Source organism: Vibrio sp. A37, from assembly GCF_059777565.1.
Map to the genome: position 1 here is coordinate 230,687 of NZ_JBLNLI010000005.1, position 57,671 is coordinate 288,357.

At 38.5% G+C, this 57,671-nt stretch carries 50 protein-coding genes and 1 pseudogene (2 of these 51 running past the window's edge); 25 read left to right on the top strand and 26 right to left on the bottom strand.

The genetic code is table 11. The annotated features are described in order from the left end of the window. The 4 genes from ACM2FC_RS11175 to ACM2FC_RS11190 all read left to right on the top strand — a co-directional run. Positions 1-172 carry the 3' end of an ABC transporter ATP-binding protein gene (locus ACM2FC_RS11175; RefSeq protein WP_498480982.1) on the top strand. The gene continues 596 nt to the left of window position 1, outside the view, so the window shows 172 of its 768 coding nt (coding positions 597-768); its start codon lies beyond the left edge, outside the window; the stop codon is at positions 170-172. Further along, positions 166-1,098, top strand: coding sequence for an iron-siderophore ABC transporter substrate-binding protein (locus tag ACM2FC_RS11180; RefSeq protein WP_498480983.1), 933 nt, complete (start codon positions 166-168; stop codon positions 1,096-1,098). The genes ACM2FC_RS11175 and ACM2FC_RS11180 overlap by 7 nt, the downstream gene beginning before the upstream one ends. Then, the gene (gene fhuB, locus ACM2FC_RS11185; RefSeq protein WP_498480984.1) at positions 1,095-3,068 is read left to right on the top strand and encodes a Fe(3+)-hydroxamate ABC transporter permease FhuB; all 1,974 of its coding nucleotides are present in this window, start codon (positions 1,095-1,097) and stop codon (positions 3,066-3,068) included. Before ACM2FC_RS11180 ends, fhuB begins: the two co-directional genes overlap by 4 nt. 370 nt (positions 3,069-3,438) lie before the next feature. Beyond that, the gene (locus ACM2FC_RS11190; RefSeq protein WP_498480986.1) at positions 3,439-4,728 is read left to right on the top strand and encodes a malic enzyme-like NAD(P)-binding protein; all 1,290 of its coding nucleotides are present in this window, start codon (positions 3,439-3,441) and stop codon (positions 4,726-4,728) included. A 71-nt stretch (positions 4,729-4,799) separates the two neighbouring features. Here the strand turns inward: ACM2FC_RS11190 and metJ are convergent, their stop codons facing one another. Further along, positions 4,800-5,120, bottom strand: a complete 321-nt coding sequence (gene metJ / locus ACM2FC_RS11195) for a met regulon transcriptional regulator MetJ (RefSeq protein WP_498480987.1) — start codon at positions 5,118-5,120, stop codon at positions 4,800-4,802. Between the two features lie 178 nt (positions 5,121-5,298). Here metJ and ACM2FC_RS11200 point away from each other — a divergent pair, with 178 nt between their 5' ends. The 3 genes from ACM2FC_RS11200 to metF all read left to right on the top strand — a co-directional run bounded on the left by ACM2FC_RS11200 (position 5,299) and on the right by metF (position 10,040). Further along, positions 5,299-6,483: an O-succinylhomoserine (thiol)-lyase gene (locus tag ACM2FC_RS11200; protein ID WP_498480988.1), complete on the top strand. Its 1,185-nt coding sequence runs from the start codon at positions 5,299-5,301 to the stop codon at positions 6,481-6,483. Between the two features lie 15 nt (positions 6,484-6,498). Then, complete coding sequence (locus ACM2FC_RS11205; RefSeq protein ID WP_498480989.1) at positions 6,499-8,910, top strand: bifunctional aspartate kinase/homoserine dehydrogenase II; 2,412 nt, start codon at positions 6,499-6,501, stop codon at positions 8,908-8,910. 239 nt (positions 8,911-9,149) lie between these two features. Continuing rightward, positions 9,150-10,040 carry a methylenetetrahydrofolate reductase gene (gene metF, locus ACM2FC_RS11210; protein WP_498480990.1) on the top strand — a complete coding sequence of 297 codons (891 nt, stop codon included), beginning with the start codon at positions 9,150-9,152 and terminating at the stop codon, positions 10,038-10,040. Between the two features lie 77 nt (positions 10,041-10,117). Here metF and zapB read toward each other — a convergent pair whose 3' ends face one another. Further along, on the bottom strand, positions 10,118-10,360 hold the full coding sequence (gene zapB / locus ACM2FC_RS11215; protein ID WP_498480991.1) for a cell division protein ZapB: 243 nt from the start codon (positions 10,358-10,360) through the stop codon (positions 10,118-10,120). Between the two features lie 291 nt (positions 10,361-10,651). Between zapB and glpX the strand changes: the two genes are divergently transcribed. After that, on the top strand, positions 10,652-11,659 hold the full coding sequence (gene glpX / locus ACM2FC_RS11220) for a class II fructose-bisphosphatase (protein ID WP_498480992.1): 1,008 nt from the start codon (positions 10,652-10,654) through the stop codon (positions 11,657-11,659). Positions 11,660-11,852: 193 nt separating this feature from the next. Then, complete coding sequence (locus tag ACM2FC_RS11225) at positions 11,853-12,512, top strand: YiaD family glycine zipper/OmpA-like lipoprotein (protein ID WP_498480993.1); 660 nt, start codon at positions 11,853-11,855, stop codon at positions 12,510-12,512. 59 nt (positions 12,513-12,571) lie between these two features. On the opposite strand, the gene ACM2FC_RS11230 is transcribed toward ACM2FC_RS11225, so the two are convergent. From ACM2FC_RS11230 to ACM2FC_RS11240, 3 genes are all read right to left on the bottom strand, one after another. After that, positions 12,572-14,017 (bottom strand): ATP-binding cassette domain-containing protein, encoded by a 1,446-nt coding sequence (locus tag ACM2FC_RS11230; RefSeq protein WP_498480994.1) that lies wholly within the window; start codon positions 14,015-14,017, stop codon positions 12,572-12,574. A gap of 119 nt (positions 14,018-14,136) precedes the next feature. Beyond that, positions 14,137-15,783, bottom strand: coding sequence for a chaperonin GroEL (gene groL, locus ACM2FC_RS11235; RefSeq protein ID WP_498480995.1), 1,647 nt, complete (start codon positions 15,781-15,783; stop codon positions 14,137-14,139). A gap of 58 nt (positions 15,784-15,841) precedes the next feature. Then, the gene (locus ACM2FC_RS11240) at positions 15,842-16,132 is read right to left on the bottom strand and encodes a co-chaperone GroES (RefSeq protein ID WP_237363242.1); all 291 of its coding nucleotides are present in this window, start codon (positions 16,130-16,132) and stop codon (positions 15,842-15,844) included. 266 nt (positions 16,133-16,398) lie between these two features. Here ACM2FC_RS11240 and ACM2FC_RS11245 point away from each other — a divergent pair, with 266 nt between their 5' ends. Both ACM2FC_RS11245 and ACM2FC_RS11250 read left to right on the top strand, forming a co-directional pair. Next, positions 16,399-17,019: a helix-turn-helix transcriptional regulator gene (locus tag ACM2FC_RS11245; protein WP_498480996.1), complete on the top strand. Its 621-nt coding sequence runs from the start codon at positions 16,399-16,401 to the stop codon at positions 17,017-17,019. A gap of 171 nt (positions 17,020-17,190) precedes the next feature. Further along, positions 17,191-17,544 (top strand): DUF3135 domain-containing protein, encoded by a 354-nt coding sequence (locus ACM2FC_RS11250; RefSeq protein WP_498480998.1) that lies wholly within the window; start codon positions 17,191-17,193, stop codon positions 17,542-17,544. 26 nt (positions 17,545-17,570) lie between these two features. Here the strand turns inward: ACM2FC_RS11250 and birA are convergent, their stop codons facing one another. Both birA and murB read right to left on the bottom strand, forming a co-directional pair. After that, entirely contained in the window at positions 17,571-18,536 is a 966-nt protein-coding gene (gene birA, locus ACM2FC_RS11255; RefSeq protein ID WP_498480999.1) for a bifunctional biotin--[acetyl-CoA-carboxylase] ligase/biotin operon repressor BirA, read from the bottom strand. Beyond that, positions 18,533-19,579 (bottom strand): UDP-N-acetylmuramate dehydrogenase, encoded by a 1,047-nt coding sequence (murB, locus tag ACM2FC_RS11260; RefSeq protein WP_498481000.1) that lies wholly within the window; start codon positions 19,577-19,579, stop codon positions 18,533-18,535. The genes birA and murB overlap by 4 nt, the downstream gene beginning before the upstream one ends. A gap of 59 nt (positions 19,580-19,638) precedes the next feature. Between murB and ACM2FC_RS11265 the strand changes: the two genes are divergently transcribed. Both ACM2FC_RS11265 and pssA read left to right on the top strand, forming a co-directional pair. Then, a complete protein-coding gene (locus ACM2FC_RS11265) occupies positions 19,639-20,079 on the top strand; it encodes a GNAT family N-acetyltransferase (protein WP_498481001.1) in 441 nt (146 codons plus the stop codon). 111 nt (positions 20,080-20,190) lie between these two features. Continuing rightward, positions 20,191-21,531, top strand: coding sequence for a CDP-diacylglycerol--serine O-phosphatidyltransferase (pssA, locus tag ACM2FC_RS11270; RefSeq protein ID WP_498481002.1), 1,341 nt, complete (start codon positions 20,191-20,193; stop codon positions 21,529-21,531). A gap of 62 nt (positions 21,532-21,593) precedes the next feature. On the opposite strand, the gene ACM2FC_RS11275 is transcribed toward pssA, so the two are convergent. The 19 genes and pseudogenes from ACM2FC_RS11275 to tnpA form a co-directional block, all read right to left on the bottom strand. Continuing rightward, positions 21,594-23,540 carry a polysaccharide biosynthesis protein gene (locus tag ACM2FC_RS11275; RefSeq protein ID WP_498481003.1) on the bottom strand — a complete coding sequence of 649 codons (1,947 nt, stop codon included), beginning with the start codon at positions 23,538-23,540 and terminating at the stop codon, positions 21,594-21,596. A 44-nt stretch (positions 23,541-23,584) separates the two neighbouring features. Further along, positions 23,585-24,133: a sugar transferase gene (locus tag ACM2FC_RS11280; protein ID WP_498481004.1), complete on the bottom strand. Its 549-nt coding sequence runs from the start codon at positions 24,131-24,133 to the stop codon at positions 23,585-23,587. A gap of 51 nt (positions 24,134-24,184) precedes the next feature. Beyond that, entirely contained in the window at positions 24,185-25,321 is a 1,137-nt protein-coding gene (locus tag ACM2FC_RS11285; RefSeq protein ID WP_498481005.1) for a glycosyltransferase family 4 protein, read from the bottom strand. Between the two features lie 55 nt (positions 25,322-25,376). After that, positions 25,377-26,552 (bottom strand): glycosyltransferase, encoded by a 1,176-nt coding sequence (locus tag ACM2FC_RS11290; RefSeq protein WP_498481006.1) that lies wholly within the window; start codon positions 26,550-26,552, stop codon positions 25,377-25,379. Next, positions 26,545-28,437: an asparagine synthase (glutamine-hydrolyzing) gene (asnB, locus tag ACM2FC_RS11295; RefSeq protein ID WP_498481007.1), complete on the bottom strand. Its 1,893-nt coding sequence runs from the start codon at positions 28,435-28,437 to the stop codon at positions 26,545-26,547. The genes ACM2FC_RS11290 and asnB (ACM2FC_RS11295) overlap by 8 nt, the downstream gene beginning before the upstream one ends. Before the next feature lie 373 nt (positions 28,438-28,810). Further along, a pseudogene (locus tag ACM2FC_RS11300) lies at positions 28,811-29,129 on the bottom strand (IS3 family transposase); the annotation flags it as partial. 35 nt (positions 29,130-29,164) lie between these two features. Then, on the bottom strand, positions 29,165-29,335 hold the full coding sequence (locus ACM2FC_RS11305; RefSeq protein WP_498481008.1) for a transposase: 171 nt from the start codon (positions 29,333-29,335) through the stop codon (positions 29,165-29,167). A 218-nt stretch (positions 29,336-29,553) separates the two neighbouring features. Next, positions 29,554-30,834, bottom strand: coding sequence for an O-antigen polymerase (locus ACM2FC_RS11310; protein WP_498481009.1), 1,281 nt, complete (start codon positions 30,832-30,834; stop codon positions 29,554-29,556). Next, positions 30,782-31,927: a glycosyltransferase family 4 protein gene (locus ACM2FC_RS11315; RefSeq protein ID WP_498481010.1), complete on the bottom strand. Its 1,146-nt coding sequence runs from the start codon at positions 31,925-31,927 to the stop codon at positions 30,782-30,784. Before ACM2FC_RS11315 ends, ACM2FC_RS11310 begins: the two co-directional genes overlap by 53 nt. Further along, the gene (locus ACM2FC_RS11320; protein ID WP_498481011.1) at positions 31,924-32,760 is read right to left on the bottom strand and encodes a hypothetical protein; all 837 of its coding nucleotides are present in this window, start codon (positions 32,758-32,760) and stop codon (positions 31,924-31,926) included. The genes ACM2FC_RS11315 and ACM2FC_RS11320 overlap by 4 nt, the downstream gene beginning before the upstream one ends. Further along, entirely contained in the window at positions 32,757-34,481 is a 1,725-nt protein-coding gene (gene asnB / locus ACM2FC_RS11325) for an asparagine synthase (glutamine-hydrolyzing) (RefSeq protein WP_498481012.1), read from the bottom strand. Before asnB (ACM2FC_RS11325) ends, ACM2FC_RS11320 begins: the two co-directional genes overlap by 4 nt. Next, a complete protein-coding gene (locus ACM2FC_RS11330; RefSeq protein ID WP_498481013.1) occupies positions 34,481-35,740 on the bottom strand; it encodes a phenylacetate--CoA ligase family protein in 1,260 nt (419 codons plus the stop codon). Before ACM2FC_RS11330 ends, asnB (ACM2FC_RS11325) begins: the two co-directional genes overlap by 1 nt. Further along, a complete protein-coding gene (locus tag ACM2FC_RS11335; RefSeq protein WP_498481014.1) occupies positions 35,733-36,845 on the bottom strand; it encodes a glycosyltransferase family 4 protein in 1,113 nt (370 codons plus the stop codon). Before ACM2FC_RS11335 ends, ACM2FC_RS11330 begins: the two co-directional genes overlap by 8 nt. After that, positions 36,842-38,281 carry an oligosaccharide flippase family protein gene (locus tag ACM2FC_RS11340; RefSeq protein WP_498481015.1) on the bottom strand — a complete coding sequence of 480 codons (1,440 nt, stop codon included), beginning with the start codon at positions 38,279-38,281 and terminating at the stop codon, positions 36,842-36,844. The genes ACM2FC_RS11335 and ACM2FC_RS11340 overlap by 4 nt, the downstream gene beginning before the upstream one ends. After that, the gene (locus tag ACM2FC_RS11345) at positions 38,274-39,716 is read right to left on the bottom strand and encodes a capsular polysaccharide export protein, LipB/KpsS family (RefSeq protein WP_498481016.1); all 1,443 of its coding nucleotides are present in this window, start codon (positions 39,714-39,716) and stop codon (positions 38,274-38,276) included. The genes ACM2FC_RS11340 and ACM2FC_RS11345 overlap by 8 nt, the downstream gene beginning before the upstream one ends. A 52-nt stretch (positions 39,717-39,768) precedes the next feature. Beyond that, the gene (locus ACM2FC_RS11350; RefSeq protein WP_498481017.1) at positions 39,769-41,031 is read right to left on the bottom strand and encodes a nucleotide sugar dehydrogenase; all 1,263 of its coding nucleotides are present in this window, start codon (positions 41,029-41,031) and stop codon (positions 39,769-39,771) included. Positions 41,032-41,038: 7 nt separating this feature from the next. Beyond that, entirely contained in the window at positions 41,039-42,112 is a 1,074-nt protein-coding gene (locus ACM2FC_RS11355; RefSeq protein WP_498481018.1) for an NAD-dependent epimerase, read from the bottom strand. A gap of 4 nt (positions 42,113-42,116) precedes the next feature. After that, positions 42,117-42,716, bottom strand: coding sequence for a YveK family protein (locus ACM2FC_RS11360; RefSeq protein ID WP_498481019.1), 600 nt, complete (start codon positions 42,714-42,716; stop codon positions 42,117-42,119). A gap of 1,014 nt (positions 42,717-43,730) precedes the next feature. Further along, a complete protein-coding gene (gene tnpA / locus ACM2FC_RS11365; RefSeq protein ID WP_498481020.1) occupies positions 43,731-44,177 on the bottom strand; it encodes an IS200/IS605 family transposase in 447 nt (148 codons plus the stop codon). Between the two features lie 657 nt (positions 44,178-44,834). Here tnpA and pseB point away from each other — a divergent pair. The 12 genes from pseB to ACM2FC_RS11425 all read left to right on the top strand — a co-directional run. After that, positions 44,835-45,848 carry a UDP-N-acetylglucosamine 4,6-dehydratase (inverting) gene (pseB, locus tag ACM2FC_RS11370; protein ID WP_498481021.1) on the top strand — a complete coding sequence of 338 codons (1,014 nt, stop codon included), beginning with the start codon at positions 44,835-44,837 and terminating at the stop codon, positions 45,846-45,848. Positions 45,849-45,856: 8 nt separating this feature from the next. Next, positions 45,857-47,017 (top strand): UDP-4-amino-4,6-dideoxy-N-acetyl-beta-L-altrosamine transaminase, encoded by a 1,161-nt coding sequence (pseC, locus tag ACM2FC_RS11375; protein WP_498481022.1) that lies wholly within the window; start codon positions 45,857-45,859, stop codon positions 47,015-47,017. Between the two features lie 3 nt (positions 47,018-47,020). After that, the gene (pseF, locus tag ACM2FC_RS11380; RefSeq protein WP_498481024.1) at positions 47,021-47,704 is read left to right on the top strand and encodes a pseudaminic acid cytidylyltransferase; all 684 of its coding nucleotides are present in this window, start codon (positions 47,021-47,023) and stop codon (positions 47,702-47,704) included. Between the two features lie 10 nt (positions 47,705-47,714). Next, positions 47,715-49,217: a UDP-2,4-diacetamido-2,4,6-trideoxy-beta-L-altropyranose hydrolase gene (pseG, locus tag ACM2FC_RS11385; RefSeq protein WP_498481025.1), complete on the top strand. Its 1,503-nt coding sequence runs from the start codon at positions 47,715-47,717 to the stop codon at positions 49,215-49,217. Between the two features lie 7 nt (positions 49,218-49,224). Then, positions 49,225-50,274 carry a pseudaminic acid synthase gene (gene pseI, locus ACM2FC_RS11390; protein WP_498481026.1) on the top strand — a complete coding sequence of 350 codons (1,050 nt, stop codon included), beginning with the start codon at positions 49,225-49,227 and terminating at the stop codon, positions 50,272-50,274. 543 nt (positions 50,275-50,817) lie between these two features. Continuing rightward, positions 50,818-51,882: a hydroxymethylglutaryl-CoA lyase-like TIM-barrel protein gene (locus ACM2FC_RS11395; protein ID WP_498481027.1), complete on the top strand. Its 1,065-nt coding sequence runs from the start codon at positions 50,818-50,820 to the stop codon at positions 51,880-51,882. Then, a complete protein-coding gene (locus tag ACM2FC_RS11400; RefSeq protein ID WP_498481028.1) occupies positions 51,879-53,228 on the top strand; it encodes a class I adenylate-forming enzyme family protein in 1,350 nt (449 codons plus the stop codon). The genes ACM2FC_RS11395 and ACM2FC_RS11400 overlap by 4 nt, the downstream gene beginning before the upstream one ends. A 64-nt stretch (positions 53,229-53,292) precedes the next feature. Beyond that, positions 53,293-53,847 carry a hypothetical protein gene (locus ACM2FC_RS11405; protein WP_498481029.1) on the top strand — a complete coding sequence of 185 codons (555 nt, stop codon included), beginning with the start codon at positions 53,293-53,295 and terminating at the stop codon, positions 53,845-53,847. Between the two features lies 1 nt (position 53,848). Next, on the top strand, positions 53,849-54,514 hold the full coding sequence (locus ACM2FC_RS11410; protein WP_498481030.1) for a cyclase family protein: 666 nt from the start codon (positions 53,849-53,851) through the stop codon (positions 54,512-54,514). Continuing rightward, the gene (locus ACM2FC_RS11415) at positions 54,514-54,744 is read left to right on the top strand and encodes a phosphopantetheine-binding protein (protein WP_498481125.1); all 231 of its coding nucleotides are present in this window, start codon (positions 54,514-54,516) and stop codon (positions 54,742-54,744) included. The genes ACM2FC_RS11410 and ACM2FC_RS11415 overlap by 1 nt, the downstream gene beginning before the upstream one ends. Positions 54,745-54,747: 3 nt before the next feature. Further along, the gene (locus ACM2FC_RS11420; RefSeq protein WP_498481031.1) at positions 54,748-55,530 is read left to right on the top strand and encodes an AAC(3) family N-acetyltransferase; all 783 of its coding nucleotides are present in this window, start codon (positions 54,748-54,750) and stop codon (positions 55,528-55,530) included. Between the two features lie 1,015 nt (positions 55,531-56,545). Then, on the top strand, positions 56,546-57,671 hold the 5' portion of the coding sequence (locus ACM2FC_RS11425) for a DUF4910 domain-containing protein (RefSeq protein WP_498481032.1). Its footprint extends 167 nt past the window's final position; the window shows 1,126 of its 1,293 coding nt (coding positions 1-1,126); the start codon lies at positions 56,546-56,548; the stop codon falls past the right edge of the window.

Consider the following 57,671-nt stretch of genomic DNA (forward strand, 5'->3'; position numbering starts at 1 on the left):
TCTGACCTTGCGTTACGCAGAGCACATACTCGCCTTGAAACACGGCCAAGTTGTCTTTTCCGGTAGCAGCGCTGAGCTCATGGATTCCTCTCGATTAAGCGAGCTTTACAACACTGAGATTCAACTTCTCGATCATCCAACGCGAGACAGTAAGGTAGCGGTTATATGTTAACTATACGGTCGTTTTCATGGGCTAAGGTTCTTTACGCTACCTTAGCGATTCTGTTCTCTTTCTCAGCCCTAGCCTCCTACCAAGTGGTGGATAGTGAAGGCACAAAAACACTAAACAAAATTCCACAGCGTGTTGCGGTATTAAACTGGGGAGTGGCTGAGCAAATGATTGAGCTCGGCGTCACTCCTGTTGCAATGAGCGACGTAAAAGGATACCAACAATGGGTCGTTAAACCTGCCGTACCAAACGGCGTGGTTGATATTGGTACTCGCGCCGAGCCGAATTTTGAGCTTTTGGCCGAATTAAAACCCGACGTCATTCTTATTGCTTCCCCACAAAAAGATCTTGAAAAACGTTTAGAAAAAATCGCACCGGTTCTTTACTACCAAACCTTTAGCGAAGACCATAATAACGCTCAAGCAGCGATAATTAACTTTTTGCGGATCGGCCATGTGCTCGGCAAGGAAAAGCTCGCACAACAAAAATTGGCGCAAATGAAACAAAAGATACAGCAGCTTAAAGAGCAGCTCGATGTTGCTTATCCAAATGGGAAACCTAAAGTCACCGCTTTTCGCTTTGCCAGCACAACCTCGGTTTATTTGTACGGTAATAACTCCATCCCTCAATACGCGTTGAAGGAACTCGGCTTTCAGAATGCAATGCCACAACCAAGTACTCAATGGGGCGTAACTCAAAAACGTCTTACCGACTTGAAAAATATTGGCAACGGTGTCGCACTTTATTTCCTTCCTTTCTCCCAACAATCCCAGTTAAGCCGTTCGGTAATATGGAACGCGATGCCATTTGTGAGAGATAACAAAGTCGCTAGCGTTGCCTCAACTTGGAGTTATGGTGGCGCCATTTCAATCCAATATAACGCTGAAGCTTTGGCTAACAGTTTACTTAAATTAGCAGGTAACGGATGACACGTTGGGTTTTATTACTGGCAGTGGCAATCGCCGCTGCTATTTTGCAAATTGCCGTCACACAAAATCAATTTGGCTCGAGTTATCAACTGCTGTTAACTGTACTTCACCACCAGCTAGACTTTTCAAACTCTTTTGAATGGACGACATTCCTACACGCTACGCTACCTCGCTGGGTAATGGGTTTGGCAGTTGGTGGTGCATTAGGTTTAGTGGGGAGCCTATTCCAACAGCTAACACAAAATAGAATGATGTCACCGCTGACACTCGGTACCTCTTCTGGTGCTTGGTTGGGCCTTGTCATTTTAAGTGTGATGGCTCCGCAATTCGCCGGGTTTTATCCTGCGCTGTTCGCCATGACAGGTGCTCTTGTTGCCATGGGTTTGGTGATTGCCATTGTGGGGATTCGCAATTTAAGTGGCCTACCTATTGTTCTTGCTGGGATGGCGGTGAATTTACTGCTTGGCGCATTCGCCACTGCGATAATCTTGCTACACAACGAATACGCGCAAAACCTATTCATTTGGGGAGCGGGAGATCTGAGCCAAAACGGCTGGGAATGGGTCACGTGGCTGCTGCCTAAACTTTCCTTAATTATAATTCTACCCATTTTCGCTCCGCGCCTACTTACTTTAATAAGCATCGGCTCCTCAGGCGCACAAGCTCGTGGCTTGAATGTTGGTGGCGCTTTTCTTGGGCTCAGCCTAATTGGCGTTTGGTTAGTGTCTGTGTCGATTACCTCTGTTGGCGTGATCAGTTTTGTTGGGCTTATCGCTCCCAATATTGCTCGACATATTGGCTTCAACAAATCTCGAAGTGAGCTTATCGCAAGCCTTATTCTTGGCGCAACGTTGCTTATGCTGACTGATTCGCTAGCGGTATTTTTAAGTTTTTGGTCACTCGATATTATTCCGACTGGGACAGCAACCGCGGTGATTGGCGCACCAGCACTGATTATGCTCGCGCGCAAAAAGATGTCTGCTCAAGACAATATGTCACTGACCTTTCCAAAAGGGCGAGACAAACTGCGACCTAAAATCACACTATTTTCGTTGCTCGCGGCATTTGTGATTGTCATTGCTATCTGCACTTTTGTACAACCGGAGATAAAAGGCTTCGTTTGGCAAATACCGAACGCTTTCAGCTGGTCAATTAAATGGCCTAGAATGCTAACAGCCGTAAGCGCGGGAGCAGGTCTAGCGGTGGCTGGGGTAATTTTGCAACGGCTGGTATACAACCCACTCGCCAGCCCTGATATTTTAGGGGTATCCGCCGGGGCAGTGCTCGCCCTTGTGTTGGCGAGCTTAATTTTTGGTTCGTCTATTCACACATTGGGCCCATGGGTTGCTCTCCTAGGCAGCTTGGTTGCTTTGGGTGTGTTACTCGTCTTAGGCAGAAAGCATAATTTTGCCCCTTCGATTTTGATTCTCTCTGGTATCGCACTAACCGCGATGATAGAAGCTTTAGTACAGTTTTCTCTAACTCGTGTGGGACAAGAAAAGTTTGTCTTGCTGCAATGGTTGGCAGGTTCAACGTATCGAGTGACTCCAAACACAGCCGTTACTTTGTCGCTCTTAGTCACCTGTTTGGTCATTGTAGCCTTATTGCTCTCACGATGGATGACATTAATAGGTACAGGCAGGCAATTTGCTTTTGGTCGAGGCTTGAATGTGTCTTGGGCTTACATTGTTTTGCTGATTATCGTTGCTTTGTTGTGCGCTTTCGTCACAACAACGATGGGGCCAGTGGCGTTTGTTGGCTTAATCGCGCCTCACATCGCGGTAATAATGGGGGCGAGACAAGTGAAAGTTCAGCTATGGGTTGCTGGGTTACTTGGTGGCTTGTTGCTACTATCAGCCGATGTGATTGGGCAGCTTGTGGTGCATCCAGCTCAAATCGCGGCAGGCGTATTAGTCTCCATTATTGGCGGAGTTTATTTTGTTTTCCTGCTCATTCGAGAGCGCCATTAACCTCGAACACTTCTTTATTCACACTAGAGCATGGTGAGCTTTTGAGATTGAATTTTGTTCGAATTTCAAGCCTTTTAATCGCGGCGCAGGGTAAGCAGCTTAGTCATTCTAAGCAATTGGCCTGCAACAAAGAGTAAAAGGCTTGGAATCGAACCCTTTGGGCAGCAATTTGTTGTTGCAAAAACCATCGTAAAAGCCAACACGCTCTAACCTCAGTGATCTAAAAATGCCAGTTAGATCACTGAGTCAAAAACTAAATTCCATCTTGCTACCCAAATTCCGAATGTGAATTACACTCTCTACTATGCATTCTTATTCATGCTCTTTAGAATGGCCGCCGCGAAAAACATGACGAATAAAAGTAAATAATATGCCTGAAGAAAATCAAACTGACTCAACTGAAAAAGAGCCAACAGCTGAACAACAACAACGTCAGAAAGCCCTCGACTATCATGCTCAGCCTGTGCCCGGCAAAATAGAAGTCTCTCTTACCAAGCCTGCGGAAACGGTAGAAGACTTATCGCTCGCATACAGCCCCGGTGTCGCAGAACCAGTTCGAGAAATCGCGCAAAACACGGACAACGTATATAAATATACCGCGAAAGGTAATTTGGTCGCGGTGATATCTAACGGCACAGCCATTTTGGGGTTAGGTAATTTAGGGCCAATGGCTTCTAAGCCTGTTATGGAAGGAAAATCCTTACTGTTTAAACGGTTCGCAGGTATCGACTCTATTGATATCGAAGTCAAACACAGAACAATTGAGGAGTTTGTCGATACCGTTGCTAACATCTCGGATACTTTTGGTGGCATCAACCTTGAAGACATAAAAGCGCCCGATTGCTTTGAAATAGAAAAACATCTGATTGAGCGTTGTGATGTCCCTGTATTTCATGATGACCAACACGGAACTGCGATTGTTACTGCGGCGGGTATGCTCAATGCCATTGAGTTACAAGGCAAGAAATTACAAGAAACCACCATCGTATGTTTAGGCGCTGGCGCAGCTGCAATTGCCTGTATGGAACTGCTTATCAAATGCGGCGCAATGCGTGAAAAAATATACATGCTGGATCGTAAAGGCGTCATTCATACAAGACGCGACAATCTCAACGAGTACAAACAACTATTTGCCAACAATACTGATAAACGCACGATTGAAGATGTCATTGAAGGTGCTGATGTATTCCTTGGTGTATCCGGACCAAATTTACTTTCTCCTGAAGCGCTTCAGCTCATGGCGAAGAAACCTGTGGTATTTGCCTGCTCCAATCCAGACCCTGAAATAAAACCAGAAATAGCACACAAGGTAAGAAAAGACCTCATTATGGGAACAGGACGAAGCGATTACCCTAACCAAGTCAATAACGTATTGTGCTTTCCATTTATTTTCCGTGGTGCACTTGATGTTCGCGCCAGTGAAATTAATGATGAGATGAAACTGGCGGCAGTAGAAGCCATTCGAGAACTCGCAAAAGAAGAGGTGCCACAAGATATTCTCAAAGCCGCTGGCGTGAAGAAACTTAAATTCGGTAAGGATTACATCATTCCAAAACCAATGGACTACCGACTTTTGCCAAGAGTCGCCAAAGCGGTTGCCCAAGCAGCGGTTGACTCTGGCGTCGCGAGAATTAAAATGCCAACAAACTACATGCAGTGAGGAAATTAAATCGAGCAGAAGAAACGCTGGACTTTTTCAGCGCTTCTTTATTTCAAGGGCGCGAGTTTCAATTACTCTTCGTCGTATGATTCAAACTCGATGCCCATTTCTGTCATCAGCTTTTTCGCTTCTGCAGGAATATCATCTGGTCGATCTTTACGTAAATCTTCATCTGTTGGCAGCGGCTGGCCAGTATACGCGTGTAGAAAAGCTTCGCACAAAAGTTCACTGTTAGTCGCATGGCGAAGGTTATTGATCTGGCGTCTTGTACGTTCATCAGTCAAAACCTTTAACACTTTCAACGGAATAGACACCGTTATTTTCTTCACTTGCTCACTTTTTTTTCCATGTTCAGCGTATGGGCTAATATATTCCCCATTCCAATCTGCCATTGCGCACCTTCAAAGTTCGTTGTAACGTCATTTTTAATGTGGATTTTAGCTACATTTAAGGCTATAAGCAAAGACATATAGACGTCTAGAAGTGTTGACGTCTCATATTTTGACAAGTAAAGTGTGCAACACAGATCAAAATCTGTCTAAACACCATCATTTAGGAAGGAAACTGATTATGAGCGCCCGCAAGCCAGCCACTATTGCCGTACGCACTGGTATCGAATCTGATTCGCAGCATCACGCCGTGGTTCCACCGATTTACCTTTCCACGAACTATGGTTTTCCCGCTTTCGGTGACGTGCCTCAATATGACTATACTCGATCGGGCAACCCCAACCGTGGCCTTCTAGAAAAAGCGCTATATGAGCTAGAGTCCGGTAAGGGTGCTGTGGTCACAAATTGCGGTACATCCGCTCTGAATTTATGGGTATCGACATTCCTTTCCCCTGATGATCTCATCGTTGCACCTCATGACTGTTATGGCGGCACTTACCGACTATTTAATACTCGCGCCCGAAAAGGCGACTTTAAAGTACTATTTGTCGACCAATCTGATCAAAAAGCACTGGATGCAGCACTCGCGCAAAAGCCTAAGCTCATTCTCGTTGAAACACCTTCTAACCCCTTAGTGCGCGTCGTTGATATTGCTGAGCTTTGTGAAAAAGCAAAACAAGTTGATGCACTTGTCGCCGTAGACAATACCTTTTTGACACCCGTATTCCAAAAGCCTTTAGACCTTGGCGCTGACTTCGTAATCCACTCAACAACCAAGTTTATCAATGGCCACTCTGACGTCATTGGTGGAGTTGTGATTACCAAATCAGAGCAGCATGCTGAAGAGTTAGCTTGGTGGGGTAACTGTATTGGCGCGACGGGCACCCCATTTGATAGTTACATGACGCTGCGTGGTATCCGTACTCTTCAAGCTCGTATGAGAGTCCATGAAGAAAGTTCAAACAGTATTTTACAGTACCTTCAGTCCCAACCTTTAGTGGGGAAGCTGTATCACCCTAGTCTTCCAGAACATCCAGGGCACGACATCGCCAAGAAGCAGCAGTCAGGTTTTGGATCTATGCTTAGTTTCGAATTCAATGGAAGTTATGAACAGCTAAAACATTTTGTGAGTGAACTGCAATTATTCTCACTGGCTGAATCTCTTGGTGGTGTAGAAAGCTTGATCTGCCACCCGGCTTCCATGACCCATAGGGCAATGGGAGAAGAGGCATTGGAAGAAGCAGGCGTTTCTCATCAACTTCTTCGACTTTCAGTGGGCCTAGAAGATGCACAAGACTTGATAGAAGATCTAAATCAAGCATTCGACAAAGCAAACGAATTGACTAAACAAGCTGAGGCTAAGTAAAAGGAGAAGCCTTCAATGACACATTCTCGTCAACTGCATAAATTTGGTGGTAGCAGTCTAGCCAACGCAGAGTGCTATCAGCGAGTGGTTAAAATTCTCACGCAATACTCAAGTGACAACGATTTAGTTGTTGTTTCTGCGGCAGGGAAAACCACCAATAAGCTCATCGACTTTTTGACCGCTCTGGATAAAGATGGCCGTGTAGCTCACGAGACTCTCCAAGAGATTAAGCAATTCCAAATTCAACTGGTCAGCGAACTAATTAAGGGCAAAGCTCAGGAAGAACTACTTGCTCAACTAAATGAGGAGTTCAGCACGCTCGGAGAACTGCAAATTCCCCTATCAGGCGCGAAAAAAGCAGCGGTGCTCGGGCACGGTGAACTCTGGTCTTCTCGACTGCTCGCTACATTATTATGTCAAAACGACTTACAAGCGATGGCACAAGACTCGCGTGCATTTTTGCGTGCAGAGGCAGGCACTCAGCCTGAAGTCAATCGAGGTACCTCCTACCCGCTTTTGAAAGAAATACTGGCACAAAATACTACCCAGCGAATCGTTATCACTGGGTTTATGGCGCAAGATGATGCTGGGCACACCATTTTACTTGGCCGAAATGGCTCAGATTATTCTGCCACCGTGATTGGTGCGTTGGCAGAAGTAGACCGAGTCACCATATGGAGTGATGTCGCAGGTGTATACAGCGCGGATCCAAGAATCGTCACCGATACTTGCCTACTACCGCTGCTACGTTTAGATGAAACAAGCGAACTAGCTCGACTAGCCGCACCTGTTTTACACAGCCGCACTTTGCAACCTGTCGCGCAAAGCAGTATGGATTTGCACCTACGATGCAGCTACGAACCAGAGTCAGGTTCAACTCATATTGAGCGGGTACTCGCATCTGGACGCGGTGCAAAAATCGTTACATCCCTAGATGAAGTGTTACTGATCAATATTACCTTCTCGTCAGGACACGACTTTGAACGTCAGGAGCAAAAAGTACTCGAAGGTTTAAAGCAAGCACAACTTGAACCGTTAACTTTTGAATCTCAACCTGATCAACATCATTTGAAGCTCGCCTACACCGCTGAAATTGCAAATGGAGCGTTGCGCTACCTGCAAGATGCAGCCATTGAGGGAGAAATAAAACTAAGAGAAGGCTATTCTCTTGTCGCAGCTGTTGGAGCTGGTGTCACCAAAAACCCAAATCATTGTTACGCCTTTTATCAACAACTAAAGGATGCACCTGTTGAATTCGTATCAGAAACGCCTTCTGCATTGAGTTTAGTTGCAGTACTCAGAAAAACGGATACGCCCCCATTAATTAGAGCAATTCACAGTCGTTTATTCCAAGCGCAAAAACGTGTTGCAATTGCCTTATGTGGCAAAGGAAATATTGGCGCGAGTTGGCTTTCATTATTTGATTCTCAAAAAGAAGAGCTCGAGAAAAGACAAGGAATGAACTTTGAGTTGGTCGCTGTCGTCAGTAGCCAGACATTTTGGTTTGATGAATCTGGTATTGATACCAAAACCGTATTAGACAAATTTGATGATGAAGCCGTCGAATATGAAGGAAAAGAGTGGATTGAACGACTTGGTTCCATCCAAGGCTACGACGATGCCGTTGTTCTTGATGTGACTGCCAGTAAAGATCTCGCCAATCGATATCTCGAAATAGCCAAGCAAGGAATGCACCTTATCTCTGCTAATAAAGTGGCTGGCTCGGCATCAAGCCATTATTACCACCAAGTACAAAACGCTTTCGCCAAAATAAACCGTCACTGGCTTTACAATGCGACCGTCGGTGCTGGCCTACCAATCAACTATACCGTCAGAGATCTAAAAGAAAGTGGCGATGAGATTATTGCGTTGTCTGGCATTTTCTCTGGCACCCTTTCTTGGTTATTCCAGCAATACGATGGCTCGGTGCCTTTCTCTGAGTTAGTTGATTTAGCATGGCAACAAGGCTTAACTGAGCCCGACCCTCGCGCTGATCTCGATGGTTCGGACGTAATGCGTAAGTTGGTCATACTGGCCCGAGAAGCTGGCTTATCAATAGAGCCAGAGCAAGTTAAGGTCGAGTCACTGGTTCCAGATGAGTTAAACTCTTTATCTTTGGATGAGTTCTTAGACAAAGGGCAGATTCTCAGCGAACGGTTACAAGAACGATTAGAAAAAGCTCAGCAGGAAGGCAAGGTGCTTCGTTACGTAGCTCGGCTAGATAAAGATGGAAGTGCGTCTGTTGGTGTAGAAGCCCTCTACAAAGAACATGCACTAGCCAATCTACTGCCTTGTGACAATATTTTTGCCATTGAAAGCAAGTGGTATAAAGATAATCCACTGGTCATTAAAGGTCCTGGGGCTGGCCGCGATGTCACTGCGGGTGCGATACAATCCGATCTCAACAGGCTTGCAAGCCTCATTTAAAACATCTCATTATGGTCAGATTTTTCTGGCCATTTTTTGTTCTGTTACATCCTTGCCTTTGAATTACTTAGCAATCGTTATATAACTTTAAGTTGAAGCTCGCTCACTTTGATCATGAGTAAAATTCATGTTGGGGCTATTGACAGTAAATCGTATTCAATTCATTCTATGGACATATAGACGTCCAAACGTAAAAACAGCTAAAGAATCGTGGTGAAATGAGCCGCAGGGAGATGAACATGGGATATACACACGCTAGCCATATCGACGCTTTAAATCAAAACATTGCTGAGCTATCGGACAATATTAATGTCTCATTTGAATTTTTCCCGCCTAGCTCTGAGAAGATGGAGCAAACGCTTTGGAACTCTGTCCACCGACTAAAAACACTCCAGCCAAAGTTTGTCTCGGTTACTTACGGAGCTAACTCTGGTGAACGCGACCGCACTCACTCCATTATCAAAGAAATTAAAGATCAAACGGGATTGATTGCTGCGCCTCACCTTACTTGTATCGACGCGACGAAAGACGAACTTGTCCAGATAGCTGACGACTATTGGAAAAATGGCATCAAAAGCATTGTTGCTCTGCGTGGCGATATCCCGCCGGGTGGTGGCAAGCCAGAAATGTACGCTTCAGATTTAGTCGAGCTGCTAAAATCACGTCATGATTTTGATATCTCAGTTGCAGCATTTCCCGAGGTTCATCCAGAAGCAAAAAGTGCCCAAGCTGATTTGCTCAACCTAAAGCGCAAAGTAGAAGCTGGCGCGAACCGAGCGATAACGCAGTTTTTCTTCGACGTTGAGAGCTACCTGCGCTTTCGCGATCGCTGTGTTGCCGCTGGGATTGACGTTGAAATTGTTCCAGGGATATTGCCGGTATCCAACTTTAAACAAGCGTCAAAATTTGCCGCGCAGAATAACGTTAAAGTACCAGGCTGGATGGCGAAGCAATTTGAAGGACTGGATGATGACCCAACCACCAGACAGCTTGTTGGAGCGAGTCAAGCCATCGATATGGTTCGAGTACTCAGCAGAGAAGGCGTGAAAGATTTTCACTTCTATACTTTGAATCGTGCTGAAATGACCTATGCGTTATGCCACACATTAGGTGTGCGACCACAGATTTAAGTGAGCTATAAAGCTCACTAAAAAACGCCAGTTTATCTACTGGCGTTTTTTAATTAATAGCAAGCAAAAAGAATAAATTACTCGACTTCTTCCATCTTACCAAGAAGGTTACGAATTCGCTCTTGCCAAGCCGCATGTTCTTGCTGCATTTGCTCAGTTCTGCGTTCTAGCTCTTCACGGCTTTCTTTCAATTCATAGGCTTCATTTGCCAACTGCTCTTTTTGTCCTTTTAGCTCTTCTACTTCCATTTGTAAAAGTGCGATTGTATCAACTGCAGTTTGAATTTTTGCTTCTAATTGTTCCAGTACTTCAAAAGACATTTTTGCCTACCTTGTGTATTAATCCTATACTGCCATTCTACTCAGCTAGTGCAACAGAAACACCATCTATCTTTGATTTTTCCGCTATTCGCTCAAAAAAAACACTTAAATTTATCATTAATTTATTAATCAACATTATGAACAACCAATATTGCCATAGAGGTGAATACTCAATATCGATAAATTGCTCAAGATCAAGCCGCTAACAATGAATAGCAAACGTTTACTTTGGCTTGTGTTACTATCTCGACAAAGTTTTTCCCTTGTAAAAATATTCAATTTGGAGTCTTCATGAAACGCGACTTAGCGATGGCATTTTCACGAGTTACAGAAGGAGCTGCGCTTGCTGGCTATAAATGGCTTGGACGTGGCGATAAAAACGCAGCGGATGGGGCTGCTGTTGAAGTCATGCGCAGCTTACTGAATCAAACGGATATCAGCGGTGAGATTGTCATTGGTGAAGGTGAGATTGACGATGCCCCAATGCTTTACATTGGAGAACAAGTTGGCTTAGGTGGTGATGCCGTCGATATTGCCGTCGATCCAATTGAAGGTACGAGAATGACTGCAATGGGTCAATCCAATGCACTCGCAGTCCTAGCGGCTGGAGAAAAAGGTAGCTTTTTAAGAGCACCTGATATGTATATGGAAAAATTGGTTGTTGGACCGGGGGCAAAAGGCTGCATCGATCTAAATAAACCAGTTAAAGAGAACTTGCAAAATATTGCTGATGCGCTAGGAAAATCGCTTGATACCCTCGTGGTGATTACTCTGGCTAAGCCGCGTCATGATGAAGTCATCGCGGAAATGCAGGCTATGGGCGTACGTGTTTTCGCTGTGCCTGATGGTGATGTTGCCGCTTCCATTCTAACCTGCATGCCAGACAGTGAAGTCGATGTCATGTATTGCACTGGCGGTGCCCCTGAAGGGGTTGTTTCAGCAGCAGTGATTCGCGCACTAGATGGTGATATGCAAGGACGTTTATTGGCTCGCCATGATGTAAAAGGCGATACCAAAGAGAATCGCCAGTTTGGCGAAGAAGAGCTTAAACGCTGCGCTGAAATGGGCGTTGAGGCGAATAAAGTATTAAAGCTCGAAGAGATGGCACGCAGCGACAACGTTATCTTTTCCGCAACGGGTATCACCAAAGGTGATTTACTGGACGGCATTAGCCGTCAAGGTAACATCGCCACAACCGAAACACTTTTAGTGCGAGGACGGTGCCGCACTATTCGTCGCATTAAGTCAATTCATTATTTAGAGCGTAAAGACGCGGAAGTACGAAAGATTATTTTATAATTAAATCCATAAGCTTAAAACTTTATTGGAAGAGAGGGAGCACTGGGTGCTCCTTTTTTACAGCTAATTTTTACATATTTTTTACACTTGAGCTTTGCAAAAAATTTAATTTAGGTAGGATATACCCAGACAATTTGGTCATGAGGCCGAATTTCAAAAAGTCACAGTTAAATGGACTACGAGATACAATCTTATGAAAATTAACAAGAAACTGACAGCACTTGCTATCGCTGGAACCGTTGCTCTATCTGGTTGTACAACCATCAACCCTTATACTGGTGAACAGCAAACGTCATCTGCCGCTAAGGGTTCCGCAATTGGTGCAATCGGTGGTGCTGTACTAGGCGCAGCAACCAGCAGCAACAAAGGCAAAGGTGCCCTTATTGGTGCGCTTGGTGGCGCTGCTGTCGGCGGTGGTATTGGCTATTACATGGACGTGCAAGAAGCCAAACTAAGACAACAACTAAAAGGCACTGGTGTCAGTGTTACTCGTAATGGGAACAACATTACACTTAACATGCCAAATGCCATCACCTTTGCAGTAAACAGCAGCGATCTTAAACCTGGTGCTGATAAAGTATTGAGCAGCGTGGTTCTTGTTGTTAAAGAATACGAGAAAACGCGTATTAATATTTTGGGTTACACAGATAACACTGGCTCAGCTAGCTACAACAAGCTACTTTCCGACAAACGTGCTAATGCTGTAGGTGGATATTTCCTATCTCATGGTGTGAAATATGCTCGCTTGAATCAGCAGGGTATGGGCGAAGCTAACCCTATTGCGAGCAACAAAACAGAGGCCGGTCGAGCGGAAAACCGCCGTGTTGAAATTGTTCTAACTCCGATGTCATAAGTTGCCACAAAATAGTTTTGAAGAGTCGCTAAACGCGACTCTTTTCATTTTTGCTAGCCCTACTTTCCTTGCTTTATCGAAACTGTATAACCGCTTTCACTACTTATAAACTCCACAAAGTTATTTATCGCATCTAATGCTTCATCTTCGTAATGTGTCACATACAATATTTGGCTCAGATTGGTTTGCGCAATTTTATTCAATACAAAATACACCAACTTTCTGCTGATGTAATCTAGCCCTTGATAGGGTTCATCCAATATCAGTAAATCTGGCTGTTTGATAAGCGCTCGGCCTATCAGCAGGAGTCGCTGCTGGCCATATTCTAGCGAGCGAAAGCTTACCTTTTCGAACTCACGCATTTCTAGGACATCTAACCATCGATATGCAAGCTGCAGCTGCTTTTTGCTTGGTTGATCGTATAAACCAATTGAATCAAAGAAACCTGATAACAAGACATCAAGTGCATTGCAACCTACTCGGTACTGTAAATGCAGCGCTGAAGAAACAATGCCTATCTGGCGTTTTATATCCCAAATACTTTCACCGCTGCCGCGCTTCATGCCAAGCACCGTAATGTCATTGCTGTAACTTTGCGGGTGATCGCCAGTGATTAAGCCAAGTAGCGTACTTTTTCCACAACCATTCGGGCCTTTGATTTGCCAGTGCTCACCACTTTTTACTTGCCAATTTAAACCATCGAAAATATCTCTATCAACATAACCAACTTTAACGTTGTTCATCTCTAACAGAGCATCGCGATTTTGGTGCTTTTCACTTTGAGATTCTATGAGACTCAACATCACCTCAGCTTTTTGCTCAGAAAGAGCCTTAATCTGGCTTTTAACCGGGTGTGACACCCATTCAGAGCGAGTCATGCTTGCTGTCATAGATTCATGATCGAACAACGCAATATGACTAATACAACTAGGCAGTTCATCTTCACGCGTACTAATAACGATCAATTGAATTTCATTAGATAGCTTGTCCAAAAGAGCTGTAAGTTGCTGGCGGTGAGAGACATCCATACCCGCATAGGGTTCATCAAGAATAAGCAACTTAGGCTTCTTAGCGAGTGCCATTGCCAGCATGACTCGACGTGTTTCTCCCGTTGAAAGTTGTCTAAAGCCAGATTGACGAAGAGATGATAAATCAGTTAAAGCAATAATCTCTTCTAACTCGGTTTTAGAACACCCCTCTTGCTTAATTAAGTTTTCGACAGAAGAGCCATAATCAATGTAATCGAGAAAGTCAGTATCTTCTTTGGCAAGCTCTTCATCCAACAAAACTTGCTGCATAGATAATGAAACACAGGCCACTGGTGAAGGAACATCAGCAATGGTGCCATGTGTAGGCTTAGCCTCACCTAAAATCAATTGACAAATAATAGACGCACTATGACTTTGGGAAGCAAATATTCCCCAATGCTGCCCTGATTCAATTTTCCAATCTTTTATTTTTAGCTGAGTCGTAAGACTCTTATATTTAAGTTGTTGTATTCGCATTTTTACTTACCCTTTTCAACTGAAAACGTTTGTTATCGACAAATCTTATCGTTATGAAAAAGAAAAACGGAGGCATAAAGCCTCCGTTCTTTATTACACAGGGGAGTATATGGGGATGATTACATCATGCCGCCCATGCCACCCATTCCACCCATACCGCCCATATCAGGCATTGCTGGCGCGTCTTTTTGTGGTAGGTCAGTAACCATTGCTTCTGTAGTGATCATTAGACCAGCGATAGAAGCTGCAAACTGAAGTGCAGAACGAGTTACTTTAGTTGGATCTAGGATACCCATTGCGATCATGTCGCCGTACTCGCCAGTTGCTGCGTTGTAGCCATAGCTACCTTCACCACCGCGAACGTTGTTAGCAACAACAGACTCTTCGTCACCAGCGTTGCTAGTGATTTGGCGGATTGGCGCTTCCATTGCACGTAGTGCAACGCGGATACCAACGTTTTGCTCTTCATTGTCACCTTCAAGAGAGGTTAGCTTAGAAGCTGCACGGATTAGTGCAACACCGCCACCAGCAACCACACCTTCTTCAACTGCAGCGCGAGTTGCGTGAAGTGCGTCTTCTACGCGGTCTTTCTTCTCTTTCATTTCAACTTCAGTTGCAGCGCCTACTTTGATTACCGCTACGCCGCCAGCTAGTTTAGCTACACGCTCTTGAAGTTTTTCTTTGTCGTAATCTGAAGTTGCTTCTTCAGCTTGTTGACGGATTTGCGCAACACGGCCTTGGATAGCCACTTCTTCACCGATACCATCGATGATAGTCGTGTTTTCTTTAGTGATGTTAACGCGCTTAGCTTGACCTAGATCTTCTAGAGTCACTTTCTCAAGCTCAAGACCGATCTCTTCAGAGATAACTGTACCAGCTGTTAGAACCGCGATGTCTTGTAGCATTGCTTTACGACGGTCACCGAAGCCAGGCGCTTTAACAGCAGCCACTTTAACGATACCACGCATGTTGTTCACAACTAGTGTTGCTAGTGCTTCACCTTCAACATCTTCAGCAATGATAAGTAGAGGGCGAGATGCTTTAGCAACAGCTTCTAGAGTTGGAAGTAGCTCACGAATGTTCGATACTTTCTTGTCGATTAGAAGAATGAATGGGTTTTCTAGATCAACTGAACCTGCGTCTTGGTTGTTGATGAAGTATGGAGATAGATAACCGCGGTCGAACTGCATACCTTCAACAACGTCTAGCTCGTCTTGAAGTGCTTGACCTTCTTCAACTGTGATAACACCGTCGCGGCCTACTTTTTCCATTGCTTCTGCAATGATGTTACCAACGCTTTCGTCAGAGTTTGCTGAGATAGTACCAACTTGAGCGATAGCTTTAGAGTCTGCACAATCAACAGAAAGACCTTTTAGCTCTTCAACTGCAGCCGTTACCGCTTTGTCGATACCACGCTTAAGATCCATTGGGTTCATACCAGCAGCAACCGCTTTTAGACCTTCGTTTACGATAGATTGTGCAAGAACAGTCGCGGTAGTTGTACCGTCACCCGCAGCATCGTTTGCTTGAGATGCCACTTCTTTAACCATTTGTGCGCCCATGTTTTGAAACTTGTCTTCAAGTTCAATTTCACGTGCAACAGAAACACCATCTTTAGTGATAGTTGGAGCGCCAAATGATTTGTCTAGAACTACGTTACGACCTTTAGGACCAAGCGTTACTTTTACTGCATCAGCTAGAACGTTCACACCCTCTAGCATTTTAACTCGTGCGTCGTTACCAAATTTAACGTCTTTAGCAGCCATCTTTTATTTCCTTTCTTAATTCGGTTTTAATATATCATTTTAGAATCAGAGCAAAAAATTACTCAACGATCGCCATGATGTCGTTTTCAGACATGATTAGAACTTCTTTGCCATCGATTTTTTCTGTTTTAGTCGCATAGCCTTCAGAGAAAATTACTGTATCGCCAACTTTTACATCTAATGGCTGAACTTCACCGTTTTCTAGGATGCGGCCTTTACCCACAGCTAGAATAGTGCCGCGTGTAGATTTTTCCGCAGCAGAACCTGTTAGAACAATGCCACCTGCTGACTTTGATTCAACTTCTTGGCGTTCAACAATAACACGATCATGTAATGGACGAATGTTCATCTGTCGTCTCTCCTGAAAATTTCCATGTAGTTTGATTAAATGCTCTCGTACCAAGACAACCTCGATACAGCGGCTTGTGAAACATATGTGGGGGGTATTTCTGCCGATCCCAAGGGGGGTAGTGAAAAAATTTGTGATTTGATTAACGTAATTTATTTTGCCGATTCACTTTTCTCCTATCGCCTAACGGATCAATCAAAGGACATTGTAAATACTTTGCTTTATTTATCTGATCCGACATAATAAATACGTATACGAGGAGAAAGATGAAAGCAGTCGACAGGATTTTACAAACCATCAAAACTAATGGTGCCGTGACAGCCAAGCAGCTTGCTGATGAGCTACAAATGACCACAATGGGCGCAAGGCAGCACCTACAAGGGCTAGAAGATGATGGCATTTTGGAATTCCACGATATTAAAGCCAAAGTCGGTCGCCCTACTCGCCACTGGTCACTCACCTCGAAAGGGCATGCGCAGTTTACTGACCGGCACGGTGAACTTACTATACAAATGCTTGATGCTGTAGAGCACGTATTTGGCCAAGAAGGCTTGCAAAAGGTCGTATCTGAGCGCGAAAGCCAAACTTTCCAGCAATACGAGCAAGAGCTAATGCCTTGCAAAACCCTTCAGGAAAAATTAGACAAATTAGTTCAATTACGAGAACAAGATGGTTACATGGCCGAACTGCTAAAAACAGAACAAGGCTATTCATTAGTTGAAAACCACTGCCCTATTTGTCGCGCAGCTACTCGCTGCCCAAAACTCTGCCAGTCAGAACTCAATGTTTTTCAAAAACTTTTAGGTGATTCCTTTCAGGTGTCTCGTTCCGAGCACATCATTCAAGGGCAGCGACGCTGCACTTACGATATAAAACCAACCTCATAACAACTTTTCTCAATTGTGAGAAAAATATTTCATCAGCTAATTTTTACGTTCTCCTTTGCGTAGACTTTTTATACAGTCAGTCGTAACCCAAAAGTTGTTAGTGTTCACATTTAGGGTGTAATTCTGCGACTTGCTGGGTTTGCTAAATTGACTCAATGGGAAGGAATTAGTATGGGCGTTTCAACAAACAACCAAATCCTACCTTCATTTGATGAGATGGTGGAACTTGCGAAAGAAGATCCACAAGCATTTAATCAGTTTAAAAAGGACATGTGTGAAGAGATGATTCTCTCCGCATCAGAATCTATGCAAGGTAGATTACGCGCTCAGCAAAGTCATATCGACCGAGTAGTGAGCAGATGCAAAAATCCAAATCATACAAATGTGGTATTAATGAGAGAGCTCTCTCAGCAAATGTATCGATTCCAAGAGGTCTTGGATGGTGATGCCAATAGCACGCAACAGCAAGCAGAAGTCATCCCTTTTGACTCTAGGTCTAAAGATGATGTAAATGAAGAAAGTTAATGCTTTGTTAGCGATCTGAAGGCGCGCTATTCGCTATTTCGCAAAGAGATTTCACCACCAATGAAACTTTGCACCCCTTGGGGGGTATCCAGCAATATCGCGCCTTGCTCATTGATACCTTGAGCAGTTCCTTTAATGGTCTTCGAACCCATGATTAGCTTCACTTTTCGACCTAAATAATTATCCAGACGATTCCATCGCTCGACAAATTGGCTCATTCCATGTGACTCATAATCCTCTAGCGTATTATGTAAGGTTCTGATGATTTCGATCGCAAGCTTATTTCTATCTATAGGTGTTTCCACTGCCTTGCTTAGACTTGTCCATGGCTGAGTAATACCATCTATGGTGTCATCCATTGATAAGTTCATGCCGACACCGATAACAAGGTTAGCAGCACCACCTGCTTGACCAGACATCTCCACTAAAATTCCTGCCAATTTTTTATCATCGTGGTACAAATCATTCGGCCACTTTAGCTTTACCCCATCAACACCAAGCTGCTCTAAAGCTTCTGCCAACGCAATGCCAACGACTAAGCTCAACCCCATCGCAGCTGCCATACCTGCTTCTAATTGCCAGAACATAGAGAGGTATATATTCGAGCCAAACGGTGATATCCATTCTCGACCTCGTCTCCCTCGACCTTTAGACTGATACTCAGCAATACAAACAAAGCCAGAATCGAGTTGAGTCGCATTGTCCAAAATATACTGATTTGTTGATTCAATGACTGGAATGAGAGCAAAAGGCGTTTCAACGTTGGCACTTAACGCTTTTTCGTCAATTAACTGCATGGGGCTGGCTAACTGGTAACCTTTACCTTGTACGCGAAAGATATCGACACCCCATTCTTGTATTCCTTGAATGTGCTTGCTGACTGCTGCTCTGGAAATACCTAGCTTTTCACCTAAGTCCTCACCAGAAAAAAATCCACCTTGAGAAAGCATCTTAAGCAGAGCAAGCTTTACCGTATGAGGCTGATTCTTCATAGCTTAGCGTCCAATAATTGCGTCAAACTCGTCTCACCTTGTCTACCAATAAATCTCACTTCATGTTCTAACTCTACGTTAAACTTATCTAACACACTTTGTCTCACATGTGCTGCCAGCTCAACAACATCATTGGAGGTAGCATTATCTAGATTGATAAGTACTAACGCTTGCTTTTCATGAACCTGAGCACCTCGCACTTTATGTCCTTTCAAGCCGCATTGATCAATAAGCCACCCAGCAGCCAGTTTCATACCTATATCAGTTGGAAAAGCAACTAAATTCGGAAATTGTTTACGTAACTGCTCAAAATCTGATTGGGAGACAATTGGGTTTTTAAAAAAGCTTCCTGCATTACCAACTAGGTTAGGATCGGGAAGTTTATGAGAACGTACTTCGCATACTTTATGATAAATCGCTTCTGCGGTTATTTTAGGGCCAGCTAGTTCCTGCAAAGGACCATATTCGATGTTTGCAACCCAGTTCTTTGAGAGTTTTAAGCCAATAGCGACGATGACAGACTTTTGGTATAAGTCGTGTTTGAATATCGAGTCTCGATAACCAAACTGACACATCTCGTTAGAAAGTCGTTTGACTTCCATGCTCTCAAGACACAGATAATCAACGTATTCGCATACATCACAGAACTCTACACCATAAGCTCCAATATTTTGGATCGGGGCACTCCCGACACAGCCGGGGATCATGGCTAGATTTTCTAGGCCACTAATGCCACGTTTCACTGACCACTCCACAAGAGATGGCCAATCCTCTCCAGCATTAATATGTAGTGCCCACTCAGAAGTAGTTTCTTTCACTTCTATACCAAGCATGCGGTTGGCGATAACTATTCCTTCAAATGGTTCAACAAATAGTACGTTACTACCTTTGCCCAGCATGAATTTGGGAAGCTCACTCCACGCTTTCTTCTGAAATGTACTTTTTAAGTCTTCGAACGACTCTACTTCTATGATGTATTGGCTTGTTTGCGGTATTGAAAAGGTATGATACGGAGCGAGATCAGCGTTGGTGTGTATTTGCATGTGTGTCAATCTGTCGTCTAAACTGCACTCATTCTACATCAAACAACGCCAAAGTGAGAATGAGCAAACTGCATATTGAACTGTTCGATCCTATTAAACTGCCTTTAGTCACTAAGTTGTACAAGGCGTACTACCCTTCAGGCAAAGCAAAAAAAAATGAAAAGACGATTGTTGGATATTTGAACAAACAAATAGTGGCAGTTGCGCGGCTAAGATTTATCGAGCCCTACCGACTACTTACAGGCATGCTTGTGGTACCAGAGTACCGAGGCAATGGTTACGCCAACCAGCTAATAGAATATTTACAACAACATGAATTAAAAGAAAAAGATTATTGCTTTGCTTTGCCCGCCCTAAAACAGTTTTATACATCTAAAGGGTTTAAAGCGATTAGCCCTGAGCAGCTTCCTAACATATTGGAACAGTTATATTGTCGCTACACTAACTGTGGTAAAGCTCTCATCCCGATGCAATATATAGACAATCAATCAGAATGTTAGCTGCTTTGCTATTACTTGTGTCGCCAACTTTGCTATTATGCTTGGCTCACTGCTCAGGTTTTGCGTACCTTTGTAGTTTGAACCGTCCACTTTCGAGGTAAACCATCCTATATGATGACCAAAAGGAATTTATTCGCTCAGCTTCCTACTCTTGCTGTCGATCCTGAACATTTTGAAACTCTCTATGCAGCGAAAGACTATAGAGAACGTTTAATCAAATCGATTCGAGAAGCACGCGAAAGAATTTACCTAGTAGCCTTATATCTGGAAGATGACGAAGCTGGCAGGGAGATTTTGTCTGAGCTTTATGAGGCGAAGCAAAAAAATCCAAAACTTGATGTTTCTGTATGTGTTGACTGGCATCGCGCTCAGCGAGGCTTAATTGGTGTAGAAGCTAAAAAAACCAACGCATGCATGTATAAAGACTTTGCAACTAAGTATGAGCATCAAGTACCTGTGTATGGTATTCCGGTTCGTGGACGAGAAGTGTTTGGCGTTCTTCATCTTAAAGGCTCAATCATTGACGATGATGTGATATACACGGGTGCAAGCTTAAATAATATCTACCTCAATTTTAAAGATAGGTACCGTTTCGATCGCTATCACGTCATCCATCACCCAGAATTGGCGACTAGTATGGTGAGCTTTATTCGTGAACAGATGATAAATCACCCTGCGGTCAATAATCTAAATTGCCCACACAAGCCGAAAACCAAAGAAATAAAAAACGATATCCGCCAATTTAGGGCAACATTAGCGAAGTCTGCCTATCAGTTTTCGCCACAGAGTGTTACGTCGAATCAGGTTGCAGTAACACCTTTAATTGGAGTAGGTAAAAAGCGCAATAAGCTTAATCAAGGTATCAATCACCTGATCAGTCAAGCTAAAGAAGAGCTGTTCATCTGCACACCTTATTTCAACTTTCCGCGCAGTGTTGCAAAGGAAGTCAAAAAGGCTCTCAAAAGAGGTGTGAAAGTGGACATTGTGGTGGGGGATAAAACGGCAAATGATTTCTACATTCCACCGACAGAGAGCTTTAAAACCATCGGCGGCCTACCATATATGTATGAGATGAACCTACGTCAGTTCGCAAAAACAAACGAAGCCAAGATTGCAAGTAGACAACTATCAATCCACTTGTGGAAACACGACGATAATAGCTTTCATCTAAAAGGTACATGGGTTGATAAACGTTATATGCTAATAACTGGTAATAACTTAAATCCAAGAGCATGGAAATTAGATCTGGAGAACGCTTTGTTCATCCAAGATCATAATAATCATTTAACTAAACAGTTTGAAAAAGAAGCTGACAACATTTTGAGCCATACTGAACTTATCTGTACCTACAAGCAGTTAGAGAAGGTTGAGAACTACCCTTCAGAAGTGCAGAAGTTGATTCGTAAAGTAACTAGAGTTAAAGCTGATAGAGTTTTAAAGCAGATTTTGTAAGCTTGTAAGTAACTCGGCCCATGCTAAGTACGATGGGCTAAGAGAAAGCATCGAAAAAGTCGTTAATGGATAATCTTATTTTTATCTGCACTCTCTCGAAGTCTATTCCAGACAAGATCGCCAATTTCATCACTAGGTGAAAAGTCCGTTGGCGCCCCCAATAGCAGGTCTCTAATCAAGTCTTGATCGTAATTATGGCAAGCAGAGTCCAGCTTCTCTAGAAACTCTTCATACTGTTTCAATTCTAAAAAACGCTCATTTGCAGTCATGATTCTTGGATGAGCAGTAGTTTCCACATTATCCCCTATTAATAACTCTTCGAATAGCTTCTCTCCGGGCCTTAAACCCGAGTACTTTATTTCAATATCACCATAAGGGTTGTCATCATCTTTAACCTCTAGTCCAGATAACTGAACAAGGTTTACTGCTAGATCGCTAATCTTGACAGGCTCTCCCATATCAAGCACAAACACATCACCACCTTTAGCCATCGCTCCAGCCTGTATAACTAACTGAGCGGCCTCTGGAATTGTCATAAAATAACGAATAATATCAGGATGGGTTACAGTAATCGGCCCACCTTCTTCAATTTGTTTTTTAAACAGGGGAATCACAGAGCCAGAAGAACCTAACACATTACCGAAGCGTACCATTGAAAAACAAGTAGTTGGTTGATCATCTGAGCTTCGCACTAGACTATCAGATAAAGCTTGAAGGCCTAACTCAGCAACTCTCTTCGTCGTACCCATCACATTAGTTGGCCTTACCGCCTTATCTGTAGATATAAGAACAAAAGATTCTACTTTAGCTTCGATGGCAGATTTAGCTGTGTAATAGGTACCAAAAACGTTGTTTCTTACACCTTCAACAACATTATACTCAACCAGTGGAACGTGTTTGTACGCAGCCGCATGATAGACAGTCTGTACCCCAAAGCTCTTCATTGATGTCGACAATCTATGAGCCCTTTGTACCGAGCCCAACAGAGGTACTAGCTCTACGGAAAGGTTGGTATCTGATACCAGTATTGATGATAGCTCTCTATCAACCTTATAGAGAGCGAACTCTGATAGTTCAAATAATATTAAAGTTTTAGGTTGTAACTTTATAATCTGTCTACATAGTTCAGAGCCAATAGAACCACCGGCTCCAGTGACCATAACAACTTTGTCCTTGATGTTTTTTTCCATTAAGGACTGTTGAGGTTCAACGCTATCTCGACCCAACAAGTCTTCTATCTCTACATCTTTTAGTTCATCAATCTTTGCTTTACCTGCAATAATATCTTTCATATCAGGTATGGTAAGAACTTCCGCTGGCAAGTGAACTAATGAATCAATGATCTGTTTTCTTCGAGCTCTAGAAGCACTCGGCACAGCAAGCAAAACCTGTTGAACATTATGTTTTTCTGTTAATTCTTTTGTCTTACTCGCAGTGCTGACTGTTAACCCCATAATTACGTTGTTACGTAAAGTCTTATCGTTATCAATAAAGCCAATAACTTTATGAGTATCAGAATTTTTCAGAGCTAAAGCTAGTTGACGACCGGCCGCTCCGGCCCCATAAATCAAAACCTTCTTACGGCTTTTACCAGTAACCTCAGCGACCAGCACACGTACAATCAGCCTAGAACCACCACATAGTATGCATAAAAAAGCCCCATAAATAATAGGTACGGAGCGGGGAATTGATGCATCAAAATAGAAAGCAAGAGCGGAAATAGAAAGTGCAGAAATAACAGTGCCCAAACTTACAACAGCTAATGCATGAAATGTGAGATATCTAAGAATAGCACGGTACAAACCAAGTTTTGCAAAAACAAAAAGCGTAACGGCCACTGTAACCACAATAACGTAGTGATTTGTTGAGTCATCAAAATTATTTATATGTCCAACCCGAACCCAATAAGCAGCATAGAATGAAAACAAGATAAAGAATGTATCAATAAGGATGCTTATTAAACGTTTGTTTAAACGAGAAAGGTTCCATATAAAGTTTAGTTTATCCATAAAAAGCTCTTGGTAGAGGCAACTGAGAAATCCATTCATCAACTTTATTTAACTGCATCTCCAGCACCTTTTCCCATAATAGTCGCTAGAATGTATTGAAAGTATTTTTTAACAGTTAATGTATCGACCATTTCTTTGTCTACTTTAGCTAGTAACTTCGGCGTTGACATATCGATATTTTGGATTTGTGCTAACCCCGTGATGCCAGGCAACACACTATATACACCTAATGTTTCCCGTTCCTTCATAAGCTCTTCTTGACTAAGCAAGTTAGGCCTAGGACCCACCAAACTCATCTCGCCCTTTAAGACGTTTATCAATTGAGGGAGTTCATCAATTTTTGTTGCGCGCAAAAACACACCAAGTCTAGTAACAGAAGCCTTACTGGTCAAATGACTCGGTAATGACTCGGTTGTTCTATCCATAGTTCGAAACTTTACTAAACTAAACGGTAGTTTGTTTCTACCCACTCGTGTTTGAATAAATATTGGAGAGCCTGTGTCAAAAAAACCGATAACGGTAATTAACAACAGTAATGGGGAGAGCAATAATACACCAAAGAATGAAATTAATATATCCAACAGCCTAATCATAGGTTTACACCAAAACTTAGAGTAATAGACAACTTAAAGTAAACACAATACCTACTCTAGCAATAAGCCATTATAAACGTCCATATGCTTTTGAACAACAGACTCTATATCGAATTGTTGTTCAGCTAGTTTTCTGGCTTCAACTCCCATTTTTTTACGCAGCGTAACATCATATATTAAAGTCCTGAGAGCTTCGACAAGAGCATCCGTATCTCTGATTGGAATTAGAATACCTGACGACCCAGGAACAATAGTATCTTTACAACCCGGGTTATCAGTAGTGACTATAGCCCGCCCACAAGCTGCGGCTTCGAGCAACACTTTGGGTACACCTTCACCATAGTAGGAAGGTAGCGTAACAATATTCACTTCAGAAAATAGCTGTGGTATATCGTTGCAATGTCCAATACAAATTACATTGCCCTCTTCACTCCACTCTCTAAAATCAGACTCTGATACCGAGTTTGGGCTCTCTTTATCCGGTACTCCAGCTAAAATAAACTCCAAGTGTTTATTCTCTGACTTCAAAACCTTAGCCGCCTCGACAAACTCATGGACACCTTTTTGCTTTAAAAGCCGACAAGCCATAGCTACTTTAATAACTTCTCCTTCGGGTTCAGGCTTACTTTGATAACGTTTTAAATCAACTCCTGACCCTCTAATTAAAACTTTTTCACCATCTTGTAAGCTAGATATAGAAGTTAATATTTCATCATCAACATTATTCTGAAATATTACCTTCTTATTTTTTTCGAAGAGTGCAATTCGATAGAGCATTATCGGTATCTGTCTAAGTAGAGAAACCTTCATTGAGTTTTCAGAAAAAATATACCCCAAACCAGAAATGGCGAAAACGGATTTAGGCTTATTTTTAAATAACTTCAACATAAGACCAACATATATTACAGGTTTAATAGTGACTGAGTGCACAATATCTGGTCTAATACTTTTAATGACAGAGTAAACTTTTCGAAGAGTAAATAGTTCATTAAAAAAGCCAATACCACCTCGGGAAAAGTTTATATCATGAACTTTAATACCATACCTCTTCAATTCATTAAATCGACCAGTATCAGAGCATGCTAAGTGAACTTCATATCCCTCTGAAATGGCTCTCTGTGCAATAGGTAAACGATGGGAAATAAAAAACCAGTCTACATTCACAACAAATAATATTTTTTTCTTCATAGCTTAATTTTAAATAATGTAATATCGAAAAAACAAATAAAAATAGGTATATTGGCTAATCTAACCGAAGGATATTTTTGTAACTAGAAATAATCTTTTCACTTCTAAAGTCTGACACTCTCGACATCAGTTTTCGTTTATACTCAACATAAGCATCTTCATCCATATAAAACTCTATAGCTTTGGCTATACCGACTAAGTCTCGCTCGGCAACCAAAAGCCCATAATCTGCTATTTCAAGATCTTCTTCAAGGTAAGAATCGAAGATAGACCTGTTTGGGTCCAAGATTTCTCTAGGGCCAGTACGGCAATCCGTAGATACCACGGGGACTTCACAACACATAGCTTCCAATAAAGAGTTAGGAAACCCTTCACTAGATGAAGTTGACACATAAAGATAGCTATTTGCTAGAAAGTAAAATGGGTTCTTTACTTTTCCTAAAAAGTGAACTTTACTTGAAAGGTTCAAAAACTCTACTTGTCTCTCAACTGTACGTCTTTCTTTTCCGTCTCCTAAAAAAATGACCTCAAGCTCGGAAAACTTACTGCTAATAAGCTGAAAAGCATTTACCAAATCAATTTGTCTTTTATCCTTATGAAACCTTCCTGAACATATTATATACTTCTTACTCTTATCAAAATTAAAGCTAAAGTTTGCAGGCTTAACTTTAGATAACTCGACAATATGCTTAATGTTAATTGGGTTATTTATTACTACAGATTTAGTTTTAAACTTAAATTTCTCTATATATTCATATTCCATCGCCTTCGCTTTGAAAATGAGCAAGTCAGCATATTGATATAACCTTTGAATAGGAAGCAGATTTAAACGTTTAAAAAAACCTTTATTCTCGTATTTTGCAGAACAAGATACAGTACTAACTAACTGAACTTCGTGCTTAGCACCAAATAACTTAGACAGCACATTAATATAGTTAGATCTAAACAGGTGACTTTGTACTAATTCAACATCATTATTTTTTATGTACCTACTTAACTTAAAAGCTAGGATTGGAAATATTATTATCTTATGTATCACTCCTTTCCGTGCACATTGAGACAAAAAAGTTACAGGAATAGACTTGTCCACATGATAAAAGACATCCCTCTCTAAGCACAACAACTCCACTTGATAACCCTGCTCTGATAACGAAGTTGCAACCGAGACGAGCACTCGCTCTGCACCACCGGAAGTCAAAGAGTTGATTAAAAAAGCGACCTTCTTACTCATCTTTCATCCATTGCTCAAACCACTTTTCAAACATCAATAAAAACCATATTTTATGCGGGTTGACACCTTTCCCTTTATAATAATTATCCCGAAGCATTATAACCTCGTCTGCATTCAACAAATTCTCGCTCTTAATCCGTTCATAATCTAAATAAAAATAGACCTCTTTCTTAAGCTTGCCATTTAACCACTTGTCTATCGGGACGGAAAACCCACGCTTCTTCTGCTGTAGATATTTTTCGGGTACATATTTATGTACAATCTTTTTTAATAAGTACTTTTGAACATTTCCTTTATAAAGCGTCTTATGTGATAGCTTTCCTACATACTCGACAATCCTGTGGTCTAATAGGGGCTCTCGCGCTTCAATTGATTGACTCATACTAGCGCGATCGACTTTCTGCAAAATATCATCTGGCAAATAAGATTTGAAGTCAAAATGTTGCATGGATTTTATACTAATAGATCCTACTTCGTATTCGACACCAACCAATCTTTTAGTTTCACAGGGTAAAAAGTATTTATTTACGTTCTTATAAAGATCAACAATACTATTGTTCTGAATAAAGAGAAAAAACTTCAAAATTTTACTTATAGTATTTTTTGACTTATATTTTTTCGGAAGAAAAGAAAGAAGCCTATATAAAAACCTATCATCTAAAAATTTAAAATTAAAATATTTTAGCCAGAAAAATCTTTTATGTAGAGCCATTAACCTCGAAGTATTTATGTATTTACCATAGCCATAAAACGTCTCATCTCCGCCATCTCCTGACAACACAACTTTCACATGCTCTCTAGCAAGCTTAGAGACTGCTAATGTAGGAATTGCTGAACTGTCACCAAATGGTTCGTCATATATCGTCGTTATATGAGGCAAAATGTCCAGCAAATCATCCTCTGAGATATATAGTTCTCTATGCTCAGTCCCAAGATAATTCGCTATCTCTTTGGCATGCTCAGCCTCATTATACCTGTCATCATTAAACCCAATAGTAAAAGTCCTAATCTTTTCAGAGCTATGTTTTTGTAAGATAGAAGCTACCGATACTGAGTCATAACCGCCACTCAAAAACACACCTACTGGAACATCTGACACTAAACGTTGCTTGTATGAATCTACTAGCAATCTCTCCAACTCCTCGATAACCACGTTTTCGGTTGGCTCATTCTCCCAATGACCAAAACAATCTGAGACATTCCAATAACTGCTTATATCAATTTCGAAGCTATCAAGGCTATATTTTAAATAGCAACCTGGCTCCAACTTATATGTATTTTTAAATATAGTTTTCGGTGCATTAATATATCCGTACTGAAAGTATAAAGCTAAAGATTCTTTATCAATCTCCTTGTTTGAATGAAATGTTTTATGAGTATGAAAAGCTTTAATTTCTGAGGAAAAAATAAATAACCCGGAGTCTATGTAGTAAAATAATGGTTTAACCCCAAACCGATCTCTTACTATAACTAATTCATTTTCTTTCTTATCATAAATACAAAAAGAAAACATACCAATAAACTTATCAACAGATTTTATTCCCCACTCTTGATAACTGTAAAGAACAACTTCAGTATCAGAACTAGAAACAAAATTATAACCTAGGAGTTCTAGCTCACTTCTAATTGATTTAAAGTTGTAAATTTCACCGTTAAATACGATTGCATATTCACCACACACACTGTCCATTGGTTGCTTGCCATGATGGCTCAAATCCTGAATAGATAGCCTCTTATGAGCCAGTCCCAGTGAAAATTCAACATTATCTTCATAAAAAAGTCCTGAATCATCTGGACCACGATGATTCAAGGTTTCAATCATATCTTCTAAATTTTGTCTAGATGTTGTGCCTTTTACATCTATAAAACCAACCAAACCACACATTAATTAAACTCTATATCTTCCAGCTTTACACAACTAGAGGGCTTAACTTTTCAAAACAATGACAATACTATTTTTAGTAGTATTGAATCTACGGCTTGTTTCTGAAGTTACAATTATAGTCAAAGGTATGTCGAGTTAGTGAGAAAACCGAGATTGGATGCAATGCTCACTATAATACCTATGCCAGATGGACAAATAGTATACGCTAATATCATCACGAAGCTAATTGATTTTAGGATATATTATAGTGCCTAGAAAAGAAAGAATGCCCTGTTGTCATACTCAACAATCTCTATGTTTCACAACCAAAACTAACTTATCAAAAGGAACAACACCGCTTGATGTGGTCTGTTCAGCTAGATTGAACACTTCGCTAAGCGACATTTTTTAGCTCAAAGTTAACTGGGCTTAGATACCCAAGAGCACTGTGCCTTCGCGTCCGATTATAATCAACCTCAATGTACTAAAAAATCGTTTGACACACCTCGTCTCTAGTCATCATTGGCTCGTATTGGAGCGCCTTCAACTTTCATTAAATGGATGGAGCTTTCCACACAAACGCTGCCCCAACAGTTCCCTTTTCCACTAAAACTTTTCGTTAAATTATAAAAACTTATGAAATATCGATAGTCGCTCTAACAGTAATGGCTACCTCTATCACAGTGAACGATAACTTGCTCAGCCAATTGCCTGTTGAGCTGGCTACTTCGGCTGCTAACTCTTGTTCTTAATGACTGGGATTGAAGTTTATCTTCGCAGTCTTGCGCCAACCGTAGATCTGAGATTCATATAAAGAGAGTAGTCTTGCTGCTGAAGCAGCTTCCACTTGTTCGGCCAATATCAGCGCTTCTACTTTAAATTCAGGGGAATGGATAATACGTTTCTTATTGTTTGTCATGGTTCACCTTGTTAGTGATTGTACTCATTTAACTCAGTGTCCAAAACTAGTGGTGCAGATCAAAAATATATTAAATAATAATTTGAACACCTACGTTTACAAAAAATAACATAGAGCCTTGAATATTTGAGCTTAGCAATTGAAGCTCAAGGGCACACAAATCCAATTATCCAAAAGGTCAACACTTTCTCTAACCAAAGCCTAGTCAGGTGGCTTTACTAGCTATTATCTCTACCTAAGGCGAATATGTTCTCTCCTTGTATAGGCGAGTTTTCTGGCTTTAACTTTATCACACTAATATAAATAAACCATGATACTATAAATAACAATGTTTGGTTAAAGCTGTAAAGTGAGAAAAATAGGAATGGCGTTATATATGTCAACATAATCAGAGATCTAGAACTTTTAATATTTATATATTTCATAAAAACTAAAATTAGCACGAAAGTGCCAAAAACACCATATGTCATTATAATTTCCAAAAGCATGCTATGCGTTCTTGGAAAACCACCAGAGTTAGTAAAAAATAATTTTAAATTACCATAACCACTACCGAATAATATAAACGAAACGTTATCAACATTAAACCATAATTTCAAATTTGTTGACCATATATTAATGTATGCTCCGACAGAGTTATTATGTAAAAATTTAGGTTCAATATTTAGGCCATTATGTAAAAACATCTGAATCAAATCTGTCAACAATTGTATTCTGTAAGGTAAGTATTCTCTAAATTGAATTAAAAGAAACACACATAAAACTATTACACAAGAAAGTATCAATATCTTTTTAAGATTGAGGAACAACAAGTAAATAAACAAAGCTGAAAGAACTATTACGATTCCCGCTCTATCACTAGATATTACAAGACAATAACCGTAAGTTAAAAGTATAACTATCCTTGTGATTATATTTTTATAAATAAACAGTGGAATGAAAAACATTAATGCTATAAAAACGCCAAATGCAGGCGCACCATAATAAAAAAAACCCCAGTTTCGTCCATTAAAACGTTGAGTAAATCCCAATATGTCAACTCCGTAAATAGATTGAAATATTACATCCAATGAAAATATAAAAATAATAACACCGAAAATCTTATAATACTGAAGTGAAGCATTGGAATCATAAATTGCTATACCCAAAAACAAGAAGCTTACTAATAAAATCAACTCTTTTACTGTTGTAATAAAATTATCATTGTAGTAAAAAATGGAAACAAAAAATGAATAAAGTATAAAGAACAGGAAATACAAACTAAAAGTATTGATGGGAATTCTATATTTATTTTTCAACATGAACCGGTAAAATGCGATAAAGCCAATAAAACAAAACATAAACCGATTGAAAGTCATTAAAGCTGGACTAATTGCTTCAATAGCAAATGGTAGAGTCAAGAATAAATATAGTAAAATGGATGCTATAATATTATCAATTATATTACTAAAATAGCTTAGAGAATCTAATTGCGCTCTTTCTCCAACTGTAATGTTCATTTACCTGATTCCTTATTTGGCAACGATTAAGTGTATTTTTAGTAACCTGCTTGATACTGCAAGCTAGCTCTTCAACATTATCTGCTTCAACAATATAACCATTCACTCCATCATCTATAATACTTGGTATACCACCGACATCGGTGCCAATGCAGGGTACACCGAAGCTCATTGCTTCCAATAAGACATTTGGATAATTATCGTAGTGTGAAGTCAAGACGAAAACATCAGCTATATTATAATAACTAGCCAAGTCATCTTTTTTAAGATTTCCAGTAAAGATGACATTATCTTCCAAGCTTAATTTTTCTGTCAAGTTTACTAAATCATTCTTTTTATTTCCTTCACCGACAATAACTAGTTTTGAATTAATACTTATGTTAGAAGAAAATAATGCAAACCCTCTAATTAACATAGGCAAATTTTTAATATCTATTAGCCGACCTACATAGAGAACTATAAAGTCATTGTCATTTATTTTTACATTTGTAGGTAATTGCTCTCTTGGAGTAAAGTTAATACTACTAAAGTCGTAAACTCCAACGTTTACAAAATGTAATTTTTCATTAACGATATTCATGCTTTTTACTTTTCTATATGCGTCACCATTGGCAATAATACCAAAGCATTTTTTTGCAAGGTAAATATCATAAAAATTATCTAGTGGCCCAGGTAATCTTATATAAGATTTATTACTTGTAAACCGAGACATCAAGCAGGTTAGTAGCGGTAACTCACAAGTGTGTAAAACAAATGTGTCTTTCCTTTTCCATAACTTAAAGAAAACTTGAATCTCAAATATACTCTGCCCAAATAGTCTTGGTATTCCTCTAAGCCCTCTTAGCTTCTTTAAGTACCTATTTTTGTGAAACCATTGAGTCAAGGGATAAAGCCAAGGAGACCTAACCAAGAAAGCATCATCAAAATGTTCAGGTACAGTATTAAAATTACGTTTCTTAAACACCGGCTCTAAAGAATAAATTTGAACATCGTAACCTAACTCCTTAAGCGCTTTAGACATATTAATATCAAAATTTTCGCCACCACCTCTAAACATCATCATACCAATATTTACAAATATTATTTTTTTCATAGTTTAAGGTCTCTAGCTCTTATTGGTGTTATGTCATGGGCAACAACAAAGTCTAAAAATTCTTGCAAAAGATCATATTGAGTTCTTCTCGGATTATCGGGCAATATACACTTGTGCTCCCAAAAGTGTGTTGCAAGTACAAATGGATAGTCATTATATTTACAATGAAGAAAAGCTTTTTTTAACATTTGTAAGTTAGCAGAAGGAGTTAAAGCAAAGCTACCTAACTCCCAACGAGATCCATCAATGATAGGTATAGGGCTATCAAATCCATATCTCGTCATAAAATATAGTCTTTGTAGCCTTACTAACTGATGTTTAGTTGAAAATATATTTCGTGTATTTCTTTTTACTCCAGGTAGATTGAGCAAGTTTAGTCTATGTTTAATCAAAATGTCTGCACAACTTGCAGTCATAGTATTACTAGGAGGTACAAAAGTATTTACGTCGATATTAAATATTGATTCTAAATAGTTTTTTGCTTCCAAAAGTTTAATTTCGAAATTAATTATTTTGTCTACTAACTCAGGAATTATTTTATGCCTTTTAAATCGATATGTATGATGTATCCCATGTAAAGCAATATCTACCTTTTTCTCTTCTAATTTACACTTAATGAATTTCGTCAATGAAGTGTTTCTGTCAATAGGATAAGCTTCACCAGTATGCCAATGTGTTAAAGGCATATGACCAGCAAATGTACCTTTTTGGTACGGAATTGTAGCGAATGTAATAGGAAAGAAGTCCCATATACCAGTATAAAGGTTTTCTAATTCCTTGACGCTTGTAAAGTATGATAAGTCATCATCCCTAATTATAAACTGAACACTCATACTTTCCCCTCTATAAGAAAATTTAATGAGATAAGTCTTAATATTTTATGATATTGGGCATTTTCTTTAAGATGATGAATAACCAGTTCTGAATCAATATAGTGATCTAAATTATTTAATCGTTTAATATCATGCTCATCAACATATTTCTTTGCGTAATCAACGGTAAAACCAATTTTAGGTCGATTTAACAGTTCATTAGATAAGGTATTACCAGCTAAATTTCGCAATATTACCTTTGATCTTCTTATATTCAGCTTTTTATTCAAAGGCAAATTAAGCGCGAATTTAATCAGGTCTATATCAAGAAATGGTAACCTCATTTCAACCCCATGTGACATACTCATCCTATCGGCTCTTGATAAAAGTGGAACTAAATAGTCTTCTAACTCAGTGGCTAAATATGTTAGCATTTTTCTTTTTGTCGTGTTACGAATAAAGTCATATTTAGCGTAAAACTTATTGAATTTTTCATTGTTATATATATGCTCAATACTAGGTTCTATATTTGCTGATTTCGTATCTGATCTAGCAAATAACAATGATTGAATAAATTTTGTTGGGAGAAGCCTACCAAATTTATTTATCAATAGTGATTTTAAATACAAATTATGTTGCGGATAACCGCCGAACAACTCATCGGCTCCTTCACCTCCAAGTAATACTTTGTATTCATTTTCTTGCGCAAGTTGAGATACATTTAAAATGCCTACAGCGTTAGTATGTACAAGTGGGTACTCCCAGTAAAACAAAGTATCTTCCAAATCATTTTTAAACGTATTATAGTCTAAGTCTTTATACTTTAAATCAACATTTAAATCATGAGACAACAAGTTTGCATATTTTAGTTCTGAACTATCAACTGAGTTAACATGCAAGAGATTATACTTCCCTTGTTTATTTGCATAATAAGCTATCAATGAGGAGTCTATACCGCCAGATCCTATAATAGCTACAGGGACATCAGATATTAGCCTTTTATTTACTGATTTTTCCAGTAAACCATGTAATATTTTTTCACAATCACTTTCACATAATTCATTGAAATAATCTTCACTTATAAGATCACTTATCTCAAAATATTTGTATCTTGACAACTTGAAAAAGGAAAGGTCTATGCTTAATACCTCTGATGGTTGTATAGATTTGATGTTTGAAAATATAGATTCACTGGTATAATTTGTATAAGTTAAAATGCTATCAAGTATTCTAGAATCAAACTTAAGTTTTACTCCAAAATTTTCAAACGTTTTCTGCTCTGAGGAGAAATAGAATTCTCTACTTTTCTCATTAAAATGATAAAAAAATGGCTTTTTACCTAATCTATCGCGATAACAATGTAAAAAATTGCTTTCTTTATCATAGAGTGCGATTGAAAACATTCCATCTAAATGAGTTACAAACTCTATACCATATTTCCTATAAAGCTTACATATGACTTCAACTTCAGAGTTAGTTCGAAAGTTAAACTTATTTATAAGCTGATTTCTTAGCTGATGATAATTATATATTTCGCCATTAAAAACAACTATTACGTTATCATCAATGAACGGCTGGTTCGCTTCAACTGATAAGTCATTAATAGAGAGCCTTGTATGACCCAAGGTCAAACTACCATCACGATAATAGTCACTATGATCGGGCCCTCGATGATGTAAAGATCTTAATGCGTGTTCAAAATTATATTTTATATGAGTAACTGAGCCTAAGATTCCGCACATTATATTTCACTTCTTATGTAAAGGTATTTACCATTTTTCGTTTTTTTAATTTTTTTAACTTTCTTCCATATTACACTAATCTCAAGCTCTAGTGCTATTTCTACTTTATTTTCAATATCTCTCTTTATATCGACTGAAAGGTCATGATCGCCCTGTAGAACATATGAGATTTCAATACTATCCAGTGATTTTTGAACTAAGTTATAATGCTTTATTTCCGAAATGTAGAAAAATAGAGTTATAAAATACTGAGCGTGTATTTTTTTTCCATTAATACCAGTTAAGTATTCAAAAACCCTACCATTTAAACCATCAATGAAATATTCGTTATTTACTTTATCAACTTGTTCAGCGCTATCAAGAATATCAAACCTAATAATAGGCATAATGTAATTATGTAAATTTGTAATCAATATTCTATTATCTACCACTTCTACGACATTATTATAGATAAATATTCTCTTTTTTTTATTCACCTTATCTTCTGCCGCAATTCCACTAGCCTCTCTGGAACCATAAAAATCATAGACTTTTGCTTTAAATACATCCTCAATCAGACTTCTATGTTCATTATAAAGCATTGCAGTGCTAGTAATGATAACCCTTGGAGATGCAACCTTGATATTATTTTTTTTGATGAATATTGCTAAATCGACCAATGAGTTCGTATAAGCCTTCAATATATCGGGTTTAAATGTATTAATTTTAGATATCGTATGAAGTTTCTTGTCATCGCCAAAATCAAATGCATTAATAAATATAATATTTGACAAATAGTTTTTTAGTTTGGACTTTATTGTGGTCCTTTTTTCAAAGTCTTCTACCGAGCCCCAAATAACAAGTTTTCTTGATAAACTCCAATCAACACCTACTAGGTCTTTATAGTAATAGTATAATGTTGCATCTACCCAAGACTGATAGTTTCTATCCTGCAAAAATTTTACTGGCTCACCTGTAGACCCCCCAGATGTATTCGCCCAATAAGGATATCGCTTATCGGTAGATATCAATTTCTCAAAACTACTTCTCATAATATCTTTAGTCATAATAGGCAGTTCTGATAGATCATTAATACTTATATTATCAATTTTTATATTTCTATAATACGGAACGTTTTCTTTAGCATGTTTAACAATCAGTGATAATTTTTCATTACCTAGTCCATCAAAATTCGGTTCATTTTTCTTAATTTCATCATAAATTTTTAATATTTTTCTGTTTTTTAACTTCCATAAAAATGAACTAATATATCTATTCACTCAAATACTCCTTTATCGTACTTCCTATTTTCTTTTTTCTAAAGTTTTGAGTAGCAAAGCGTAAGCAATTTTCTGATAACTCATCAAGCAATATCCGATTTTCCATTAGGTTAATTATTTTTTCTTCTATCTCGTTCAGCTGGCTAGGTCTATACAAAAAACCACTATAACCATCTTTTATAGCTTCCCGAACACCAGAAGTATCAAACCCTATAGATGGTACTTTGATAAAACCTGCTTCTACATATACTCGACCAAAGGTTTCCCCCAAGCCATTATTCGCCTTAGAAAGTAAAATATGGAGATCGCATGAGTGCAAAATCTCGGCGATAATCAGTGGTGGCTTGTAGCCCAAAAAATCAACCTCATCCTTAATACCTAGTGTTTCTACCAAATTTTTTAATTCTACTAAGTAATCTCCTTCTCCTATAATTTTGTATTTAAATTTAAATCCATGCTTCTTGATTTTTGACAATATACGACAAACATCTTGAATATTCTTCTGTTTCTCAATTCTACAATATGTTACTAAAGTAAAAACAGCATGCTTTGCCTTCTTTGTAAATTCCCAAATACAATCATCTATTGGTCTAGGTATTTTCCTTATATTATCAACTGAGTCACCACAATAATGTTTGATATAATTAGTTGTAGCATCAGAAATTGATATGATTTTTTTTGACCCGTTATATGCCCTTATTAAGAAAAAATTTCGAAGTAGCATTTTTATTTTTGCGTTCTTAAATGGTAGCCGTGTACCCGCTGCTAATATAATCGGCTTAAAGGAAAAAGCACTACGAAACATGCCATAAATAACCTCATCAAAATGCCCCATTATTAACACTTCATCATAGTCACCTTTTAAAAATAATTTATTTAGAAAAAATAAATTGTTTAGCTCAGTAAAATATCCGCCGTTTCCTTTTCTTATTACCTTGTATGGCAAAGACTGGTCAAAGTTATACCAATCAGACTCATTAGATTTAGGGCAAATGAGGGTTACGTTTACGTCATTATCTACCAAACCTAAAAGAGTTTGATGAGTAGAAAATTGCATCCCTCCTACACTTGGTAGAAAGCTACCAGTAATACATAGCAACTTCATAATTTTTCTAACCTATATAGATAGTACATTTGATATGAAACTTTAGCAAAGTTATATAAGTAACAGGGTAGAAATACAACAAAAAATATAACATACTGAATGTAACTACCAAAAACATGTAATACGAAAATTATCACAAGAGCAGCCAACAATATATAGATATACAATGATTTTATATACAATTGATATTTTCTAAAAGTAATGTAGTAACAAATTATAGCGAATAGTAGTTCACTTGTTCCTGTAGATATAGCTGCGCCTAGAACTCCAAGCTTAGGTATAAGAATAATATTCATTAAAAGGTTGATTACTAATGTCAATGCTGTAATTTTAAATAGTATCCTACTATCCCCATATGCAGATATTACATACGAGGAATAACCAAAAAATATCGTTACCAAATATAATAATATCAATGCATCAAAAGAGGGTATACCAGCTAAATATTCTTTAGTAAACAAAATAGGTATTAGATGCCCCCCCTCGTAGAGGAATAAAATAAATATTGGTATAGTCAATAAGAAAATGCTCTTTTGCAATAATTCATATAACATTTCAACATTTACGTAGTCTTTTTTAGCAATATACCTAGACATTACAGGTAACAATATCGGTGTAAATGCCATATACCAAAAATTTCTAGTCACTACCGCAACTAAAAATATAGCGTTATATATACCAACACTGCTATTATTTAGAAAGTAACCAATAAGAAAACTATCCGACCACATATACAGCATAGAAACAAAGCCAGATAAGCTGGCATATATCGAGTATTTAAAAAAACTCTTATCAAATTTTATTCTCAATCGAGTTGTATCTATCCTTTTATAATATAGGTATACTTTTTTGCTAAAGATTAAAAGGAAAATAAAATATCCTAGTATATAAATATATGACACCAGTGATATATTTATATTATTAAAAAAACTAATTATTAACAATATGGATAATGGGAATATTTTTTGCCAAAAAAGTTCATTTAGTTTTGTATATAAAAAATCGCCATTAGTTATAGCTATTTTCATCTGAGAAGATACTATAGCATTGATAAATATATACATTCCCAATATACTTACCACTTCGGTAAAGTTCTTAATATAATGCTTTTCTATATCCTCTTTCGAAATAATAACAAATATATACAGTATAATACCGAGTATTAATGGAGTAAGAATTGAATTGGCATATATATTTTTAAGAGAATTAAGCTTCTTTTTCTCTTCATATATAGGAATAAAACGCATAACGCCAGTAGCTAGACCACCATTCGCTACTATTGAAAGTATAGAAAATACACTTATAGATAGCGAGAATAAACCAAATTCGCTAACAGATAGGTTCTTGGTTAGAAAGCTATTCCATACAAAGCCAAAAATTAAAAATACAGGCTGAAACAATAGATAGATCTTAGCAGTGCTTAAAATTTTATTCATTTTTCGAATCTATATACTGACATAAACTATTATAAATTGCAGATAGATTTTTTTCATCCATGACCTTTTCACTATATACTCCGGGCTCAACTATAAAGCAGTTGCTAGAATTTGATAAATATAAGGCCAGAAAATCTATAAGATCTTGTTCATTGTGTGTGTAATCCTCTAACATATACTTTATATGTGTAGCCCAATAGGGAATGGGAGTTTCGCCAAGATATTTAACGAGCTTGCAATCATTATAAAATACATGACCAATTGTTATTACTGGTATTTTTAGCAATAGTGCTTCCAGTCCAGTTGTACCAGTTAAGGTTACAATTGCCGATGCATTTCTCATTACTTCAAAGCTATCTACCGAAATAGGCAATATAAAAACGTTAGGTAATTTTTTTATAGAATCATAGAATGATTTACTGTTTTTTCCTACCATTCCTGGATGCTCCTTAACATACAGCTTATAGCCCATGGGAATGCTTTTGGAAATAGCCTCTAACGTAGAAAGTTGATTCATATAGTAATGAGCAAGTGTCATTGTTGAAGCTTCTGGCTGTAAATGCAAAGGGAAATAAAGGTATTTATCATTTTTTTTGTAGTCATCCCAAGGATAGAACTTCGTGAAATAATGCCGCTTTACTCGTGGTATTATTTCTTCATTGTAAAGTTTTTTAAATGGGTTAGGCTTGGTATGACCAGCGTATTTTTTTGTTATATAGTAGTTGTAAAAATAACTTGCAAATCTTCTTAAATGAGTAGTAGTGATTGACTTATTTTTTTTAATTATATTTTTTTGAAGTTCAGCAATATCTTGATTCTTCCTAAACTTTGACAATAGATCAATTACATTATTTTCGATTTCTGGATTAAAAGGTAAATATGGATTTAAGCTACTAAAACAATTTTCACTCCAGAAGGTTCTATCAAATAAATCAAGCCTCATAGAAACACCATGTATTATCTTAATCCCCATTTTCTGTGCAACACTATAAGATATTAAGTGAGGCATAGATGCATAGGCATTGGTGATTATAAGATCCGGCATCTCCTTTTCGTAAATTCTTTCAAAAAAGTCAAAAAACTTAGCTAAGTATATTCTGTTTTTTTCATATCCATCTTTAATATGATTTCTATCTGCCCAAATATACTTCCACAAAGTTCCTTCACCGTAATCTTCTTCAAGTTTTTTCAGCCTTTCATCCAATCCCTTGTATACGGTATCAGGGTAAACTTCATTTTCATAAAACTCGTCTAAAGAATATACTTCTTTAAAATTATTAATAATTGAATTGTCGCATAGTTCCAAAAAATATTTTTTTCCAACTACCCATGCACTTATATCTGTTTCAATTATTCCATTATTTGTCAAGCGATTAGAGATATCCGACCATAAATAACTGAAGTCCCAATCTAATATAAAAAATACTTTCTTCAAAACTACCTACTTAACTTAACATGGTTTAAATCTAATCAAAAATACTATAAAATTAGAGTCTACCGTCTACTTCATCTAAGAAAGACTTAATATCGTAAATAATGGTTTTACTATCATGTTCTAATCTAATATCTTTAAATTCATCATGTGCTACTGCTAAGACAACCCCATGATAATTTGATAAATCAATATTTTCTACTAATGCTATACCATACTCCCTACTAACTTCTTCTTCGTCCACTCTAGGGTCATACACATCAACATTACAACCAAAATCTTTCAGCTCTTCAATAACATCAAGCACCCGACTATTTCGAGTATCTGGACAATTCTCCTTAAATGACATACCTAAAATCAAAACACTTGATTCGTTTATAGCGTGTCCTTTTTTTATCATTAGTTTAATGACCTGATTCGCTACATAGACTCCCATACTATCATTCAATCTTCTTCCCGCCAGTATGATTTCAGGGTTATATCCCACTGATTGAGCTTTATGAGCTAGGTAGTAGGGGTCGACACCAATACAATGCCCTCCAACCAGACCTGGTTTAAAGGGCAAGAAATTCCATTTTGTTTTGGCTGCATCTAATACATCATTTGTATCAATACCCAACTTATTAAAAATAATTGCCAGCTCATTAACAAATGCAATATTGATATCTCTTTGCGAATTTTCAATTACTTTTGCAGCTTCAGCCACCTTTATACTAGGCGCAATGTGAGTACCCGCAGTTATGATTGATGCATAAAGGCTGTCTACCCTATTTGCTATTTCTGGAGTAGACCCTGAGGTGACTTTAACAATATTAGTTACTGTGTGCACTTTATCTCCAGGATTTATTCTCTCAGGAGAATACCCACAAAAAAAGTCAGAGTTGTACTTCAGCTGGGATACTTCTTCCAATATAGGGACACACACCTCTTCTGTAGCACCTGGATATACAGTTGATTCATAAATAACTATATCTCCCTTATCTAGTACTTCTCCTAAAGATTGAGTAGCTGAAATTAAAGGGGCTAGATCTGGGTTTTTATTTTTATCAATTGGTGTAGGGACAGTAACTACATATATATTACAATCTTTAATATCTTCGAGTGAACAAGTAAACTTTGTCGAATTTAATAATACTTCTTGTGTCTCACTCTCAGACAATTCGAATGTTCTATCAAAACCAGTTTTAAGTTCACTTACTCTTGATTGCGAGATATCATAACCGACTACATCATATTTAAATGAAAAAGCATGTGCTAGAGGCAGCCCTACGTATCCTAAACCAACGACACATATTTTATTCAACATTCTATCAACCATATTTCAATTACTTATCACTAGAAAAAAATTCAATATACCAATCTACAAATTTTGCAACACCTTCATTTACAGTAGTTGATGGCTTATACCCAAAATCTTCTACTAAATCTTCAATATCTGCAAAAGTCTCTGGTACATCACCAGCTTGTAACGGTAGGAAATTTTTTTTAATCTTTAAATTCAACCTATTCTCGATCGCCAAAATAAAGTCCATGAGCTTGACTGGATTGTTATTACCTATATTATATATTTTATATGGTGCTGACGATGTAGATGCTTTTCCATCAACACTATTCCAGCTAGCTTTTGCTTTTGGTGGATTATCTATAACTCTTATAATTCCTTCTATAATATCATCAATATAAGTAAAGTCTCTAAGCATGTTTCCGTTGTTAAAGACATCTATCGATTTATTTTCTAAGGCAGCCTTTGTAAACAAAAATAGAGCCATATCAGGCCGCCCCCAAGGCCCATATACTGTGAAAAAACGAAGCCCTGTGGTACTAATGCCAAAAAGATGACTGTATGTATGAGCCATAAGTTCATTCGATTTTTTTGACGCTGCATAAAGTGAGATTGGATGGTCTACATTGTGATTTGTAGAAAAAGGTAACTCTTTATTTAACCCATAGACAGATGAGGACGAAGCATAAGATAAATTTTTGACATTGTTATGCCGGCATGCTTCTAATATGTTGGTAAAACCAACAATATTTGAATCAATATATGCTTCTGGATTTGTTAAAGAATACCTTACTCCAGCTTGCGCTGCTAGATTACAAACAGCATCAAATTTTTCGTCGTTAAAAAGATGCATTAACGCGTCTTTATCTTCTAGGTTTATTTTTAAGAATTTATACTTTATATTAAGTGATGAAACTATGGGCTGGTTGTACTCTATGCTTTCCCCATTCTCTATAGAATCTAAAATCCCAGACCTATTTAATCTACCATATTTTACTTTCTTATCATAATAATCATTAATATTATCTATCCCGACGACATTATGCCCAAGAACTAGTAGCCTTTCGACTAAGTGAGAACCTATAAATCCAGCACTTCCAGTTACTAATATATTCATAAACTTATGCTCGTACAATTTTCCTAAATTGAAAAATAAAGATTAAAAACACACAAAGAATAACGCTACTAAAAAACGAAATTAGTAATACATTTTTAATCTTTATTTTATTTATAGGTTCTTCGCTTATTATTACATTCCCTATAGTTCTAGTTGGGGTTGTTACTTCGTAAAAAACATTTTTTTCGTTTTGCATTTTTACTATATAATTATACACGCTTTCCATCTTATTATTTATTTCATGAACATCTGAACTTCTAACTTTTATATTTAATATTCTTTTACTATTTACCGGAATACTTGTTTCAACCCAATTCCCATCAATACTTTCTATTTTCTCACTCAGTAAATGTCTATCCAATGTGTACTTTAGGTCAGTTGTGTCTAGTATGGGTATAAATCCGTTTCGAGTCATCCCTTCTCCAATTTCGACGTATAAACTTCCTTCATAAATAGCCACAGGGTTGTTTAGCTTGAAATAAGCAATTCCCGACAGGAAACCCAAGGACAAAACTACTAACACTAAAATCCTATAAGTCCAAGTTATTCTAAGTAGCTCAAGTATATCTATCTCCGGATTCTTCACAACATCTTGATGTCTCATACTTGTATCTCCTTTGCTCACAAGTGGCGTGCTAATACTCTCTATACATCAACAATGATATCCACAGCTCGAGACATAAAGTGAGCTAAAGATCATACATTTAAAAAACGAAAAAAGAACAAATTGGTTGCATTTATATAAACTCGAGATTGAAGCAAATCATTATAATTTTTTCAAAATAAAAATGGTATAGCATTTCAGAGCCGATAAACTTTTTCTTATATCGGCACTCTTTTAACTGATAACAGTTTCTTCGAAAACAAAGAAAGATAACTCTTGTTCTGTCAGAGCAGGATCTATTCCATGCTTGACAAAGCCTATCGACAATTTCATGTTAGCTTTCAAAGCATCGATTCGCTAACTCGTTCTGACGAACCCCGCTGTCCTCATCCATAATGACCACTGATTGCTTACCTATCGGTGTGACATGAGAAATGTACTTAATTGCTCTTTGATCGCCTCAATATTGCACACTGGAAATTGGCCCCCTCAGTGCCCATATTCATGTTGCCGTGTTCTGTTGAGACCAAACCAGACTTATCTTGATAACCATATCCGAGTATCTTGTAACGCCGCATGTCCTAGGAGCTTGAAGATCGTTTCTGTTGGGACTTTTTAAGCTCTCTTAGGTTCCAATACATTGTTTAGGATATTTGGAGAGAGTGGTAATCAAACTCAAACCGAAGTCCTGCCATCAGCGATAAGTTCCGGAATGTTAGGAAATTATTTTCGATAAAATGAGCGCGCGCTCTAACTAGCAGTCAACCCCCATCGAAGTTAATTAAGTGTGTCATGAGGTGTTATTTGAGCGTCTATAAAATGGTGAAGCTCCCGTCCTTGAAGCCCTCCAAAAGCATTGTCGAAATAAACCTCAACCTACTTGTCCACACCGACTCTACTCCCTTTATAGAGAGGCACAACGTCGGAACGACTTTAACCGCCAATAAAGTGGGCAGTAAAAATCCACCTGCAAAGCAGGTGGCTTTGAATGGCCCCCTGTAAGGGGGCTCACTGTTAATTTTCTAACCCTAGAAGCATCTGACGCTCTTCCTCTTCCTTTCCCACACGATCTTGGTGTCTGACATACCTACGGATTATGTCCTCGTTCATACCTACCGAATCTACGAAATAACCGTGCTGCCAAAACTTATTTCCCCATAACTTTTTCTTTCTTAAATACGGAAATTTGTCAAATAATCGAATCGCTGTTCGACCTTTAGCAAACCCCATGTATGTTGAAATACTCAAGCTAGGCGGAAGCCTTACCACCAAGTGAACATGGTCTACTTGAACATTGAGCTCTACAACCTTACAGTTCTTCATATTGCTGTAAATATAGATACTACGATAAAGTTCTTTACCCAAGTTTCCTTTTAAGATTTTCAAACGGTACTTGGGTGTCCACACTATGTGATACTGACAACGATAATAAACATGTGACGCGGATTCATATCTGCTCATGTTCTTTTTCTCCTCATTTGCTGGTTACAAACGAGAAGATCTTGAACATGAGCGTCCTTCGGGCATAGCCCTAATGGACGATCACCACCTTCCTAGAAGGTGGTTTAGGGATAGAAAACAACAAGCTAACGCATTCTAACTCGTGCGTTAGATGTGGAATTGATAAGGTGTTGGAAATTGTGTTTCATGATGCTTCCCTGTAGGTCCTAATTAGATCAAAAAATTAATGGGATTAGTAATCTTCAAATAATCCATTTTTTGGTAACTTTAAACAGTAATATGATTCAATATGTTAGCAATTATCCTTAATGTAGGACTCTTAAGTAAAGGCAGCTATAGAAACCTAAGAAACTCGTTTGCTTGGAGAACTATCCACGGTCCTATTCTATTTAACATTAACACGGTTCAGCTGTGCGGTTGCTTATTTTTGCAATAACCATAGTCGTTCTTAGACACACTTTGTGGTAGTATCCTCCATTTTAGGGCTTTTCGCGTAATACCTTCTCCAATTTCGATTGTAAGATTCCTATTGCATTGCATCTTACTTGAAAGAACATAGTACACGATTGCTCTTTAGCGAATGTTAAGTATATGTTTCTCACATTTGATGCATATTTCTTGTCTTAAAACTTAGCTGTAACTAGGAATCTGTTTTATATGCTAAACCAAAAGTCAGTGCTGATTACCGGTGGCACCGGGTCGTTCGGAAAACAGTTCATTAAAACGATACTTGCAACTTATCCAAAAGTGAAAAAGATCATTGTTTTTTCTCGTGATGAACTAAAGCAATTTGAATTGAAACAACAGTATCCTCATAAAGACTTCCCACAATTACGTTTCTTTATCGGAGATGTTCGTGATCGACAGCGTATGATACAAGCTTGTGAAGATGTCGATGTTATAATTCATGCCGCAGCTATAAAACAAGTCGATACAGCAGAGTACAATCCTACAGAATGTATACGAACAAATATAGATGGAGCTGAAAATGTTATCGCAGCAGCCCTACAATGTGGCGTCAAGGATGTCGTGGCACTTTCTACGGATAAAGCTTGTGCCCCTATCAACCTCTATGGAGCAACAAAGCTTGCTTCAGATAAGCTGTTCACTGCGGCTAACAACATAAAAGGGTCGAAGGATGTCCGTTTTAGTGTTGTCCGATATGGGAATGTGATGGGCTCTAGAGGTTCGGTGATACCTTTTTTCCTCCAGAAAAAACATGAGGGTGTCTTACCGATTACCCATGAACAGATGACACGCTTCAACATTTCTCTTCAAGACGGTGTGAAGATTGTAATGTATGCTCTTCAAAATCATATCGGTGGTGAGATTTTTGTGCCCAAAATCCCATCATACAAAATTCTTGATGTTGCAAAAGCGGTGGCCCCTGAATGTGAAATAAAAGTTATCGGCATTCGCCCTGGAGAAAAATTACATGAAGAGATGATCACTGATACAGACTCAATTAATACAATCGATCTCGGTAAATATTATGCAATTTTGCCTTCAGTCTCTTTTACGTATACAGAAAAGGAGTATCTTGAACATCATAATGCGCAAAAAGTACCATTCGGGTTTAAATACAACTCTGGGACAAATACTGACTGGGAATGTGTTGAAAGCCTTCGTACGTTAGTAAAAGAGCATGTTGACCCCAATTTTACAGTGTGAGTAACTAAGTGATTCCTTACGGCAGACAAGAAATAATTCAACAGGATATTGACAGCGTAGTAGATGTTTTAACATCTGACTTTTTGACTCAAGGTCCAAAAGTACCTGAGTTTGAGAAAGCCTTAACAAATCACACTGGAGCGAAGTTTGCTTTCGCTATGAATAGTGCAACGTCATCGCTACATATTGCATGTCTAGCTCTAGGGCTAACAGAAGGAGATTGGCTATGGACTACTCCAATAACTTTTGTAGCTTCTGCCAACTGTGGCCTATATTGTGGTGCTAAGGTCGACTTTGTCGATATAGACTCTGCAACATACAATATGTGTCCGAAAAAATTAGAACTAAAATTAATTGCAGCTAAAGCTAATGGTTTATTACCTAAGGTAGTAGTGGCAGTGCACCTATGCGGTCAATCATGCGATATGCAAGCAATCAATAATCTTGCACAAGAATATGGCTTTAAAATTATCGAAGATGCATCTCATGCTATTGGAGGCCGGTATCAAGGTAAGCCTATAGGTAATTGTGAATATTCAGACATCACAGTATTCAGCTTCCACCCAGTTAAAATTGTCACCACCGCTGAAGGCGGGGCGGCTGTAACTAATTGTCAAGAATTGGCCCACAGAATGGCACTACTACGTAGCCATGGCATTACACGCAACCCCAAACATATGGAAGGAGAGAGTCATGGTAGCTGGTACTATCAACAAATTGATTTAGGTTTCAACTACAGAATGACGGAGTTACAAGCTGCTCTAGGTGTTACTCAAATGAAAAGGTTAGATAAGTTTGTTTCTGCTCGTCACTATTTGGCTGAACGCTACAATAAACAACTTTCGTCTTTACCAGTTACACTACCTTACCAACTGAAAAATACCTATTCTGGGTTACATCTATACGTTATTCGTCTAAACCTTGAGAGCATTTCATTATCGCACCAAAACGTTTTTGATGCCCTGCGTGACCAAGGCATTGGGGTGAATGTACACTATATTCCTCTTCATACTCAACCTTACTATCGTAGAATGGGCTTTAAGGATGGAGACTTTCCTGAATCAGAACTGTACTATCAAGAAGCGATTTCATTGCCGATGTTTCATAGTATGACGGATGAAATGCAAGACACCGTTGTAGCGGTTTTATCAGATATATTAACGAGGTAACCAATGAAGCTCGCCATTATTCCTGCTAGAGGTGGTAGTAAGCGCATTCCTCGTAAGAACATCAAAGAGTTTCATGGCAAGCCGATAATAGCCTATTCTATTGAAGCTGCGTTGCAATCAGGTTGCTTTGACAAGGTTGTTGTTTCTACAGATGATCAAGAGATAGCAAGTATTGCGCAAGCGCATGGAGCGGAAGTGCCCTTCATTCGACCAGCCGAGATTTCTGACGACTATGCTTCGACAATAGATGTTATACACCACTCTCTTTTATGGTTTCAGAAAAAAGGAGTGGAGATCAGCTGCTTGTGTTGCTTGTATGCAACAGCACCATTTATAAAAGCTGAAGACCTCGTGAAGGGTTATAAAAGCTTAGAGCAAGATGGTGTAGAATTTGTGTTCAGTGCCACAACTTTTGCTTTTCCTATTCAAAGAGCTATAAAGATAGCTGATAACGGTGGTGTAACTATGTTTTCTCCAGAAAACGAATCTATTCGATCACAAGATTTAGAAGATGCATATCATGATGCAGGCCAATTTTATTGGGGAAGTAAGGAAGCATTTGCGCAGAGAAAATCCATTTTTGCTCAGCATTCTCGCGTGGTTTTGTTACCACGTAATCGAGTTCAGGATATTGATACTCCTGAAGATTGGGAGTTTGCGGAAAAATTGTTTAGCTTAGCTAGGTAGCAATATAGAAATGAATGTCGTATTCCGCACTGATGCTTCGACTTTGATTGGCAGTGGTCATGTTATGCGTTGCTTAGTTTTGGCTGGCGAATTACAACGATCAGGTTATCATGTTAAGTTTGCATGTATACCTCAGCAAGGGGATATGATTGCTTATATCCAGAGCAAAGGCTTCCATGTTATTTGTCTTTCCTCACCAACGAAAACGCTTAAACCACAGCATGATACCGACTACCTAGCTTGGCTACAACGACCAATTATTGACGATGCAAAGGACTTCATTCGTAACGTAGGCGCAGTAGATTTGATCGTTACGGATCATTATGCAATAGGCTTCCAATGGCAGCGGCTTGTTAGAGAGCACTTCTCTTGTAAATTAGTCGCCATTGATGACTTAGTAAGAAAACATTGCGCTGATTTAATAGTTGATCAAACTCTAGGAAGGGTTTCATCGGATTATGCTGGAGACATAAGAGTATTAGCGGGAAGCCAGTACGCAATGCTGTCTCCTCAATTTGCAGTCCAAAGAGAACTTTCACTAGACAAGCGTTCATGCCGCCAACGACCGAAGGTCTTGATATCGATGGGAGGTGTTGATGCTCCCAATGCTACCTTATTTGTTTTGAAGACAATGATTGACAAAATAGAAGCAGATTTTACTGTTCTATTGAGCCCTAGGGCACCACATTATTTGAAGATCAAAACATGGTGCTTACAGCACCCAAATATAACTCATCTTGACTTTATAGATGAAATGGCTGTGCTTTTGTCAGATCATGATGTCGCTATAGGGGCACCTGGAACAAGCAGCTGGGAGCGAGCATGCCTAGGAGTACCCAGCATCATTATACCCTTAGCTGACAATCAAAATGATATTTGTAAGGCACTGGTTCGACATAATGTTTCTATCGCTACTTCCATAGAAGAAATCGACTCAAAAATAGTAGCTTCGTATAACTCAGTACTTCGAGGTTGGAATGAGTTTCATGCATCTAGCTTTAGAATCTGCGATGGGCGTGGTGTAAGAAGAGTAAAACTAGAAATACAGCGACTGCTCGAAAATAATACTACCTACGATATTGAACTAATTAATGCAACCGATGAAGATACTAAATTGATATATGAATGGCAATGTCATCCTCGAACTCGAGAATTTGCTTTATCCTCCACAATACCAACATGGGAAGAGCATGTTAATTGGATGGATAAAAAGCTAACACAATATGGTAGCTACTTCTATCTTATCAAGGATATAAAATTAGGAAAACCACTAGGCGTTCTGCGTTTAGATAGAATAAAGCCAAAGCACTATTTAGTCTCAATTTTTGTAAGTCCTGAAAGTTATGGGCAAGGGGTGGCAACAAAGGCTTTGGGTTTAATTGACATTTTACATCCAGACATAGCTTTAGAGGCGACTGTATTGACAAACAATCTAGCATCGCAGAAATTATTTGAAAACGTAAAATATCAGCGAATTTCACCGGAACTGTTTATTCGCGCCCCCATTGAATGAGTTAAATATGAGACCTTTTATCACCATAGATGGCCGCAAAATTGGCCCCGATTTCCCCCCTTATATTATTGCTGAACTATCTGCTAACCATAACGGTGATATCAATCGAGCATTTCAGATAATGGAAAAAGCAAAAAATGCAGGAGCTGATGCGATAAAGTTGCAAACGTATACGCATGACACAATCACAATAAATTGTGAAAAAGAAGATTTTCAAATTCATGGCGGTTTGTGGGACGGCCAAACATTATATGAATTGTATAAAGGCGCCCATTTGCCATGGGTGTGGCACAAGCCACTATTTGACAAAGCAAGAGAATTAGGCATCACACTTTTTAGCTCTCCGTTTGACTTTACAGCGGTAGACTTGCTTGAAGAACTTGATAGTCCTGCATATAAAATAGCGTCTTTTGAATTGATTGATTTACCACTTATTAAACGAGTAGCACAGACTGGTAAGCCAATGATAATGTCAACAGGTATGGCTAACGAATCAGAAATTGGCGAGGCTATTAATACAGCGAGAAACAATGGCTGTCATGAGCTAATTGTATTGCATTGTGTAAGTGGCTATCCAGCACCAGCAGAACAATATAACCTAAAAACTATTGCCGATATAAAAGAAAGGTTTGATGTACTTTCAGGGCTATCGGATCATACTATCGACAACGCGACAGCTATAACATCTGTTGCACTAGGAGCGTGTTTAATTGAAAAACATGTAACTTTGGACAGAAGTGGAGGAGGACCCGACGATAGTTTTTCATTAGAACCAAGAGAGTTAGCTTCATTATGTCGAGATACAAAGATAGCGTGGCAAGCTTTAGGGGATATAAATTATGAACGAACCGAAGCAGAGAAAGGCAACGTAAAATTTCGTCGCTCATTATACGTAGTTAAAGATATTAAGAAGGGTGAGATGCTAACTGAGAAACATATAAAGTCAATTCGACCAGGTTATGGCATACCACCCAAATATATAGATGATGTCTTAGGTAGTATTGCCTCTGAAGACTTATGCTTTGGTCATCCTTTGAGCTTTGATGACTATCAGTAGTTGAAATAAATCTTGAACATAAACATACTTTCTGGATGACTTAAATCTAAAAGGTTAAGTAGTGGCGATTTTGGTCTATTTTAATTTTCTACTAGTGCCAAAATCAAGTGTAATGGTTTAAGCCTGAAAACAAAATTTTATTTAGCAAGATAAGTCAATCACTTAAAAATAACAACATGACTTTGGTGAATCGATACCCAAATGCTAGCGTTCAACGATGGAGGTGTTAAATAGATGGGCAGCCCACCTTGTAAAGTTAGCATAACCTTAATTCGATTTACTGATGTCACCCAATGTGGGGGAAATTCGTATAATCATTTCTGATATGGAAATAAAAGCCGTGATGTTAGTGAAGTTATAAAGAATAAATAATAGCAATAAAAAGATAACACTTTAGCTTCAAAAAATGGAGTCACTCCTCAAAGCCTTCCACTAGATATTCAAGGCTCGAGAAAGTTGGGTGTCTGGCCAATTAGAAATTATAGACTCCTTTAAACAGGAATTTTTATCTAATTTATCAAATTAAGTTAAAAGGTATGAAATATGAAAGTCCCAACGATTCTTGAATGTACACTACGTGATGGAAGCTATGAAATTGATTTTCAGTTTTCCAAACAAAATTCTGATGCTATTGCCCTTGCGCTTGATGAAGCTGGTTTTGAGCTAATAGAGGTAGGTCATGGTGTTGGTTTAGGCGCTACAGAGAAAGGTATTGGTGTTGCCCTAGAGTCTGATGAAACTTATATGAAGTCTGCAGCAAAGTCAGTACGAAATGGCCAGTGGGGAATGTTTGCTATTCCTGGAATTGCAACGCTAGAGCATCTAGAAATGGCTAAATTCTATGATATGGACTTCATTAGAGTCGGCTCAACCATAAAAGATTTTGCAAAAAGTGAAGCCTTTGTTACTTCTGCAAAATCAAAAAATATGATGACTTGCGTTAATTTTATGAAATCGTATGCCGCGAAACCAGAGGAGCTAGCTTCAGCAGCAAAGCACGCATTTGAAATGGGTGTGGATGCAATCTATGTCGTAGACTCTGCAGGAGGAATGCTACCTAATGAAGTAAAAAACTACATACAGGCGATTTTAGCTGAGAAAACAGATGCTCTTATTGGCTTCCATGGGCACAATAACCTTGGATTAGGGGTTGGCAATGCATTAGCTGCTATAGAAGCGGGAGCAACCATAATTGACACCTCTTTACAAGGATTTGGACGCAGTGCAGGCAACACTACAACGGAACAAATGCTGGGTTGCCTCGCTCGTATGGGATTAGAAGGAAATATCGATCCCATTAAGGTGATGGACATTGGTGAGGAACTCATTAAACCAATGATAGAAAAACGTGGGTTAACTTCAATAGACACCATTTCTGGCATGGCTTTATTCCACTCAAGTTATATGCCCGTTATACATGAGATGTCTACCAAATATCGCGTTGACCCTCGACTACTTATATCTTCAGTATGCTCAGAAGATATTATCAACGCAGAAAATAGCTTAGTCGAACGTCATGCAAAGGCTATAGCTGATGCTAACACCAGTAACGGTGCATGGAAACCTAGTTACAAAAACTACTTTATTAATGAGCAAGCGGAATTATGATCGATGTTAATAATATCTTGAAAGGCGATGATAACAAAGTTGCCATCGAATATAACGATATCAAAATTACATATTATGAATTCAAGCAGAAAGTTGCCACCTCGGGTCACTTACTTGATCGATTACAGCTATCTACTGGTTCAAGAATATGCCTGAAATTAAACGACCCAATAGAATATTTTGTTTTGCTTTTATCCTGTTTCGTAAAAGGCGTTGTAGCGTGTCCTTTATCCGATACATACTCCAACGACTATGAGCAAACCATTCTTAAAATATTCCAACCTGACGGTTTGTTTACAAAAGAAGGAGTGTTCCTTTCGTTTACGCCAACACAACGTAACACAAAGGATAGTTTAAATTCAATGGCTTTAGTCACCTTCACTTCAGGCACAACTGGTATACCAAAAGGTGTATGCCACTCTATTGAAGGGCTAATAAAAAGTGCTGAAGCATTCAATAAACACAGTCACTTAAACGCCGAAACTAAAATGGTGCATGTCATGCCTCGGTTTTATATGGCAGGTATACTTAATACATTTTTGTCTCCACTTTTAGCAGGAGGAACGGTTACGGTATGCGATCCTTTCTCTGCTATGAATGCCTCATTAATTTTCAAAAAATTTTACGAATACAAAGCCAATACAATTTGGTTAAGCCCTTCAATGCTTCTATTGTCTTCGAAGATGACTCAAGATCCAGAAGTCATAGCATGGTTGGCGAAAAATACACCAAAAATCTTTATAGGCACAGCGGCCTTACCGCTGCAGACCAAAAACTTTTTCAAGGAAAAATTTTCATGTGAGGTATTAGAGAGCTACGGAACTAGCGAACTTTTATTCATTTCATGTGCGTTGCAGGGAGAGGAGAATTCTGAAGGTGTCGGTCGCATAATCGAAGGTATCAGTATTACATTTGAAGAAGATGATGAGGTGTTAGTTGATTCACCTTGGAGTATGTTAGGTTATTTAAACGCAGAGGGAAGTGGAGAGCAGACTGGTGATATTGGAAGGATGGACAATGGGCTTCTTATGATCACAGGAAGAAAAAAAGATTTGATTATCAAGGGCGGGCAGAATATTAGCCCTAGATATATAGAGGAAGCCGCGCTGAGCTATGAGGGTGTCGAAGAATCTGCTGTTGTGGCTCGTTCGCATCCTTTTTGGGGAGAAGTACCAATTTTGTATGTCTTGCCAAACGATATATATTGCGAGCAGTCTTTGAAGAAGTTATTAAATTTTAAGCTTTCGAAAGAACAATATCCTGACAAAATATATACCGTTGATTCTTTCCCAAAAACAGCAACGGGTAAAATCGTAAAAAGTAATATTGTTTTAGAGTATAAATGAAATGATTATTGGTTTTTCTCATTTAACTTTTAACTCTTTAAATGCTGAAAAAGAACTTAAGCAAATGAAAGTTAAGGGATATTCACTACAGTTTTCAAGTTTTGATCTACCGAATCACGATTTAAAAAAACCGCTGCTCGATGATTTTTATGAAAAACATGATATCCACATGTTGCATCACCCTAAGAAATATAATTTGGAAGTTATTAATCATCATAGCACTAGGAATCAAATTCAAAACCGACTATTTATGAAGGGCGACGATACCATGTGTGTCGTGGTCCCTTCCGGGACAATTGAACAAGAAAGCCGGTTCTGGGAAAAACTAGGCTTTAAAGGCAATGGAAGCTGCGCTTACCTAAAAAGGCCTGTACCAGCTTGGAACATTGCACTAGAATTCCAAGAATCCTCCTCACCCTTAGTTGAACAGAAATTGGACTTAAACGGTATCACATCCATCGCTTTCATAGCTAAAAACCTTGAAGGTTGCATAGAAGTGGTAAAAGATAACATATCTTGGTTCTCTGGCACTTTTGAGCTCAGCGTCAACTCAAAATCGCTATCAATTGTCTTAATGCGCTCACCAACTGGAATAATAGTCGAGTTAATTGAGGTTTAGAATGAAAATTACAGATTTATCTATGGTATTAGAAGAGGGTATGCAAACATTTGCAGCCCATTGGCACCCATTTTACGAATCAACGCAATTGGGACGTCATGGTATTGAAAACCGGGAAACTAGAAAAATAATTCTAGGGACCCACACTGGCACACATATAGATGCCCCTCGTCACTTTATTTCTGGTGGTAAAACAGTTGAGGATATTTCTCTAGAGCAGTTAAATGGACAGGCACTCATTGTAGATTTTTCTGATCTCCCTAATAAACATGAGATTACTGAAAAAGAGCTGATACAAAGACTCGACAATAAATGCCCCGAGCGTTTGATTGCTAGGTTTGACTGGGATTTACAGTTAAACACAAACGAATACTATACTGAACATGCTTTCTTCTCAGAAGAAGCATGCCAGTGGTTAGTAGACAATGGTTGTAAAGTAATTGCTTTAGATACCCCTCAACCTGACAACCCTCTTAATGGGCGCGGCGCTGAAAAAGATGCCCCAAACCATAAGATCTTGCTGGGAGCCGGAGTGGTGATCGTCGAGTACTTAATTAATATCAGAGAGATTGGAAACGAAAATATCACCCTCATAGTTGCTCCATTGAAAATAAAAGATGGAGATGGTGCTCCTACTCGTTGTTTTGCTATTGAGGAAATAGAGTGATGGTTCTAGAAAAAGTACTATCATGGTTTGTAAGCCAATCAGGCCAATTGGACTTTGACGTAAATGCAAACTACTTCGAACTAGGGTTAATTGATTCTTTCGACATAATTTTATTAATGGAGTTCTGTGAATCTGAATTTGGTGTTGTGTTTTCAGAAACTCAGTTTGAAGACAGACGCTTCTCAACTATTGTTGGACTTGTCGAGATTATCAATGAGCTAAGGAGATAAACATTGATTTCTGGATACACTCTGGACGAACTCAAACAAGCAATGAAAAATGTTGGCGTCAAAGAAAGCGATATTCTTTTCTGCCATAGTAACGTTGGCTACTTGGGCTTCCCTGAAGGCGCTAAAAATAAACCTGAAGCATTGGAAATGATTTATTCTGGTATTAAAGACGTTATTGGGGATTCCGGTACTTTGGTTGTTCCAACATATACATATTCTTTTGGTCAAAAAGAAACTTTTAATGTAGATACATCCATTTCAAATTGTGGGCTTTTTTCAGAGTATATTAGGTGTTTACCAAATTCATATCGTAGTAATGACCCCTCTGTTTCGGTAGCCGCTATTGGAGCGAAAGCTGAGCTTTTAACAAACAATGTTGATTACAACGCGTATTCTGAGCAAAGTGTCTTCGCACGCTTGGTTAAAAATAAGTGCAGACTTTTTAATATAAATTTTGATGCGGGAACTACTTTACTTCATTATTTTGAAAGAAAGTATAATGTTCACTACAGATATGATAAAAGCTTTTATGGTAAGTTATTCTCTAACGGTGAATACCGAGACGCCACTTCTATTCTTTGGGTAAGATCTTTAAATATCGATGGCTCTGAAGCAAGTTTTGAGAGATTTAATAAGTACGTTTCTGAAAAAGGACTCTACTTAAGAAGTAATGTTGGACGAGGTAATGTAGGAAGCATTTCTATTGAAAACATTGAACAGTCTTTTGTAGAATTATTTAAACAAGACAAGTGGTTTTTGACCATGAGGGGACTCCTGCACCGGTAGGAGCAGAAAGAGCCATATCTTTTTGAACAGGAATAAATCTCCTTTGCCCTTTGGTTTTAAGATATCAGGTAATGCGAAGGTTATAGTAAGGTGTTTACAAGTAAATTCTCATAATTTACCAAAGCCCAAACATTTCTAAATATCAGCCCATGAGAAATACTTATGGCTATAGTGACGAAGTTAAATCTCGATAAACGTCTATTTTTGTCTCGTCACTCTAGCTCAAAAGTCAAACGCTGTTAAGTTAAATGAGAACATTTATATGACGGCTGAACTGCTCCGCTAATTTTGTACACCGATTTAAATGAACACAATCCCAAAAAAACGATACATGACGAGTAAAAAACTCATAATCATTCTACTGAGTTCAAAGAGGAGCCACGAAGCTAGTAAAGAAAGTTGGGAGTTCTCCGGCAAAAAGATAGCTACCCTTACATGAAACATATTTGAGAACTAGCTCAAGCTTGCTTAATTCTGCCCCTTATTGCTGGTAATCCAGCTAAAAAAAGGTTAGTAACATCTCAATATGTAACTACAGACGAGAGCTAGCTGTATACTTTTGGCGTTGGTATCATAGCCTTATTATAATCGGCAACGGCCATGATAGAAACGATTGCTCTTTAGGTTATCAAAATCCGATAATTGATTACAATGTGCTCAAGGTGTTAGTAAAAAAGAAAATTGGTAAACAAACGCGTGTCTTTTATTCAAAAATTGGTAAGAGCATATCGTATGATACCGATAATAGTTAAAGATGAGCTAGGTCAAACAGCTCTCAAATACATTGAGACTAATTATAATCGAATGAGAGCGAACAAAGCTCTTGGGCATTTAAGTCCAATTAACTTTGAAAAGTAAAATGGCACGAAAAGGATTATCCTGTCCGGCTGACATATATTACTAGTTGGCAGACGATTCTCTATGTCTTCTCAATAATGAATGTAATCATTAGTTAGTACCCATACTTAATTATCCCAAAGAAGGATTATACAAATTTATTTTAAGAGGATTAATTATGACAGTTGGCAATGAAATGCATAATCTCTGTAAAGAGCTATGGCCAATCACAAGAAGCATTACCGGAAATGGAGTAAGAGAAACGTTAAGGATCCTTCAAAAAGAACTACCAGATCTAAAAATCTACTCAGTGGAATCTGGCACCAGTGTGTTTGATTGGCAAATTCCAAATGAGTGGAATATATCAGAAGCCTATATTGAAGATGAACAAGGCAAACGAGTCGTCGATTTTAAAGAAAATAACTTGCATGTTGTGGGGTACTCTATCCCTATAGATAAATTGGTTGACTTAGAGGAACTTGATAAGCATCTATTCTCACTTCCAGATCAACCTGATGCTATACCATACGTCACTTCCTACTACAAGGAGCAGTGGGGATTCTGTCTGACTCATAAAGTCAGGCAACAACTTCGAAAGCAGCAATATCATGTTGTTATCAAGTCTGTTCTAAAACCGGGTGTTCTAAACTATGCTGAACTCATTATCCCTGGTAGAAAATCCCAGGAAGTTTTTATTTCAACCTATATTTGCCACCCATCCATGGCAAATAATGAGCTCTCTGGACCAGCAGTAACAACTCAACTGGCAAAGTTCATCCAAAATAATGGGGATAGAAACTACACTTATCGCATTGTATTCATTCCTGAAACAATCGGATCTATTACTTATTTAAGTAAAAATGTAGAGCACCTAAAAAAGAATGTTGTAGCTGGTTTTAATGTAAGCTGCATTGGTGATGAACGCTGCTATTCGTACTTGCCTTCCAAAAATGGAAACACCCTATCAGACAGGGCAGCTATTGCCGCACTCAAAAGTATTGATAATAGCTTTAAACGTTATACATGGTTAGACAGAGGAAGTGACGAAAGACAATATGGAGCACCTGGTATCGACCTCCCGATGGCAACAATTATGCGTAGCAAATATGGGGAATACCCTGAATATCACACCTCACTAGATGACTTAACCAATGTGGTTACTCCAAATGGTCTCGAAGGTGGCTTCAACGCACTAAAAACAGCCATAGAAATTGTAGAGTCTAATATTTATCCAAAAGTCAAAGTTCTATGCGAGCCTCAACTTGGAAAACGAGGCCTTTACCCAAACCTGAGCACTAAAGATT

Coding starts and splice junctions, on each gene's coding strand:
- ACM2FC_RS11180 (WP_498480983.1), top strand. CDS start 166: ATGTTAACTATACGGTCGTTTTCATGGGCTAAGGTTCTTTACGCTACC.
- fhuB (WP_498480984.1), top strand. CDS start 1,095: ATGACACGTTGGGTTTTATTACTGGCAGTGGCAATCGCCGCTGCTATT.
- ACM2FC_RS11190 (WP_498480986.1), top strand. CDS start 3,439: ATGCCTGAAGAAAATCAAACTGACTCAACTGAAAAAGAGCCAACAGCT.
- metJ (WP_498480987.1), bottom strand. CDS start 5,120: ATGGCAGATTGGAATGGGGAATATATTAGCCCATACGCTGAACATGGA.
- ACM2FC_RS11200 (WP_498480988.1), top strand. CDS start 5,299: ATGAGCGCCCGCAAGCCAGCCACTATTGCCGTACGCACTGGTATCGAA.
- ACM2FC_RS11205 (WP_498480989.1), top strand. CDS start 6,499: ATGACACATTCTCGTCAACTGCATAAATTTGGTGGTAGCAGTCTAGCC.
- metF (WP_498480990.1), top strand. CDS start 9,150: ATGGGATATACACACGCTAGCCATATCGACGCTTTAAATCAAAACATT.
- zapB (WP_498480991.1), bottom strand. CDS start 10,360: ATGTCTTTTGAAGTACTGGAACAATTAGAAGCAAAAATTCAAACTGCA.
- glpX (WP_498480992.1), top strand. CDS start 10,652: ATGAAACGCGACTTAGCGATGGCATTTTCACGAGTTACAGAAGGAGCT.
- ACM2FC_RS11225 (WP_498480993.1), top strand. CDS start 11,853: ATGAAAATTAACAAGAAACTGACAGCACTTGCTATCGCTGGAACCGTT.
- ACM2FC_RS11230 (WP_498480994.1), bottom strand. CDS start 14,017: ATGCGAATACAACAACTTAAATATAAGAGTCTTACGACTCAGCTAAAA.
- groL (WP_498480995.1), bottom strand. CDS start 15,783: ATGGCTGCTAAAGACGTTAAATTTGGTAACGACGCACGAGTTAAAATG.
- ACM2FC_RS11240 (WP_237363242.1), bottom strand. CDS start 16,132: ATGAACATTCGTCCATTACATGATCGTGTTATTGTTGAACGCCAAGAA.
- ACM2FC_RS11245 (WP_498480996.1), top strand. CDS start 16,399: ATGAAAGCAGTCGACAGGATTTTACAAACCATCAAAACTAATGGTGCC.
- ACM2FC_RS11250 (WP_498480998.1), top strand. CDS start 17,191: ATGGGCGTTTCAACAAACAACCAAATCCTACCTTCATTTGATGAGATG.
- birA (WP_498480999.1), bottom strand. CDS start 18,536: ATGAAGAATCAGCCTCATACGGTAAAGCTTGCTCTGCTTAAGATGCTT.
- murB (WP_498481000.1), bottom strand. CDS start 19,579: ATGCAAATACACACCAACGCTGATCTCGCTCCGTATCATACCTTTTCA.
- ACM2FC_RS11265 (WP_498481001.1), top strand. CDS start 19,639: ATGAGCAAACTGCATATTGAACTGTTCGATCCTATTAAACTGCCTTTA.
- pssA (WP_498481002.1), top strand. CDS start 20,191: ATGATGACCAAAAGGAATTTATTCGCTCAGCTTCCTACTCTTGCTGTC.
- ACM2FC_RS11275 (WP_498481003.1), bottom strand. CDS start 23,540: ATGGATAAACTAAACTTTATATGGAACCTTTCTCGTTTAAACAAACGT.
- ACM2FC_RS11280 (WP_498481004.1), bottom strand. CDS start 24,133: ATGATTAGGCTGTTGGATATATTAATTTCATTCTTTGGTGTATTATTG.
- ACM2FC_RS11285 (WP_498481005.1), bottom strand. CDS start 25,321: ATGAAGAAAAAAATATTATTTGTTGTGAATGTAGACTGGTTTTTTATT.
- ACM2FC_RS11290 (WP_498481006.1), bottom strand. CDS start 26,552: ATGAGTAAGAAGGTCGCTTTTTTAATCAACTCTTTGACTTCCGGTGGT.
- asnB (WP_498481007.1), bottom strand. CDS start 28,437: ATGTGTGGTTTGGTTGGTTTTATAGATGTAAAAGGCACAACATCTAGA.
- ACM2FC_RS11305 (WP_498481008.1), bottom strand. CDS start 29,335: ATGACAAACAATAAGAAACGTATTATCCATTCCCCTGAATTTAAAGTA.
- ACM2FC_RS11310 (WP_498481009.1), bottom strand. CDS start 30,834: ATGAACATTACAGTTGGAGAAAGAGCGCAATTAGATTCTCTAAGCTAT.
- ACM2FC_RS11315 (WP_498481010.1), bottom strand. CDS start 31,927: ATGAAAAAAATAATATTTGTAAATATTGGTATGATGATGTTTAGAGGT.
- ACM2FC_RS11320 (WP_498481011.1), bottom strand. CDS start 32,760: ATGAGTGTTCAGTTTATAATTAGGGATGATGACTTATCATACTTTACA.
- asnB (WP_498481012.1), bottom strand. CDS start 34,481: ATGTGCGGAATCTTAGGCTCAGTTACTCATATAAAATATAATTTTGAA.
- ACM2FC_RS11335 (WP_498481014.1), bottom strand. CDS start 36,845: ATGAAGTTGCTATGTATTACTGGTAGCTTTCTACCAAGTGTAGGAGGG.
- ACM2FC_RS11340 (WP_498481015.1), bottom strand. CDS start 38,281: ATGAATAAAATTTTAAGCACTGCTAAGATCTATCTATTGTTTCAGCCT.
- ACM2FC_RS11350 (WP_498481017.1), bottom strand. CDS start 41,031: ATGGTTGATAGAATGTTGAATAAAATATGTGTCGTTGGTTTAGGATAC.
- ACM2FC_RS11355 (WP_498481018.1), bottom strand. CDS start 42,112: ATGAATATATTAGTAACTGGAAGTGCTGGATTTATAGGTTCTCACTTA.
- ACM2FC_RS11360 (WP_498481019.1), bottom strand. CDS start 42,716: ATGAGACATCAAGATGTTGTGAAGAATCCGGAGATAGATATACTTGAG.
- tnpA (WP_498481020.1), bottom strand. CDS start 44,177: ATGAGCAGATATGAATCCGCGTCACATGTTTATTATCGTTGTCAGTAT.
- pseB (WP_498481021.1), top strand. CDS start 44,835: ATGCTAAACCAAAAGTCAGTGCTGATTACCGGTGGCACCGGGTCGTTC.
- pseF (WP_498481024.1), top strand. CDS start 47,021: ATGAAGCTCGCCATTATTCCTGCTAGAGGTGGTAGTAAGCGCATTCCT.
- pseG (WP_498481025.1), top strand. CDS start 47,715: ATGAATGTCGTATTCCGCACTGATGCTTCGACTTTGATTGGCAGTGGT.
- pseI (WP_498481026.1), top strand. CDS start 49,225: ATGAGACCTTTTATCACCATAGATGGCCGCAAAATTGGCCCCGATTTC.
- ACM2FC_RS11395 (WP_498481027.1), top strand. CDS start 50,818: ATGAAAGTCCCAACGATTCTTGAATGTACACTACGTGATGGAAGCTAT.
- ACM2FC_RS11400 (WP_498481028.1), top strand. CDS start 51,879: ATGATCGATGTTAATAATATCTTGAAAGGCGATGATAACAAAGTTGCC.
- ACM2FC_RS11405 (WP_498481029.1), top strand. CDS start 53,293: ATGAAAGTTAAGGGATATTCACTACAGTTTTCAAGTTTTGATCTACCG.
- ACM2FC_RS11410 (WP_498481030.1), top strand. CDS start 53,849: ATGAAAATTACAGATTTATCTATGGTATTAGAAGAGGGTATGCAAACA.
- ACM2FC_RS11415 (WP_498481125.1), top strand. CDS start 54,514: ATGGTTCTAGAAAAAGTACTATCATGGTTTGTAAGCCAATCAGGCCAA.